We start from the raw sequence: 57,671 nt of genomic DNA, 5'->3' as shown, positions 1-57,671 counted from the left end.
TCGCCGACGATGCGCAGGCGGCCGGCGCGGGCGCGGGCGAGGATGCGCGGGACGAGGTGGGGGTCGCCGATGCCCCAGATGAGATGCGGGCGCAGGGCGGTGGTCAGAAAACCGGGGCGATTGGCGGCGAGCACGGCCTTTTCCGCGATGGCTTTGGTGAGCGGATACGGACTCGGGCAGGCGGTCGTGAGCGGTAATGATTCGTCGGCGCCGGCGAGGTCTTGGCCGTTGTAGACCACACTCGGCGTGCTGGTGTGGATGAACCGTTCGACTCCGGCTGCCTGGGCGGCGGCGAGCAGGGTTTCGGTGGCGATCACGTTGTCGCGGTGGAAGTCCTCGTAGCGGCCCCAGACGCCAACGCGGGCGGCAACGTGGAAAACCGTGCTGACGCCCTCGACGGCGGCGGCGCAGGTTGCCGGATCGTGCAGGTGGCCCGTGATGACGCGGATGCCGCGGGCGGCGAGTTCGGGGCGTGGCGAGCGGGAGACGACCGTGACTTGGCGGCCGGCAGCTAGGAGTTGGTCGACGAGGTGGGAGCCGAGGAAGCCGGTGCCGCCGGTGACGAGGACGGGTCCGTCGGGTTGGACAGGAGTCGTCATTTTTTAGGGTCGACCTCGAGGCCGGTGGCCTCGGTTTGGGCCCACTTGGCGAGGGTGAGGCGGTGGATCTTGGCGTTGTGGCGGACGTCGACCGGGAATCTTTCGTGGAAATAGAAGGTCGTGATGCGGCCGGCGTGCGGGTGTTGGCGGGCGAGTTCGCGCAGCTCGCGGGCGAGGGTGCGGCAGGCGGCGGTGTTGCCCATGATATCGCGGTCGCGGGGCTCGACGACGAGGGCGGCGCGCTGGGACGGGCGTTGCCCGAGTCCGATGAGAGCCGTGCGGCGCACGCCGGGATGGCTGTTGAAGATGGGTTCAACGAGTTCGGTGTAGAGCGGGCCGTTGTTGGTTTCGACGCGTTCGGCGGCGCGGCCGCAGAGCCAAAGGCGGCCGACTTCGTCGAAGTAGCCGCAGTCACCCATCCTATGCCAGGCCGGCGCTGTCGCGCCGGAAATCCCAACGTTGGAAATCCCAGATCCCAACGGTGACTGGTTGGGATTTGGGGTTTGGTCGGTTGGGATTTTGGCGAGTGCCGTGGCTTCGGGCAGGGCGTCGTAGACCTGGGTGGTGGTCGGGCCGCGGACGATGATTTCGCCGACGCCGTGGGTGGGGGCTTCCTGGATGTCGGCGATGGAGCGGATCGGACCGTCGACGAGGGCGACGACTTTGACCTCGTTGGGCGGGATGATGTGGCCGACGCAGGTGCCGGCGCCGCGCAGGGTTTCGGCGGCGGTTTCGGCGATGACGGTGGTGGCGTTGATGGCGCTGACGGGCAGGACCTCGGTGGCTCCGTAGGGGCTGTGCAACTCGCCGTTGGGCAGGAGCGGCCGCATGAGTTCCCAAAGCTCGGGTGGCACGGGCGCGCCGGCGGAGAGCACGCGCTTCATGGTGGGCAACACGATGCGCTGGCGGTGGCAATGGCGGGCGATCTTGCGCCAGAGCGTGGGCGAACCGAAGGAGTTGGTGACCTGCTCTTGGGTGATGGCTTGGACAATCTTCGCGGGGTCGACCTCGGCGGGGCGGCTGGGGTCGATCTCCGGCACGATGGTGGTCATGCCGAGCGCCGGGTTGAAGAGGGCGAAGATCGGCAACATGGGCAGGTCGACCTCTTCACGGCGGATTTGGAAGGCGTGTTTGATGAGCTCGACCTGGGCGCTGAACATGCCGTGGGTGTAGCAGACGCCCTTGGGCGCGCCGGTGGAGCCAGAGGTGAAAAGGATGGCGGCGAGCTCGTCGTTGGTCGTGGCGGCGACGGCGAGCTTCGCGCGTTCGGCGGTCTTGTTGAGCCGGGCGGTGGTGGATCCACTGGCCCCGATGCGGATTTTGACCGTTTTGAAGGCGCGGCGGAAAACGTAGCTGAGGGCGCGGGCGAGCGGGATGCCGAGGAGGACCTTGGGCTGGGAGCGTTTGACGCAGTTGAGGAAACTCTCGCGGCCCATGCCGGGGTCGATGACGACCGGCACGGCGCCGTGGGCGAAGAGGGCGAAGATGCTGGAAATGAGCGGCAGGCCTTGGCGGACCATGACGAGGACGCGGTCGCCGCGCTGCACGCCGGCTTTGCGGAAACGGGCCTGCCAGGCGGCGGCTTCGGCCTCGAGTTCGGCGAAACCGAGGGCGAGGTAGTCAATGGCGCCCTCGGCGGTGCGGCCACGCGGGACTTTGAGGGCCGGACGATGCGGCTCCTCGGACGCCATCCGGGGGAGGTGGCGGGCGATGTTGGCGGAGTCGACGGCTGGGGACGGCGGCGGCACGGTGACCGACAGCAAATGCGTTGCGTGTCGGGCGTAAAGCCCGACCCACCGCAAAGATGCGAATGCTCGCGAGTTTGGCCTTTTGTTTACGAGGCGTCGCGGCCCGCGATGAAGGCGGGAAATTCGCGAATGATACCCGCCTGCCACGGCTGGAGCAGCTCGTCGAGTTCGTCGGGACTGCGGGCGATCTGAGCCAACTGGGAGCGGTTGGCGATGAGGGTCGGATCGAGGTTGAGCTTGGTGGCGGCCTTGTCGCGGTCGGCTTTGAGGCGGTCCTGGAAACCGAGCTCCTTGGGCGTGAGCGGGCGATGGTCGCGGTTGCGCTGGCGGCGCGGCAGGTCGGCGGGGTCGGTTTCGAAGCCGCGATGCACGGCGGCGGTGAGCGACTTGATGAGGCGGCTGTGGCGCCGGCCGAGGTTGATGGAGGCGATGACCGCGGCCTCCGCATCACCGTGTTCGGCGTGTTCGGCCATGGTGATGAGGAGCTTGTTGTTGCAGACCTTGAAGGGGGGCGTGTCGAGGCGCTCGGCCTGGGCTTCGCGCCAGTGCCAGACGGCGTGGAGGACGGCGAGGCCGCGGCCGCGGAGTTTTTCGGATTTGCCGATGCGCCAGGCGTTTTCGTCGCCGTTGGGGAAGCCGGATTGGGCGGCTTCGATCTGGCGGCGGCATTGTTGGTCGAGCCAGTCCATGCGACCGAGTTTGCGGAGTTCCTTGGTGAGGAGGTCGCGGAGTTCGGGCAGGTGCCAGACGTCGAGGGAAGCGTAATCGAGGAGCTTCTGGGTGAGCGGGCGGCGCGACCAGTTGGCCTTCTGGGACTCCTTGGACATGATGAGGCCGAAGTAGTCCTCCATGAGCGCGGCGAGGCCGACGCGTTGGCGGTTGAGGAGCTGGGCGGCGAGCATGGTGTCGAACATGCTCTTGCACTCGAAGCCGTTGAGGTCGTGCAGCAGGCGCAGATCGTAGTCGCTGCCGTGCATGATGAGGTGCTTGGTGGCGAGCTTGTCGTAAAGGGCGTCGAATTTGAGCGGCGCGAGAGCGTCGACGAGGTAGACCTTGCCGTCGACCAGGAACTGCAGGAGGCAGATCTTGGTGCGGTAGCAGTTCATGTTGTCCGCCTCGGTATCGAGCGCGAGCTCGTCGACCCGGTCCATGGCGTCGAGCAGGGGCTGGAGCTGACCAGGTTGGTCGATGAGGTCGTAGGCGGGCGCGGTGGGCTTCATTTTGACGCCGAAAAACTGGCGGGCGGGGCGCGGAAGGAAACGTTTGATCATGCGCGGGCGTCCTCCCCAGCCCAGGCGGTCAGAAAGGCGTCGACGAGCAGAGGCAGGTCTTCGCTGTAACCGCCCTCGAGCACGGCGGCCGCCGGAAGATCGGCGGCGCGCAACCAGGTGCCCAAGGTGGCAAAGTCGGAGGTTCTTAGAGTCATGTTGGTGATCGGGTCGCCCTCGTAGGCGTCGAATCCGGCAGAGACGAGCACAAGGTCCGGGTCGAAGGCAATCACGGCGTCGAGCGAGGCGCGGAGGGCCTCGAGATGCGCGGGCGGGGGCGCCAAAGGAGGTATCGGCCAGTTTTGGCAGTTGCTGAAGCTCGTGAGGCCGGTGCCGGGGTAGCAGGGCGACTGATGGACGGACGTGAACAGGAAACCTTCGCGGTCGGCCAGCAGGGCTTCGGTGCCATTGCCGTGGTGGGCGTCAAAATCCCAGACGGCGACGCGCTTGAGCCCGAGGTTCTGGCGGGCGTGTTCGGCGGCGATGGCGATGTGATTGAGGTAACAAAAGCCCATGGCTTGGTCGGCCGTGGCGTGGTGGCCAGGTGGGCGCATGAGGGCGATGGCGGGGCCGCGACCGGCGACGGCGGCGTCGGTGGCCGCGAGGGCGGCGCCGGTGGCGCGATAGGCGTGGGCGGCGATGTCGGGAAAATATGGTGTGTCGGGATCAAAGTCCTCGCTGACGTTGAGGCGGGCGAGGTGGCCCGGGGTGTGGCAGAGCCCGGCGTCGGTTGGGGTGGCCGCAGGGGATTCGATCCAGGTCCAATCCGGGTGGGCGTTGCGCAGATGGGGCACGGTGCGGGCGAGGCGCGCGGGACGTTCGGGGCGGTCGGCGGTGCCGTAGGCGGTGCAACGGGCGTCGTGGAAGAGGAGCATGGTCGATGGGGGCGATGGCGGGCGCGTTCCGTTCGGCGGGGAGAAAGATAAAGAGAAAGAACAAAGAGAAAGATTGGGCAATGCGGAGGCGGAGGCATTTTAGGGCCGATGAAGGTGGTCGTTTTATGTTCCGGTGGGATGGATTCGGTGGCGGCGCTGTATTGGGCGCGGGAACAGCACGAGGTGGTGGCGGTGTTGAGCTTCGACTACGGCGCGAAGCACAACGCGCGGGAGATCCCGTTCGCGGCGGAGCACGCAGCAGCGATGGGGGTGCGGCACGAGGTGGTGGCGCTGCCGTTTGTGGACCGCTTGTTTGATTCGGCGTTGCTGCAGTCGGGCGGGGAGATCCCCGAAGGGCACTACGAGGACGCCAACATGAAACAGACGGTGGTGCCTTTTCGTAATGCGATCATGCTGAGCATCGCGGCAGGGGTGGCGGAGAGCGCGGGGGCGGACGGTGTGGTGATCGCGGCACATGGTGGCGACCACGCGATCTACCCGGATTGTCGCGAAGGGTTCATGCGGGCCATGGGCGAGGCGATGAAGCTCGGCACCTACGCGGAGGTGGCCTTGTTGCGGCCGTTCATCGCGATGGACAAAGGCCAGATCGCGGCCGAGGGGGCTCGGTTGGGGGTGGACTTTGGGCGCACCTGGTCGTGCTACAAAGGCGGCGCGATGCATTGCGGCAAATGCGGGACCTGTGTGGAGCGGATCGAGGCGTTTGCGCGGGCCGGTTTGGCCGATCCCACGGTTTACGATGCTGGAGTTTAGCGAGATCGTTTGGTGGGCGCACGCGGTGGCGACCTGGATGATGACCGGTATCATTTGGCTGGTGCAGGTCGTCGTGTATCCCGGTTTTGCGCGCGTGCCGGAAGAGGCGTTTGTGGCGTGGCATCGGGACTATACACGGCGCATGGGCTGGGTGGTGGGGCCGTTGATGCTGGCGGAGCTGGTCGGCGCGATCCTTTGGGTGGCGATTTGGCCCGAAATGGCGGTGGGGTGGGTTTGTTTGGGCGCGGTCGGCGCGCTCTGGGGCATCACAGCGATCGTGCAGGTGCCGCAGCACCGTCGACTGGCAACGGGGCGGGATGAGGCGCTGATTCGCCGTTTGGTGGGCGGCAACTGGTCGCGCACGGTGCTGTGGAGCATGCGCGCCGTGCTGGTGGCGGTGGTTGCGGGCCAGTCATAGGCTTTTTTCAAAGAGGCGATTGTCGCGGCGTGGTGAATGCTTCTAGCGTCCGCACCGCTTATGAGCTTTGCCAAACGCCCGCCTTCGCCCGAGGAACACCGTCAAGCCATTGCCCTGCGCCTGGGGTTGTTGGGATGCCCCACCGGACCGGGGGACGGGGCGGGATCTCTGACGGCGCTGGCGGATCCGATCTTTTCGCGGCACCGCGAGATGACCCGGCAGATGGTGGAGCGTTACGCGCCGGTCGACGGGCGCATTCAGCATTTCATCAACCAATACCTCGCCGAGCTCGGCCCGGCGCCCACCCTGCCCCTGCGCACCTTTGTGCTCGATCAACCAGGCCTGGCGCGCGAGCTGTCGCTGCCGGATCGGGGCGATGCGACCCAGTCGCCACTGCTGTCGAGCTATCGGCTGCGCAACGGCGTGCTGCACAATCCGGCCAGTGACCGCCGCACCACCAAGGGCGTGTTTCATATCGCCGAAGGCGGTTTGCCGGTGCCGGAGGACAAGAAGGCGGTGCCGAAGCAGGCCTATGCCAAACTGCTCGAGCTCGCCTGGCAGGCGCCGGACGAGTTGATGCGTCTCCCCTACTCCGCCGACTGGGCCGAACCCGCCTCGGCGTGGGTGACCCTCATGCTGCGACCGCTGGTCGTGCCGGAGGTCAAGGGCTTCACCAAGGCCAAACGCATGGAGACGCGTTTCTTCGTGCCGGGCTCGCTGGTGGCCAACCTGGATTTTGTGGAGTCGATCTTCGGCAACGGCGGCGACCCCTACCTGCCCGAGAACGACGCGGCGCTCGATATCGACGGGTGGACCGGTCACACCGGCTGCGTCATCCTCGCCCCACATTTGGTCAAGGTGCCGAAGGTCCTGCTGGGCCTGCCGCACTGGGATCTCGCCACGCCGCGTCAACGCCGCGACGGCATGTGCTGGAAGGACGAGAACGAGCTCTACAACGACGGCTCGGCCTTCAAGGTCTGCGCCCGCGACGCCCGCGGAGTCGTGGTCACGATCATCGCCGACAACTACTTCGGTTACTGCAAGAAGGAGGTGAAGACGCAGATCGGCTACGCGGCCAATCTCTACGGTTTCGCCGAAGAGGAGCACGCCGGCGGCGCCTTGGTTTACCCGTCCTACGATCTGGGTGAGGAGTTCGCCGGCAGCGTGCACGTGCAGTCGCGCGGTCACTCTTTCGCCGCCGTGGTCGAAGCCTACGGCGACCTCATCGACGTAAAGCCCGAGGGCTACGCGGTCGACAAGGAGTATCCAACGATTTACTACGTGCCGGAGGATGTGCGCTTCGACCTGCCGACGCAAAAGGTCGAATGGACCGCCGAGGACGGCAGCGTGCGCACCCTGCCCTTGCGGGCCGGCATCACCTACGTGCGTCCGTCGGGCTACAAGGTCGAACTGGAGCAACCGCCCGGCCACAGCTCGTGGAACCTTGTCGGCACGGTCGCCGAAGGGACCCTGTGCCACAAGCCCTGCACCGTGTCGGGCGGCGGCAAGTCCGAGATCTCCAAGGCGATTTCCGATGCCATTCTGCCGGGTCCGGTGTTTGTGGCCGACTTCGAGCGCGACATGAAGCGGGTGCAGGAGTTGCTCGACCACCCTTATCACGAGCGTTTCGCCGACCCGGAAAAGCGCGGCAAGGACACGCGTCCGATCCTGAGCAACGAGCGTTCGCTCGGCTCGGTCATCAAACTGCTCACGCCCTCCAGCGAATACTCCGAGGAGTTCAACGACTGGCTGCGGGTCATTCCGCAATACCTCAAGGAAATCGTCTTCGTGGTGAAGCGGCACTACCAGAGCGACTGGGGCGACGATTGGCGCAGCCACTTCTCGGTCGACATCATCAACGGCACGCCCGGCAACGAGTTGAAGTGCGACAACCGCAAGCTCACCGCGAGCTATCTGCGCGTCGGCTTCCGCGACGACGGTTCGTGGCGTGTCTTCGGCCTGCGCGAGGATTTCCACCCGGCGGCGAAGGTGCAGATGGAGGACGACATCACGGCGTCGGTCGTGGTGCCGGCCGATCGCCTGCCGGATCGCGCCGCGGGCAGCGACCGGCCGTCGGAGAAGTTTGTGGAGAACTGCGAGACGCGCCTCTTCCAGCGGCCCGACGACGCGATCCATCGCGGCTACGACAAACAGACCGAGCGCGACCTGGCCGGCCCGGGCAACTTCATCTCCAACTTCGAACCGCTCACGCGGGACGACGCCAAGGAACTGGTCGCCGACGCCGTTGGGTTCGACAAGTGGACGCAACCGGTGAAGGCGCTCATCAGTCAGGCCGCCGCTTCGCCGGATGGTGCCTCGTTTTTCGTGTCGCCGGCGCACCCGCGCATCGTGGACGGCAAGCCGACCAAGAATCCGCGCTATCTGCAGATGCGGCCCGATCTCGCCAACCCGAAGTCGGCCCACCTCGCGCGCATGGCCACGCGGTTGCATCGGCGTCTCGCGGCCGACGCGCCGGTTTACACCCCGGTCGACGCGGTGGTCCCGGGCCGGCGTAACAATCCACCGGATACAAAGGCCGGCGTGCCGGCCTTGGCGGTGTTCAACCCGATCCATTACCTCGAGCTGCCGGAGTTGTTCCTGGAAGTCATCAGTTCGATGACGGGCAAGTCGCCCTCGACCACCGGCGCCGGTTCGGAAGGCGCGCTGACCAAGGGGCCGTTCAACTGCCTGCCGGCGATCTACGATCTCAATGCGGCGCTGGTGTCGCTGCTGCTCACCGGCCACCCGACCTTCGTGTCGGCGGCGGGTTACGTGGGTCCGAAAATGCGGGTCGACCACGACGTGAGTCTGCTGATTCCCGAGGTCTGGTGCCGCATGAAGCACAACGAACGCGACCCGAAGTTCCTGATCGAAAACGGCTACCTCGAGAAGTGCGAAGACCTGGAGCACAACGGCGACAAGGTGTTCTCCAGCCGACTCGGTTACCGCATCACGGCGAAGTTTGCCCGCACCTTCTTCGGGCGCGTGTTCAACCATCCACATGTGGTCTTCACCGATGAGATGCTGCAGCCGGAGTTGCAGGACATGGACCTCTTTGCCGAAGGCATGGACGTGATGTGCGTGACGCATCAGCGCGTGGCCCAGGCCTATTTCGACGACGGCACGATCAGTGAAGCGTGTCCGCCGCTCGAGGCCTTGCTGCACATCATGGCCAAGGGCAATTGGAACGGCCACGGTCTCGATGCGCCGGAGGTGCGCGAGATGTTCAGCCGTGAGGCCTTGCTCGCGAGCGATTGGTATCAGGCGCGACTCGTGGCCAAGCAGGGCTGGGACGTCGGCCTGTGGGCACGGCACATCGAATCGCTCAAACTGGTCATCGACCATCCGGCGAGTGCGGACGTCGCGCAACGCATGGGCCTGACCGCGCGCCTGTGCGAGGCCGAGGCGGAGTTGGCCAAAGTGAAGAGCGCGGACTACCTGGCCTCGTTGGTCGGCACACTCGGGCGGCAGCCGGTGTAGGGGTCGGCCTAGGCCTCGTCCTGTTTCTTCTTCTTGGCTTGGTCGACGAAGATGCGGATTTCCGCATCGCGTCGGCCGAGCACGGTGGTGGCGCGTTTGAGGGCGTCGCGAGTGGAGAGCGTGGGATTGCTGGGCACCTCGCGGAAGTAGTTCTCCTCACCGAGTTTTTCGATGAAGCCGGCATTGCGCAGCACGCGGGTCACCTCGCGGCCGGCGCCGGAGACGATGAGCTGGCGCTTCGATTTTTTGAGGAAGTCGTGCAGCTCCTCAATGGCCACGGCGGCGGAGGCGTCGAGATTGCGGGCGTTCTTGAGGCGCAGGATGATGATCTTGAGCGACGGGTCGCGGATGACCTCGCGGATCTGTTGGGAGAAGATCTCGGTGGAGCCGAAGAACAGGTCGCCCTCGGCGTGCAGGATGGAGATGCCGGGCACGTTGCGCCGCTCGGGGGTGGGCATTTCGGCGAGGTGACCCTCCTGGTTGAAGTTGTATTCCACCAGCTCGGGTTGGCCGGCCTTCTTGAGGAAGAGCAACACGGAGGTGAAGGCGCCGAGGAAGATGGCGGAGTCGATGGTGAGCAGCAGCGCGGCGATGAGCGTGACGAGAAAGACGATCGTGTCGGAGGTGGTCGTGCGGAGCGCGAAGAGCAGGTTGCGGCGATTGATGAGCGAACTGGCGATGGCCATGACGAGCACGGCGAGCGCGGCGGTCGGCACGTAGCGGATGAAGGGGCCGACTGAGAAGGCCAGGGCGAGCACGATGAGGCCGGCGATGATGTGGGCCAGCGGGGAGCGCGCGCCGGAGTTTTCGCTGAGCACGGAGCGGGTGAGTGACCCCGAGGCATTCATGCTGCCGAAGAGGGAGTTGGCGACGTTGGCCATGCCGAGGGCATACATCTCCTGGTTCACCTGGAGGCGTTGGCCGGAGCGCGACGCGAGGGTTTTGCCGACGGCGGAGGCTTCGAGGATGGAGATGAACGCGAGCGCGAGGGCGGGCGCGGCAAGGTTGCCCATGAGGTCGAAGTTGAAGGTGCCGGGCAGGAGGCGCACCTCGGTGAGGCTGAAGCCCTGCAAGGTGTCGAGTTCCCAGCCCAGTTCCTTGAAGCCGATCGCAGCGCCGGCGGCGGCGACCAAAGCCACGACGATGTTGGGCAACTGTGGAGCCCAGCGGCGCAGGGCGAGGTAGAGCGCAAGGGTGCCGCCGGCGATAAGCAGCTCCGGCCACTGCGTCAGGTGGAGGTTGCGCAAGGTGCCGGAGAGGGTGCCGAGAAAGGTGGAGGCGCCACCGATGTGGAAGCCCAGCACGTTGGGCACCTGATTGACAAAGATGAGCAAGGCGGCGGCGGTGATGTAACCGGTCACGACCGTGCGCGAGATGTAGTTGATCAGCAATGACGCGCGGACGATGGCGCCGATCACAAGGAACACGCCGACCATCAGCACGAAGAGCGGCAGCGCCAGCACGCGTTGCTCGGGGGCGAGGCCGCTGGTGGCGAGGCCGCTGAGCAGGAGGATGGCAGTCGCGTTGGAGGGACCGACCGCGATGAAGCGAGAGCCGCTGAAGAGCGGGCCGACGATGGAGCCGACCGCGTTGCTCAGCAGACCGGCGATGGGCGGCACGCCGGCGATGAGGGAGAAGGCCACACTTTGCGGCAGGCCGAGCAGGGCGACATTGAGGCCGGCCTTGGCATCGGCGGTGAGCGTCGAACGGGGCGGCTTGCGGAAGAGTCGACGACCGGGGAACCAATCGATTTGCACGGCGCGCAGAGCACCGCGGGCCCAATAGCGCAGGATACGTCCCCAGTGGCGGCGGTGCGGGCGAGGAGAATCGTCCTCCCGACCTGGGTCGGGGGGCGCGGCGGGTTCCGGTTGGGACGACGGCTCGCTCACGGGATTGGGCAAGACGCTGGAGACAAAGACGGTGCCACGTCAACTGATGGGGACGAGGAACCCAAGGTGGCACGACGCCATGGACAAGGGCCAACGAAGCACTTATTCGGTGCTCCCATGACAACGAAGGAACGTTGCGGGGTGAAGTGGAGGCAGTGGTTCTTGATCCGCAGTCTGATGCTGCTGGTGGCGTTGATGCCGAGCACGAGGGGCGAGGTGGTGGAGTCGGCCGATGTGATGCCGAAGGTCACGTCTCAACCCAGGCCGATCTATCCGTTCGCGATGCGACGGGCCGGGATCACTGGCGAGGTGTTGATCAATTTTGTGGTCGATACCGACGGGCGGGTGGCGGTGGCGCACGTGGAGCGCGCGAGTCATCCGGGGTTTCGCGAGGCCGCTTTGGACTCGGTCTACAAATGGCGCTTCAAGCCAGCCATGTTGGATGGTCGCAAAGTAGCCGCGCGCATGCGGGTGCCGATGATCTTCAACATCACTGGCGGCGACACCTCGAAGGGTTGGCAGGTGAAGCGGCCGAAGTCGCACCCCGAATCGCTGCCGGAGGCGTTCCGTTGGCACAAGCCGCCCGAACTGGTTTGGTATGCGGCGCCGGTTTACCCGCGGCAGGCGGTCCTCGACCGACAGGGGGCCACCGTTTTGGTGAAGTTCGTGGTCGATGCGGTGGGTCGGGTGATCGCGACGGAGGCGGAGGGGGACGCGGACGCGGCTTTCAAACACGCGGCCGAGGCGGCGGTGCGAAGCTTCCGGTTCAACCCCGCGGCTCACAAAAGTGGCGCACCGTGCGGTGCGATCCTCTCGATGGAGTTTGATTTCCGCCCCAACAACGACCGGAGCGACGCTCCCTACACCTCGGAGATGCGCCGCGTCGCCAAGTTGCTGCGGGAAGAACCCGACCAGATCCGCACCTTGAAAGATCTCCCGCGGCCGCCGATCGCGGTCGCGCAACGGGAACCGACGGTGCCAGTGGAGCTGATGAAGACGCCGCGCCCGGCTGAGGCGTTGGTCGAGTTTGTGATCACGCGCAACGGAGTGGTGGTTTTGCCGCAGATCGTCTCAACCACCGACGAGGCCTTTGGTTACGCGGCGCTGCAGGCCGTGGCTGATTGGGGGTTCGCCCCGCCCTACATCGGCGACGAGCCCGTGGATGTGGTCGCGCGGATCCCGCTGGTCTACAAGCCACCGGCGGTGGAGGAGGCGAAATAGGGTCGCCGGAAGTCGCGAGTTCAGTTTGATGGACCTCATGTCCGATGACTCCTCCACCCCACCCGCGCCGAGCCTCGGCCAAGTCGCCATCACGGTCGCCGACGTGGCGGCCGCGAAGGGATTTTACCGCGATATCCTGGGACTGGGTTTTCTCTTCGACGCCGGGCCGAACCTGGCCTTTTTGCAGGCCGGGGACGTGCGGGTGATGTTGACGACACCCCAAGGGCACGGTGAACCCGGGAAGAACTCGGTGTTCTATTTCAAAGTCACCGACATCGTGACCGCGCATGCCGCGATGGTGGCCAAAGGGGCGACGAACGAGCGCGCGCCCGCGATGGCGGCGCCGATGCCGGACCATGACCTGTGGACCGGTTTCCTGCGCGACCCGGAGGGTAACCTGGTGGGCCTGATGGAAGAAGTGCGACCGCCCGCAAACCGATGAAAGGTCCCCTCATTGCCCTCGTTCTGCTCGCCGCCACCGCCGGTGGGTTGTGGTGGTATGCCGACCAGCGGAACACGCGGATTGCGGCCGAGAAGGAAGCGGCGCGATTGGCGGCCGAACAGGAGTTGCGCGATGCCCGGGTGGCGATGTTTGGGGAAACGGCACTCGACGAAGCGATCGCCTGGACCGATTCCGGACTGGGTATCAAACACCTGGTGGAAGGATCCGGCGTGCAGCCCTTGCCTGGCGGGTATGTGAAGTTCAACTACGTGGTCCGGCTGGCCGATGGCACGGAGGTGCAGCGGACGGAGAAACCCACGGAGGCACGCATCGGGCAGATGATTCCCGGCATGTCTTCCGGTCTGCAGCAGATGAAGGTGGGCGGAAAGGCGATCCTCTTGATTCCGCCGAAGTTGGGCTACGGCCGATCGGGTTACGCCACGATTCCGCCGAATGCCGGGCTGGTTTTCGAAATCGAGCTGCTGGAGCCCTGATCGCCGGTCAATGGCGCGGCTTGAGGTGCCGCGGCAACTTCGGGGCCGGGCAGCTGCAGGAACCGCCCGAGGCACAACCCGATGATGACTTCTTGCGCAGTGCGTTGCGCAGCAGGTAGACGGCCGCGGCGGCGACGATCAGGAGAGTCAGGAGGGTCTGGGTGGAGGAAGACACGGGAAAGGCTCAGAATCCGAGCGCGGTGCCGGCCTGGTAGATGATCAGGCACAGCAGCCAGGCGAAGCCCGTTTGGTAGCCGATTTGGAAGAGGGGCCAGCGCCAGGAGTTGGTTTCGCGGCGCACGACCGCGACCGTGCTCACGCATTGCATGGCGAAAACATAGAAGACCATGAGGGTGAGGCAAACGAGCGGGGTGAAAAGCGGACGACCGTCGGGCCAGGTGGCGTCGCGCAGCGCCTGGAGAAGAGGTGCGGTGTCCTCTTCATCCTCCTCGACGTTGAACACCACGCTGGTCGCGCTCACAAACACCTCACGGGCGGCAAACGAGCTGACCAGGCCGATGCCAATCTCCCAATTGAAGCCGAGCGGCTTGATGAGGGGCTCGATGGCGTGCCCCACCTTTCCGGCGTAGCTCTGCGCGACCTGTTCGCCGGGCGTGGCGTCGTCACCAGCTTTCGGATACGCGGTCAACGCCCACAGCACGATGGAAATGGCGAGGATGATGGTGCCGGCTCGTTTGAGGAACAACCAAGCCCGTTCGATCATGTGGCGAAGCACGTCGACCATGCGCGGCAGCCGGTAGGGAGGAAGCTCCATGATCATGAGCGGAGGCTCGCCCTTCAGCAGCGTGCGTTTGAAGAGCCAGGCAAAGCCAAAGGCGCCCACGGTCCCGAGGGTATACATCAGGAGCATGAGACCCACTTTGGTGAGAACGGGCACCTCGCCGCTCGGGACGAGGGCGGCGATCATGAGCAGGTAGACCGGCAGGCGGGCGGAGCAGCTCATGAAGGGAGCGACCAGGATGGTGACGAGTCGGTCCTTGGGATCCTCGATGGTGCGAGTGGCCATGATACCGGGGATGGCGCAGGCGTAGGAGCTGAGCAGAGGGATGAAGGATTTCCCGTTCAGGCCGACGCGGCTCATCAGCCGGTCCATGATAAAGGCGGCGCGGGCCATGTAACCGGTGCTTTCCAATAGACCGATGAAGAAGAACAGGATCAGGATCTGGGGGAGAAACACGACCACGCCCCCTACCCCGGCGATGGCGCCGTCGGTAATGAGATCGCGGAGGTCGCCGGGGGCCATGGAGTTTTTCACGACGTCGGCGAGGGCGGCAACGGCTTCTTCGATGAGGCCCATGGGATATTCCGCCAGCGTGAAGATACTGAGGAAGAGCAGGGTCATGATCGACCCGAGCACCACCCAACCCCAGAGGCTGTGCGTCACGAGTGCGTCGATTTGATCGGAGACATTTTCGGGCGCGACGGTGGCGGCGGATTTGACGGAAATCTGCGTCAGTTTGCCGATCGCTTCGTAGCGGGCGCCGACGAGGCTGCCCGACCAATCGGTGCCGTCCTCCTGCCAGCGCTTTTTCCAGGTATTGAGAATGGTGGTGGTGCGATCGCTGAGTGGCTGGGATCCGGCGACGCGCAGGGGATCCTGATCGGTGAGGAGGAGCAGGGCTTCGGCGCGGGCAATGAGCGGGGGCTTTTTGTCGGAGTCCTGCAGGGATGCCTGCAATTCCGAGACGGCCGGAGCGATGGCGGAGGGAACGGTCCACCGATGTTTGGGCAAAGGAGAGTCGGCGCGGCTCATGGCCAGCTTGAGCTCGATAAGTCCCTGACCACGGGAGGCCTGGGTGGCGATGACGGGAATGCCCAATTCTTTCTCGAGGTGGTCGATGCGAATTTGCAGGCCAGCTGAGGTGGCCATGTCCATCATGTTGACCACGAGGATGACCGGACGACCGAGGTCGAGGACCTGGTGAACAAGGTAGAGGTTACGTTCGAGATTGGAGGCGTCGACGATGCAGACGATGCGATCCGGCATCTGCGTGTCGGCGCGCCGGCCCAGCAGCACATCGCGCGTGACCGCTTCGTCCGGGGAACGGGCGGCCAGCGAGTAGGCGCCAGGCAGATCGATGACGGTCATGGCCTGACCGTGCTGGGAGTAGGCGGTGCCGACCTTGCGTTCGACGGTGACACCGGGGTAGTTGCCGACCTTCTGTTTGAGGCCGGTCAGCGCGTTGAAGAGCGTGGTCTTGCCGCAATTGGGGTTGCCGACGAGCGCGTAAACGGGGGCCCGCGATGGCTTTTTGATGTGATCGGGCAAGGACATGGGGCGGCTCAGGCGGAAGTTTCGACCAGGATGTGTTCGGCTTCGGTCTTGCGCAGGGTGAGGTTGTAGCCGCGGATCTTCACCTCAATCGGGTCACCCAAGGGGGCGCGACGCACCAATGTGATACTGGTGCCGGGCAGCATGCCCATTTCACGGAGACGCAAAAACGCGGAACCGGACAAGGGGTATTCGCGGACGGTCGCGGTGGTTCCAGGTGAGAGGGTGGAGAGCGGAACGGTGGCGGACATAGGGACGCGGTCGGGCAAGGCAGGCAGGATGGTGCCGCGCCTCAGGTGGTCGAAATCAGAATCTGACTCGCGGCGGCGTGACTGAGCGCGATCCGGGTGCCGTTGACTTGGCAGATGATGGTCGAACGACCGGATATTTTGGTGACGGTAGCGGATTCGCCGAAACCGAGTTCGCGGACGCGTTGCTTGAAAGACCCCTCACCAGTAAGCTCGCAGACGCGGCCGGAGCCGCCAGCGGGAAGCTGGCAGAGCGGAAGCCGGACGTTGGTTGAGTTCGGGTGCATCAAGGGAGGCAGAGTCGACTGAGACTCAGTTTCATTGTCAACTGAGTCTGAGATATCGGCACAAAAAAGCGCACCCCGTAGGGTGCGCTTCGGAAAGGTTGTGCCAGCGAAGGATCAGCTCGACGGGCTGACCACGATCACGTTGCCGTTGCCCGGGACCTCAACCACGACTTGGCCTTGGTTGGCCTGAGTGGCGGCGGCGGCGAGGGCGGTTTGCAGTGCGTTGCGCTGGGCGGCGGTCATCTGGCCGAGGTTGGCGATGGTGATCTCGTTGGTGGAACCGTCGGTGGTGCCAGCGCCCGTGCGGGTCACGGTGACGGTGGTGCCGTCGGCAGTCCACTCGATGAGGAAGGTGCCGTAGGAGAGGTTGAGGGTAGCGGTGAGGATGGTCGGCTGTTCAACCGGTTCTTCCACTTCGAACTCGGTGTCGACCACTTCCTGAGCGGCCTCAGCGGCGGCTTCGGCGTTTGCCTGCACGTCTTGACCGGTTTCAGCTGAACCTTGCGCGGCGCCTTGGGTAGCGCCGGTAGCGGCGGCGTTGGCGACGGCTTGAGTGCTCACACCGGCGGATTGAGCGCCAGCGACGGCGCCGGAGGTGGAACCGGTGGCGGCAGCCGAGGAGACGGCGGTGGTGTCAGCACCAGACGCAGCGGCGGCGGTGACAGCACCAGAGGTCGCGCCGGAGGAAGCGGCTTGGGCGACGGAGGAGGTGTCGGCGCCGGCGGCGGCGGCAGCAGTCACGGCACCGTTGGAGGCACCGGACGAGGCGGCTTGGGCGATAGCGGTGACGCTGCTGCCCGTGGAGGCAGCCGCGGTCACGGCACCGGACGTTGCGCCGGATGAAGCGGCTTGAGCGGCGGCCGCGACATCACCGCCGGACGCGGCGGCAGCAGAAACGGCTCCGGACGTCGCACCGGCCGATGCGGCCTGAGCGACTGCGGCGACATCAGCACCGGCTGCAGCCGCGGATTCGACGGCGGCTTCGGTAACCGCAGAGGCGATCGCGGAAATGTCTGCACCGGGCTCAGAGGAGACATCGGCCACGATCGAAGAGATGGCGGCTTGGACGGCTGCGGCGTCACTGATGTTAACGCCGGCGGCTGCGAGGGCTTGTTGAACGGCGGCTTTACCTTGAACGCCACCGGCGCGGATGGCGGCACGTTGGGCGGCGGTGAGAGTAACAGTCTGAGCGAAGGCGACTGCGCTGATCACAAAGCTGATCAGGAGGCCCTTGGTGAGGAGGCGGATGAATTTCATGGCGGTATTAGGAATGAAAGGGGAGGTATGAATCAGGGATGATGGCAGAATCCGCAAGACATATGAACAGAATAGAAGATGCAAATAAATTGTCGTTGGGTTCGGCAGCGACAATTGCCGGTTGGGCAGCACAAATTCAGCCAAACCGCATCCGTTTGGCAAAAATGTCGGTGTTTTACCTTAGCGTCGACGGCGTTTGATGCCCAGCTGAGCGACGGAGAAGCGCACGACGCTTTCCAAACGCTCGATCTCTGCCGGGTCGATTTTGCTCTCTTTGGCTTCCTTCAGGGCCTGTTGGGCCCGCTGCATGGCCTTTTCGACGACATCTTCGTCGATGGCGTTTTCCTCGATGGCGTGTTCGGCCAGGATGGAAACCTTGTCGCCTTGGACTTGGACGAAGCCATCGCCGATGATGAGGGCTTCGGTGGCGTTGCCCTTGGTGACCCGGAGCTCGCCATCGGCGACTTGGGACAGCAAAGGCAAGTGACCGGGCAGCACGCCGATTTCACCCTCGACGGTGGGAATGACCACGTTGTCGACGGTGTCGGAATAGACCCGTGCCTCCGGGGTGACGATTTCGAGGGTGAGTGCCATGATGGTGCAGGCGCAGAATTGCCTTATTTCTTGCCGGCGGCCTCGAGGACTTCGTCGATCGAGCCCTTCATGTAGAAGTCGCCTTCCGGCACGTCGTCGAGTTCGCCGTCGAGGATCATCTTGAAGCCGCGGACGGTGTCCTTGACGCCGACATACTTACCCGGCGAACCGGTGAAGACTTCGGCCACGTGGAAGGGCTGGGAAAGGAAGCGCTGGATCTTGCGGGCGCGATAGACGGTGAGTTTGTCCTCAGGGGAGAGCTCATCGAGACCGAGAATGGCGATGATATCCTGGAGATCCTTGTAGCGCTGCAGCACGCGCTGCACTTCGCGGGCGACCTTGTAGTGCTCCTCGCCCACGACCGCGGGTTCGAGGGCCTTGGACACCGAGGCGAGCGGGTCGACGGCCGGGTAAATACCGAGCTCGGCGATGGCGCGCTCCAACACGATGGTGGAGTCCAAGTGGGCAAAGGTGTTTGCCGGGGCCGGGTCCGTGAGGTCGTCGGCCGGCACATACACCGCCTGGAAGGAGGTGATGGAACCCTTCTTGGTCGAGGTGATGCGCTCTTGGAGGAGGCCCATCTCGTTGGAGAGGGTCGGCTGGTAACCCACCGCGGACGGGGAGCGACCGAGGAGCGCGGACACCTCGGAACCGGCCTGGGAGAAGCGGAAGATGTTGTCGACGAAGAGGAGCACGTCCTGGTTCTTCTCGTCGCGGAAGTATTCGGTCATGGCGAGGGCCGAGAGGGCGACGCGCATACGGGCGCCGGGCGGCTCGTTCATCTGACCGTAAACGAGGGCGACCTTGGACTTGGAAATGTCGTTTTGGTCGATAACGCCCGCGTCGGACATTTCGTGGTAGAGGTCATTGCCTTCACGGGAACGCTCACCCACACCGGCGAACACGGAGAAACCACCGTGCGCCTTGGCGATGTTGTTGATGAGCTCCATGATGACGACGGTCTTGCCCACGCCGGCACCACCGAAGGCACCGACCTTGCCGCCCTTGGTGAAGGGCGCGATGAGGTCGACGACCTTGATGCCCGTCTCGAGGATCTGGGCTTCGGTGTCCTGGTCGACCAAGGCCGGGGGCTGACGGTGAATGGGATACTTCTTCTCGTGAGGAACGTCGCCGCGGCCGTCCACCGGGGCGCCGGTGACGTCGAAGATGCGGCCGAGCACGCCCTCACCCACCGGCACAGAGATCGGCGCGCCGGAGTCGGTCACGGTCATGCCGCGCTTGAGGCCCTCGGAGGAGGACATGGCAATGGAACGCGCCACGCCGCCGCCCAAGTGCTGCTGGATTTCCAGCGTGAGATGCTCGGTCTTGCCACTGACCTCGAAGTCCACGGTGAGGGCTTGGTAGATGGGGGGGATGCTGTTCTCGGCGAACTGCACGTCGACGACGGGGCCGATGACTTGGACGATTTTGCCGGTATTCATTTTGAAAAAGTGCGGGAAGCGGGAGGCGGAGAGGTTGGGACAGATTAGGCCGCGGTGAACTGGGCGGCGGCGATTTCGAGAATTTCCTGAGTGATGGCGGCCTGACGGGCCTTGTTGTATTCGAGCGTGAGGTCGTCGAGCAGCTTGGAGGCGTTGTCCTTGGCGGTCTTCATGGCGACCATACGGGCGCTGTGCTCGGAGGCCTTGGTGGAGAGCGCGACCTGGTAGAGGTAACGCTTCACGTAGAAAGGCAGCAGCGCTTCGAGGACGGTCTGCGCGTCGGGCTCGAAGATCATGAGGCGATCGTCGGCCATTTCCTTGGCGCGGTCGGCCGCGTGATCGTCGGCGAGGTGCGAGACAAACTCCTTCAAGTTGGCCAAGGGCAGCAGCGGACGATGCGTCGGCTCCTGCACGAGGGTGTTTTTGAAGCGCGGATAGATGACCTCGATGGTGTCGATCTCGCCCTTGAGGAAGAGGTCGATCATGTAGTCACCGATGGCCTGGATCTCACCGAAGGGCACCTTGTCGTGGATGCCGAAGTCGGCCACGACGTTGCGCTTGGAGCGGGCGAGGAACTGCGAGCCCTTGCGACCGGAGACGACGAACTTGGCGTTGTCCTTGATGTCGCTGACCAGCTTGAAGAGGTTGGCGTTGAGCGGACCGCAGAGACCCTTGTCGGTCGTGATGAGGAGAATACCGCGGGTCTTGACCTCGCGGGGCTGCAGGAAGGGATGGAGGCTGCCGTCGACCTTGTCGGCAAGGGCGGCGAGCATGTCGGCCATGAGGACGGCGTAGGCGCGACCGGCGGTGGCCGAGGCCTGGGCCTTCTTCATCTTCGACGCAGCGACCAACTCCATCGCCTTGGTGATCTGGCGAGTGTTCTTGACCGACTTGATGCGTCGGCGGATGTCGCGGGTGGAAGGCATTTAGAAAAAGCGCGCGAAGGTCGCGGGTTTAGCTTTGGGAAGCGGCCCACTCGTCGCAGGCGGTCTTGAGCTCGGCTTCGATCTCGTCGGTGAGTTTGGCGGTCTCGCGGATCTTGGTGAGGAGGGCGTCCTTGCGGGTGGCGAAGAACTCGCGCAGCGACTCGGCCGCGGCCTGCACCTTGGCGGTGTCGATCTTGGCGTAGTAGTCCTTCTGGAGAGCCCAGAGGGTGACGACCTGCTGTTCGATCGGAATCGGGTTGAAGGCGGGCTGCTTGAAGAGTTCGACGATGCGGTTACCGCGGTCGAGCTGAGCCTTGGTCTTGGCGTCGAGGTCGGAGCCGAACTGGGCGAAGGCGGCGAGTTCGCGGAACTGGGCGAGCTCACCCTTGAGTTTACCACCGACCTGCTTGGTGGCCTTGATCTGCGCGGCGGAACCCACGCGGGACACTGACAGACCGACGGACACCGCGGGGCGGATACCTTGGTTGAAGAGGTCGGTTTCGAGGAAGATCTGACCGTCGGTGATGGAGATCACGTTGGTCGGAATGTAGGCGGACACGTCGCCGGCCTGGGTCTCGATGATCGGCAGCGCGGTGAGCGAGCCCTTGCCGTCGAGACGAGCGGAACGCTCGAGGAGGCGGCTGTGGAGGTAGAAGACGTCACCCGGGTAGGCTTCGCGGCCGGAGGGGCGCTTCAGGATGAGGGAGATCTGGCGGTAGGCGACGGCGTGCTTGGAGAGGTCATCGTAGACGATGAGCGCGTCCATGTCGTTTTCCATGAACCACTCGCCGATGGCGGCGCCAGAGAACGGAGCGAGGTATTGGTTGGCCGGATTGTCGGCGGCGGGAGCAGCGACGATCACGGTGAACTCGAGCGCACCGGCGGCCTCGAGGGCGGCGAGTGTGCGGACGATGTTGGAGTTCTTCTGACCGACGGCGACGTAGATCGAGTAAACCGGGCGGAACTTCGGATCACCGGAGGCGAGGCCGACCTTGTTGATCTTGGCCTGGTTGATGATGGTATCGATCGCGATGGTGGTCTTGCCGGTGCCGCGGTCGCCGATGATGAGCTCACGCTGGCCGCGACCGATCGGAATCATGGAGTCGATGGCCTGGATGCCGGTGAAGAGGGGCTGGTCGACCGACTTGCGGGCGATGATGCCGGGGGCGATGCGCTCGACCGGGTAGGTCTCCTTGGCGTCGACCGGACCCTTGCCGTCGACCGGGTTGCCGATGGCGTCGACGGTGCGGCCGAGGAGGCCTTTGCCGACGGGCACGGAAAGGAGGGTGCCGGTGGTGAGGACCTCGTCGCCTTCCTTGAGTTGGGAAACGTCGCCGAGGACGACGCAGCCGACCTCGTCCTCTTCCAAGTTCAGCGCGATGCCGGTGGCGCCGCCGGGGAACTTCACCATTTCGTTATACATCACGTCGGAGAGGCCATCGATCTTGGCCACGCCGTCGGCGACGGTGCGAATGGTGCCGGTGTTTTTCTTAACCGCCTTGTTGGAAAGGTTGGCGATTTGGGATTCGATTTGTTCGAGGACGGTGCTCATGGCGGCGCGGGGCGCGGTTGAAGTTTGAGGAGGTTGGTTTGTTGAAAGGGAGGGAAATCAGACCGAGGCGGCGAGGGCGTCGAGTTGGCCGCTGACGGTGGATTCGTAAACGTCGTCGGCGATGCGGACGCGGAGGCCGGCGATGAGGTCGTCGTTGCGTTTGCCGGTGGCGGCGACCTGGCGCTTGTATTTCTGGGTCAGGGCGCCGCCGATGGCGGCGAGGACGTCGGTCGAAATTTCGCCGGCGTGTTCAACGACGGCGTTGGACTTGGCGAGTTCCTGGGCGATGCGGCGGTGGTAGGCCTTGAGCACGGCCAGCGGCTGAGCGGGCGGATGCTTTTCGAGGTAGGCCAGCACGCCGGCGACGCGCTCGGCGTCAACGGCACCTTCGCTGCTCAAGCTCAGCTCGGCGAGCTGTTTGGCGAGTTGGGTGGATTGTTTGGAGGTGGCCACGTGGAAAAAGCTGAAACGCTGAAATTAAGAAACGCTGAAACGAGTCAGCTTAGGCGACGGTGAGCTCCTTGGCGGCGGCGTCGTTGAAGCGCTTGCGCTCGTCGTCGGAGAGTTCCTTGGCCAGAACCTGGCGGGTGGTGGCGACCACGAGGCGGGCGATTTCGCCGCGGGCTTCGGCGATCATCTTGCGATGCTCGAGCTCGGTGGCGTGCTGGGCCTTGGCGATGATCTCCTGGGCCTTGGTGGTGGCTTCCTGGGTTTGTTTTTCCATGAAGGCCTTGGCGGAGTTGCGGGCCTCTTCGACGATCTTGGTGGCGTCGCCCTGGGCCTGCTTGATGATGTTGGCGCTTTCGGCTTGGGCGGCGTCGAGCTTGGCCTTCATGTCCTCGGCGTGCTTGATGCCGGCGTCGATCGCAGACTGACGCTCTTCCATCGTGCCAATGACGGGCTTGATGATCTTGAAGTATACGACAGCGAAGAAGATCAGGAAGCCGATCAGCTGCAGGACGATGTAGCGTCCTTCGATACCGAAGTCACCGAGCCCGAATTTTTCCAACACGCCATGGGCGGCCTCCGCTTCAGTGGCGGCGAGGATGAGGTTGGTCAGCATAACGAGGAAGTGTTGAGGAGACGGAAGGAAAAGGGGGGCCGCGCCGGCAGGTCGGGGACCTTACCGGCGCGGAAGAAACGAACCTGCTTATTTAGCGAGGAAGAGGGCGAGAATGCCGAGACCTTCGGCGAGCGCCATACCGATGATGGCCTGAACGAGGATCTTACCGGAAGCGCCGGGGTTGCGGCCGACGGCTTCAGCGGCCTTGTAGCCGATGAGGCCCACGCCGATGGCGGCGCCGAGCAGACCGAGACCAGAGGCAATGTTGCCAGAGACTTCAGCGAGGATGGACATGATGTATGTGGTTTAGGTGGTGGTTGCAGTTTCCGCCGTGCACGCTCTTGGCATGCTCCCGACGGGAAAGGGATCAGTGCGCCTCGGCGTGACCCTCCTCGTGGTCGTGATCGTCGCCGTGGTTGCAGATGAGGCCGATGTAGACGGCGCTCAGGAGGGTGAAGACGGTGGCCTGAATGAGGCCGACGAGCATCTCCATGAAGTAGAAGACAAAGAAGAAGCCGGTCCCGTGCAGGAGGTTTTCGCCGCCAAAGATGTTGCCGAAGAGACGGACCGAAAGGGTGAAGGGGCGGATGAGGATGGAGAACACCTCGATGCAACCGACGACGAGGAAGACGAGGGTCAGGATCGGGTAGAGCCAGCCGGGGGTCTCGGATTTGTCGGCCTTGTTGCCGAAGAGATCGACGAAGAGCACCTTCGGGCCGGCATATTTGAAGACGATGATCGCCCAAGCGCCGAAGGAGAGCAGCGCCAGCGCGATGGTGCCGTTGAAGTCGGAGGTGAAGGGACGGATGAGCGGCGTGAAGTGTTCGTTGCCGTGCGCATCATGACCGTGCCAGCCGATGGTGCCGACGCCGGGGATGAGTCCCATCCAGTTGTTGACGAGAATAAAGAGGAACAGCGTCGCGAGCAGCGGGAAGGCGGCAGGGAAGGCCTTCTTGCCGACGATCGGTTCGAAGAGATCACGCAGTCCGGTGATCAGCGCTTCCATCACGGCCTGACCCTTGGAGGGACGGATGGAGGGTTTGCCGACCATCCAGATCAGGAGCAGCACAATGATGCCGGTGAAACCCCACGCGGTGATGATGGCGTTGGTGAAGAGGCCGGACTCGGTGATGACTTCGGCTCGAGGTGAAACACCGGCGCCATCACCCGCCGCGAACGCCGTGGCGGCGCTGGCGAGAAGGAGGGCTGAATTGCGGAGGTTTAAGACCCGGGACATATGCTTCGAGACGGTGCTGGAGAGGACGTGAACGGGAGGTCGTAGGGTATCCGCCCGAGCGTCGTCAACCTCTGAAACCCCTGCAAATCGCGCCCAGGCGCATCATAAGCGCCGGACCGTCCGCAGGCGGGCTGCTGCTAATTGCAACTTTTCCGCGGCAACGGGGCGGCGGTCCGCTTGCGCTCCCCTACCCTGCCCGGCGTTCAGCCACCAACGATTGGTGACTGCGCGCCTTGGCCTCGAAGACCGTTTGCTGCTCGAAGGGCCAGGGCGCAGCCGGGTCGACGTGCCAGTCGGGATGCTCAGCCACGACCTCGTGGGCGGCGGCAAAATAGTCCTCGTGGTCGGTGCGAAAGCAAAGGCGGGTGCCTGGGGCGCAGAAGTTGGCGAGTCGGCTGAGGAAGGCGGGCTGAATCAGCCGGTTCTTCCAATGGCGGCGTTTGGGCCACGGGTCCGGAAACAGCACCAAGATGTTGCGGGTGAAGCGGGTCGCGGGGGGTAGTGCCTCCAGCAGGTCCTCGGCGGCGGCCCGCAGCCAGGTGACGTTGCTCAGGCCGGCGCGGGTGGTTTTGCGATCGGCGCGTTCGAGTCGCTCCTTGATGATGTCGATCGCAATGCAGTGTTGATCGGGGTGGGCGGCGGCGTAGGCGGCCATGTAGTGCCCGTGGCCACAGCCGATCTCCAGGGTGAGGGCCGGATGGGCGAGCGGCACCTGTGTCAAAGCGTCGCGCAGGGCGGTGACGCGTTGGGCATGGATGGCGTGGGCCTCTTCGATCGGCATGGGCGCGGGTAAAAAGCGCGTCCTCCCGCGGTGCAAGAGCCAAGCGCGGCGCGAAGATGTATCGCGGCGGCCATTAGCTCCGTGTCGGTTTGCCGGCGGGCAGCGTGAGGATGAACGTGGTCCCCTGCCCCGCCGTGCTTTCAACGCGAACGCGCCCGCCGTGGAGCTGGATGATGTGTTTGACGATGCTGAGGCCGAGACCGGTGCCGCCCTTGTCGCGAGAACGGCCTTTGTCGACGCGGTAGAAACGTTCGAAAATGTGCGGCAGGTCGTTTTCTGGGATGCCTGGACCGGTGTCAGTCACGTTGATTTCGATTTCGTCGGTGCGGCGCTTGGCACTGACCGTGATCAGGCTCTTGGCTGGCGTGTATTTCAGCGCGTTATCCAGCAGGTTTTCGAAGACTTGGGTGATCTTGAGCGGATCAAGCAGCAGTTTCTCGATGGCTGGATCGATGTCGCACTCCAAGCGGTGGTCGGCGGCGGCGGGTCGACCGCGGTAGTCTTCGACGATGCCGCTGACCAGGTGGTGCAGTGAGGTGGACTCCCGCTGCAGGCCGGGGTTGATCGATTCGAGCCGCGAAAGGGTGAGCAGATCCTCCAGCAGGGAATTGAGCCGTTCCGTGTGGCGGTGAATCGTGGCGAGGAAGCGGGTGCGATCCTCCAGTTCCATCTCGTGGTGGCCGTCAACGAGGGTTTCGACGTAGCCCTTGATCACGCTGAGCGGGGTGCGGAGCTCGTGGGAGACGTTGGCGACAAATTCCTTGCGCACCAACTCGAGGCGCTTCTGCCGGGTGATGTCGTGCAGAACAAAGAGCGCCCATTTGCCCTTGCCGCCGTCGAGCGCTGGAATGGTGCTGCCCGTCACCTCGACCCAACGGGTGTCGGCGTCGTTGTCGAATTCGATGGCGTGCTGCGGTTCTGCCCTGCCCTTGCGCACCGCGTCGACGTAGTTGAGGAAGGCGACGCTGTGCAGCACGACCTCCAGGCGCTGGTCGATGATGTTGGTCGCCTTGGGGAAAATCGCCTGCAAGGCCTTGTTAGCCAGGAGGATGTGGTTGTTTTGGTCAACCAGCAGGACCGCCTCTTGGAGGCTGCCGAGCGTCGCTTCGAGTTGGGTCAGTTGGCTCGACTGTTGGTGCTCGAGCTTTTGAACCGTGGTGATGAGCTGGTTGCTCAGTTGGCAAAATGCGTCCCAATCCGCGTCGAGGGCGCCGGGATTTTCGTCGCGCAGGAAAGGTTGGCGGCGCTCCAGAGACGAGCGGAGGCTGCGCAGCGCGCTGCGGTGTCGCGCCAGTTTCCGCCAGAGCACGATGACGACGACGGCCAGCGCCAGGGAAAGGGTCGTGAGCATGCGGGGCGAAGTTGAATGGCGGTCGTCGGGGTGGAGCGAACGTCGTCGGGCCTATGCGGTGGGGCCCGGTAGATGGACTCAGGCCGATGATTCCTGAGCCCGGCGTTCGGCCATGCGGTAGCCTACCCCGCGAATCGTTTCAATCCATTCGGCTTCGTCGCCCAATTTCTCCCGCAGGCGGCGCACATGCGTGTCGACGGTGCGGGTCTCGATCTCGGTCTCGTAGTTCCAGACGTTGATCAAAAGGTGCTCGCGGGTTTGCACCCGACCGCGGCGCTCCATGAGGAGGTGCAGCAGCTTGAACTCGGTGGCGGTGAGCTCGGCCACGGTGCCATTGATGGTCACTTCATGGCGTTCCGCGTCCAACTCGATGCCGCCGGCGATGAGCTTGGGTGGCGCATCGAGGGGCTTCTCCGTGGTGCGGCGGAGGATGTTTTGCACCCGCAGGACGAGTTCCTTGGTGCTGAAAGGCTTGCAGATATAGTCGTCGGCGCCGGTTTCCAGACCCTGCACGCGATCGTTTTCCTCGACCTTGGCGGTCAGGAAAATGACCGGAACCTGCTTCAGTTTCGGGTCGGCGCGCAGCATGCGGCAGATCTGGATGCCGTTGATCTCGGGCATCATCACATCGAGAATTACGAGGTCGGGCAGGAAGGATCGGGCGATGCCGATGCTCTGCGTCGGATCGTTCACGGTCTCGACGGCAAAACCCTTGGCCTTGAGGTGGTAGGCCACCAAATCAGCGACATCTGACTCATCGTCGACGACCAAAATTTTCTTACGGGAGTTCTCCGGCATCGTGACGAAGTTACCCGTTTGCCACGGACTCTCCTAGCCGATTCCGCTCCCGTTTCACAATTGTTACAACATGCGCAAAGTGATTGCGAAAGCCGGCTATTGTTCGGTTTGTTGGCGGCGTCGGGATTCGATGTAGATCAGTAAGATGCTGATATCCGATGGGTTAACTCCACTGATGCGGCTCGCCTGCCCCAGGGTGAAGGGCTGCGTTTCGGCCAGCTTTTGGGCGCTTTCGGCGCGCAAACCCTTCACAGCCCGGTAGTCCAGGCCCGCCGGGATCTGCACCTTTTCGATGTTGGCCAGCTTGGCGATCTGGCGCTGCTCGCGCTCCAAGTAGCCGCGGTAGCTGACCCGATAGAGCACCTCCTGGCGTGATTCGGGGGCGATGTTTTCAAAGGCCTCGGGCAGCGTCGGCCAGGCTCCATCACCTTGCGAAGCCCGGCGGATATGATCGCCGAAGGTCCCCTGCCCTCCGCCCGGTCGCTGGCTTTCAAAGGTCTGAATCCAGTGCTCGATCTCCGCGACCTTGGCCTCCATGCGGCGCAGGCGCTCGGGCCCCACCAAACCGTGTTGGCGGGCATGGTGCAGCAGCCGGGTTTCGGCGCTGCCGTGATTGAAGAGCAGGCGATGCTCGGCGCGGCTGGTGAACATCCGATACGGCTCCTTGGTGCCCTTGGTCACGAGATCGTCGATGAGCACCCCGATGTAGCCCTCGTGGCGGCCGATCACGAGTGGTGCCTCTCCCCTCGCCTTGTGCACGGCGTTGACCCCCGCGATCAGGCCCTGCGCTGCCGCCTCCTCGTAACCCGAGGTGCCGTTGATTTGCCCGGCAAAGAACAGGTTTTCGAGCTTCTTGGACTCCAAGGACGGGAAAAGCTGAGTCGGCGGTGCAAAATCATACTCCACCGCATAGGCCGGGCGCAGCAACTGGGCCTGCTCCAGCCCAGGCACGGATTGCACCATGCGCATCTGCACGTCGAACGGCAGCGAGGTGGAGAGTCCGTTGATGTAGTATTCGTTGGTGGAGCGGCCCTCCGGCTCCAGGAACAGCAAATGGCGCGGTTTGTCGGCGAAACGGACGAATTTGTCCTCAATGCTGGGGCAATACCGGGGGCCGGTGCCGACGATCTCGCCGGAATACATCGCGGATTTGGTGAGGTTATCTCGGACGATCTGCGCGGTTTCTTCCGTCGTATAGGTCATCCAGCACGAAACCTGGTTGCTGCCGGGCTCCCAACCGAGGCGTTCTTCGCCGGTTTGTTCCACGTGGAACAGATCGGCGTCCTGGCGTGTTTCGTGGAACGCAAACCGGGTTGGCGCGGCGTCGCCGGCCTGCTCGGTCATTTGCGAAAAATCCAGACTGCGGCCCAGCAAGCGCGGCGGCGTGCCGGTTTTGAGGCGTTGCAGCTCGATGCCGGCCTCCTCGAAAGAGGCAGAAAGCGTCTTGGCCGAAAAATCGCCCATCCGACCGCCTTCATTCTTGTTGGTGCCGATGTGCATCAACCCACGCAGGAAGGTGCCGGTGGTGACCACCACGGTCGTGCCGGCGAATTCAAGGTCGAGATTGGTGCGGACCCCGGTGACTTTGCCGTTGGCGGTGGTCAGGCCGGTGACGGTAGCTTGGAAGAGCTGTAGGTTGGGCTGCAGCTCCAGGGTGTGTTTCATCCGGAACTGGTAGGCCTTCTTGTCGGATTGAGCGCGCGGGGACTGGACTGCGAGGCCCTTGGACTCATTGAGGAGGCGGAACTGGATGGCAGTGACGTCGGTGTTGATCGCCATCTCGCCACCGAGCGCATCAATCTCGCGCACCATCTGGCCCTTCGCCTGACCGCCGATGGCGGGGTTGCAGCTCATGGCGGCCACGGTGTCGATGTTGCCGGAGAGGAGTAGGGTGCTCGCGCCCATACGGGAGGCGGCGAGGGCGGCCTCGCAACCGGCATGGCCACCGCCGCAAACAATCACATCGTAAGGTATCTTATTGTAGAGCATCTACTTACCAATGCAGAAAGTGGCGAAGAGCCGGTCCAACATCGCCTCGTTGTCGATGCGACCACCAATTTCGCCGAACGCGTCCAGCACCCCACGAAGGTCACTGGCCAGAAGCTCCGTCGGGCCCTGATTGCGCAGGTTGGCTTGTGCCGCCTGCAGACAATCGGTCGCGCGGCGGAGGGCGTCGGCGTGGCGGGCGTTGATGGCGATCTGGTCATCGGCATCCGCCGGCTGGAAGGTGTCGGCGATCTCGGTGATCCGGGTTTCAAGTGCATCGACGCCTTCGCGGGTGAGGGTGGAAAGGGCCACGGCCGGAAGATCGTCCGGCGGTTGGGCCACCGCAGCCTGACCTTGCAGGAGATCGATCTTGTTGAGAACGACGAGGGTGGTGGCGGGATTCAGACGATGCGCGACATCTGCCGATAGAGCCGGGGCAGGGTGGGTGGCGTCCAGCACCACAAGGGCAAGATCGGCCTCCTCAATGCGCTCGTAGGTTTTTTGGATGCCGAGGGCCTCGACGGTGCCGGGAGTGGGGTTGAGGCCGGCGGTGTCGATCAGCCGCAGGCAATGCGGTCCGACCATCACGGTCTCTTCCAGGTAGTCACGGGTGGTGCCGGGCTCGTCGCTCACGAGCGCCCGATCACGTCCGACCAAGGCATTGAGCAGAGAGCTCTTGCCGGCGTTGGGTTCGCCGAGGATCACCGTCTTGATGCCCTCACGCAGGAGATCGCCGTAGCGATGGGTGGCCAGCAGGCGCTGCGTTCCACGTAGAACATTTCTCAAAATATCGGCCACGATGCCGCGGTCCTCATCGGGCAAATCCTCCTCCGGAAAATCGATGTAGGCCTCGACCCGGGCGAGGCCCAGCAGGAGCTCGTCGGTGAGGCGGGTGAGGTGCTGACCGAGGCTGCCGCGGAGTTGCTGATTGGCCGCCGCCACGGCGCGGGCGCTGCGGGCGTGGATGAGGTCCATCACGGCCTCGGCCTGACTCAAATCCAAGCGTCCATTGAGGAAGGCGCGGCGGGTGAACTCGCCAGCCTCGGCCGGTCGGCATCCGCGCTTAAATAAATCATCCAGAACAAGTTGGGAGATAAGCGGGTTGCCGTGAGTCGAGATTTCCAGGACGTCCTCGCCGGTGTAGGAGGCCGGTCCTTTGAAGGCGGTCACCAGCACGTCGTCGACCACCTGATTGGCCGCATCGCGGTAGGGCAGGTGGGTCGCCGCGCGAGGTGAAAGCGTGGTGCCGAAAATGGCCTCGGCGAGGGTGCCGCAGTCGGGTCCGCTCACGCGCACCACGGCGATCGCCGACGTGCCCTTCGGCGTGGCGGGCGCGGCGATGGTATCGTTGGTGTTGGCGTCGACGGCGGTCATGCGGACACGCAGACCGAACCGGCTAACGCCGTGGACGCAAAACGAAACGCGCGGAGCGCGTGGACCTTACTGGATGGGTTCGACGCGACTACCGTCTTCCACTCGGTCGCCCGGATAAACGATGACGGTATCGCCTTCGCTCAGTCCGGAGCCGACTTCGGTCATGACGCCGTTGGACAAGCCCACCGAGATTTGGCGTTCCTCGGCGTTGCCGCCATCGAGGGCGAAGGTGAGCCACTGGCCGTCGCGTTGGAAAAGGGCACCGGCGGGAACCTGCAAGACGCCGTTGCGCCGATCGCGCTCGATGCGGGCCTCGACACGGTAGCCATCGCCGAGGGTAGGGCGCTCCGCGATGGGTGTCACCAGGTCGGCCAGGACGTTGACGCGTTGTTCCTCCACCCCGAGCGCGGACACCTTGGTGAACGCGGCCGGTTCGACCAGCCGCACGCGAGCCTCAAGCGCTTGGTCGCCACCCCATTGGTCGAGCCACACGGTCGACCCGGGACTGATGGCCACGCCGTCGCGGGACAGCACCTCGATGCGCACCTCGAGGTCGGTCGGATCGCCGACTTCAAGCAACGCCGTGCCGCCGGCGACGATGCGGGCGCTCTCCTGCATGACCCGCAGAACGCGGCCACTCACGGGCGACGTGATTTTCATCAAGGCCGCCTGGTCAGCCGGGCCGGCGAGTCCACGTTCGAGCACCGCCCGCGCCTGTTCCAGCTCGTAGCGGGCGACCTGCAGGGCAAACGTCGCGGCGCGATCCTCCTGCGCGGCGGTGCGCTCGCGGTTTTGTGCGATATCGAGCTCCTGCTGAGACACGAGGCGATCCTTGGCGAGGGTGCGCTGGCGGGCGGCTTCGGTGCGAGCGAGGTCGAGCGCGGCGGCGGCGCGCTCGCGTTGAGCCTCGGCCTGCGCGACCTGGCTCTCGGCCGCGTTCTGGCGGGCCTCGGCCTGCGCGCGACTGCGGGCGTCGAGGATGTCGCCACTGGCGGGCTCGAGCACGGCGAGCACGGTCTGACCGGCCACGACCTCCGCGCCGGGCTTTAGCGTGATGCGTCGCAACTGACCGGATACAGGACTCGAGACCACGTAACGGTGGCGCACTTGCGTGACGCCCTCTTCGTTGACGGTGGCAACCAGATCGCCGCGCGTGACCGGGGCGGTTTCGACCGGGAGGGCCGCGGGCCAAAGGCCGGCCACGATGAAGGCAAGGAGCACGGCGCCGGCGACGTAGCGCCAACCGTTGCGGCGGCGCTGATGCTGATCGCCCGCGTTGGGATCGAACGGGGCAGGGGAGTCGGCGGTTTCGCTCATGGTGGTGATGTCGTTAAAAACTGAATACGTTGAAACTGGCGGCCGTTCATTCGCGGGCCTTGAGCGCGCCGACGAGGTCGAGCTGGTTGAGCTTACGGCAGGCGATGAGGGCGGACAAGGTCGTGGCCAGGGAGATGATGAGCACGGCGTAGGCGTAGTTGGAGGCGGTGAGCACCAGCGGCAGGCGCACGGTCTCGGTGTTGATGCTGCGCAACAGTTCGCCGGCCATGCCGGCGCCGAGCCAGAGACCGAGCGGCACGGCGATGATGGTGAGCACGACCAGTTCACCGACGAGCACGCTGCCCACGTCCCCTTGGCTGAAGCCGAGCACGCGCAGGGTGGCGAGTTCGCGGGCGCGTTCGGAGAGGGCGATGCGGGCGGTGTTGTAGACGATGCCGAAGGCGACGATGGTGGCGAAGGAGGAGTAGAGCACCTGCAGCAGGCCGATGCTTTGCGCGGTGGTGTCGCGGAAGCTTTGCCGCATGGCGTCTTTGATGATCACACCGGAGGCTTGGGGGGTATCCTTGAGTTCGCGGAGGAACTGCGGCCATTGCCCGCGCGCGACGGAAATGAAGGCCCCGTTGATCTGATCGCCTTCGCCGAGCGCGCGATTAAGCGCGTCCAGTTCCATGAACGAGGAGATGCCGGCAAAGTCTTCGGAAAAGGCGGCGACCGGAACCTCAAAGCTCCGGCGTTTGCCCTGCAGCACATTGACGCGAACCGGATCACCCGGTTGGAGCGCAAGCGCGTCCCCCAGCGTTTTGGAGAGGATGATGCCATCGGTCGGCAGCGGCAACGGGCGCTGACCGGGTCCGAGCACGCGGTTGAGGTGGGCGTCGGGAATGAGCCCGTGAATCGCGAGGCGGCGGGTGCGATGGCCGGAGGCGAGCTCGACCGACACGGCGCGGAACGGTTCGGCATGCACCACGCCGGGCAGTTGGGTGAAGTCGTGCAAGGCGCGCAGCGGGCCGGGTTCGACGAGCGAAACGGTGACGGTCTGGCGCTGCACGACATCCCACTGGAAATCCAGGATGTAGCGGATGCCGTCCCGGAAAGCATTGGGGATGATGAGGATACCGGTCGCGAGGGCGAGGGCGATCGCAGTGAACAGAGCCTGCCACGGTTTGCGCTCCAGGTTGCGCAGCGACATGCGCAGGGAGACGGAGAACCACTTGGCGATGCCGAGTCGTTCGGCCAACGCGGGGCGGAAGCTGGCCGGTGGTTCCGGGCGCATGGCCTCGGCCGGCGCGAGTCGGACGACCTTGCGCACGGCGCCGGCGACGCCGAGCAGCGCGGCGGCGGAGCTGGCGATCAGCGCACCCAGAATGGCGCCGGTGGCGGGCACGAACTCCAGTTTGGGGAAGCGGAAAAAGAGGTGATACATGCCGACCAATTGATGGCCGAAAACGAAACCGAAGGCGGTGCCGAGCAGCGTGCCGACGACCACAATCACCAGCGCAAACTTCACGAAGTGCCACGCGATGCTGCGGTGATTGAAGCCAAAGGCCTTGAGGATGGCGATCTGCTCGCGCTGCAAGGCGATCTGTCGGCTCATCACTGAGTGAGTCATGAACGCGGCGACGCTGAGGAACACGAGGGGGAAGCCAAAGGACAGGCCTTCCAGCACGCGGATTTCGTCGTTCACGCGCACATCGGACGGGTGCTCGTCGCGACCATAGGCGCCGAGGCCGCCGTAGGGTTCGAGCACACGATCGATGGCGGCAATGATCTGTGATTCCACCGCGCCGGGGGCGAGCGTGAGCGCGACGTTGTTGAACGCGCCTTTCAGGTTGAAGGCCTCGGCAATCTCCTGCTCGCGCATCCAGAAGATGCCGAAGGTGCGGTTGTCGGGCAGGGCGGAGCCGGGCGGCGCCTCGAACACGTATTGCGGCGCGAGCACAATGCCGGCGACGCGCAGTTCGAGGCGGCTGCCGTTGAGCACGGCGGCAATGTGATCACCGGGCTGCACGTTGTTGGCCTCGGCGAAGGCCTCGCTCACCAGCACCTCGTGGTGGCTCGACGTATCCAAAAGTTGGCCACGCCGGAGGTAGAGCTGATTGAGCAACTGCGGACGGCGCTCGGGCAGGGAGTTGATGAGTCCCGATGCCGGTTCGAGCAGCGACGGCAGATCGAGGGTGACGCGCACCTCGACATTGGTCTCGACGGCGGCGACGCCGGGGATGGCCGCGAGCTCGTCGCGCACGCTGTCGGGCGCGCGCTTGAGCGTGGCGAAAACCTGACCGAAGTGGTGCTTCTCGTAATAGCCGTCGCGCGCGGTGTTGAGCGATTTGATCAGGCTGCGCGTCATGATCATCATCGCGAGGCCGCAGGCCATGACCAAGGCGACGGCGAGGGCCTGCGATTTCAACGCGCGCAGATCGCGCAGCAGTTTGAGATCAAGCAGGCTCATGGGGGAGGGAGTGAAAGGGAGAAGTGAAAGTGAAAGGGTAGGGTGTGACCGCCGGGCGCGCCGTCGATGGGCGCGGTCGGCCCAGCGGTCCGACCCTACCTTGGCGGCATGACGCATCCGCTTTCATGGCTCACCATTCCAGTTCACCCACCGGTCGCGGGTGGGCGTTCGTGCGCGGTTCGCTCAGTCGGCCGTCCGACATGGTGAAGACGCGGTCAGCCATCTCGGCGAGGATGGCATTGTGGGTGATGACGACGGTGAGGGTGCCGAGCTCACGGTTGATGCGTTGCACGGCTTCGAGCACGAGGATGCCGGTCTTCACATCGAGGGCACCGGTCGGTTCGTCGCAGAGCAGGATCTCGGGGCGCTTGGCGATGGCGCGGGCAATGGCGACGCGTTGTTGTTCGCCGCCGGAAAGTTGGGCGGGGAAGTGGTTGGCGCGTTCGGAGAGACCGACGAGTTCGAGCGCCTCGTCGGTGCTCATGGGATTGCGGGTGATCTCGGTGATGAGGCCGATGTTTTCGCGGGCGGTGAGCGAAGGGATGAGGTTGTAGAACTGAAACACGAAGCCGACCACATCGCGGCGGTAGGCGGTGAGACCGGCCTCGTCGGCGTGCCCGACATCCCAGCCGCGGTAGTGGAGCGAGCCGCCGGTCGGCGCATCAAGCCCGCCGACCAGGTTGAGCAAAGTCGATTTGCCCGAGCCCGAGGCGCCGAGCAGCACGACCAGTTCCCCGCCGGGCAGATCGAGATCGACCTCGCGCAGGGCCCGCACCGCGGCGTGGCCGGTGCCGTAGGTTTTGGACAACCCCCGGGCCACCAACAACGGCGACGACGATGCAGCGGATGTGCTCACAAGCGTGCACCCAAGTCCGCCCGCCCTCACCACGCAAGCGCCCGCCCGTGCAATTCGCCGAATTGCGGCGCAGCTAATGCGCCGCAGGAACACGGCTTACGGAACGCGTTTAATCTGCGGTTGGTTCAAATTCACCAAAACCCGCGAGCAGCTCCTTCACCTCTTCGACCAAGTCTTTGGAGACCACCGACGCAGTGCGCAGCCTTAGATCACCGAGATGATAGACATCGGGCACGCGCACGATCTGGTTGATGTGCACCGCGCGGGGCAGGTAGCGCCGCAGCTCTTCCTCGACCTCGGCAAAAGAAAACCCGGTCTCCTGGGCAAAGGCCGGTTCGACGATGGGGTAGTGCAGGCTGTAGGTCGCGATCCGGCGAAAACTGGCCCAGTGCTCCTCGCGCGCGCCGCGCCCGCCGACCAGCCACTGCACGAACAGAACCGATTGAGCCGACCACCGATCAAACGCCTCCGGGTCGGCCTCAGCATCCGGCCAGTCCTCACTCAGCAACTGCGCCATTGGCACCAATTCTAAATCAGCCACCTCCTCATCGCTAAGTTCCGGCCACCCCTGCAGCTCCCGCAGTTTCAAATAGTCGTCGGGACCGAAGAGGTTCATTCCCTTCTCAAATAGACCGTAGCGCCCGATCAGCGCCTCACGCAGCCACCACGGCATGCGGTTTCGATTCAGCCCCAGCACGGTGAGCACAACGTCTTTGCCGAACACCTGAAACTGACTGATGTTCGAAAGGTTGGCGACCTGAACCACGTAGTCGTCAGAAACTCGAACAAAGACGTTCTGGAAAGAGGTTTCTCCGATCCGCACTTGGCGTTGAGGCAGTGTCTCCACTGCCGGAATGGCGGGCTGCACCAGCGTGTGATCGGTGTAGATGAGAATCACCTTCCGGCCGCTCAAGTCGACCAGCGACTGCGGGATAACGGACCAGCAAGCCATCTCCCCGCCCAGCATTCTCAATGTTTCCGAGTCCTCAAGTAGGCTCCAAACCCGAAACGCCCCCGTTTCCGCATAGCGCCAAGACGGAGGATCGACCTTCTCAGTCACCTCTACCTCCGACATGTGCACGACCTCGTCTGCCCAGAGAATTGAACCCAACGCGAGTGCGAGCGCGGCAACTCCGGCTGGAATCGAGACCAACGCTCGAGTCAGGCCCATTCGGCTCGAAGAGCTAATCCCCCGCTTTCGCTCCCGAGATTCTTTGGAGCGGCAAAGCGGTAGAACGGGTAGGCTGGATTGAGACATGACTTGGCGTGGTTGATTTCGACCAGGCCAGAGTCGGAACAGCTTGTGAGAGCAAAGCCGCTTCGTTGTTGGTGGCAAAACCGAATTGAGGCCCTGCTAGGGCCCCGCAGGACTTCGGCTTACGAAATGCGCTCACGGTGCCGTCGGCTCGAAGTTGCCAAAACCTGCGAGCAGCTCCTTCACCTCCTCGACCAAGTCTTGGGAAACGACCGAAGCGGTGCCTAGCACATTTCGCAGGCGAAGCCGTAATGCGCCAAGCTTGCCTCCCGAGTCGTCCAGCCGTCGGATCCAGACTGTTGGCGGCGCACGTCAGGGATTCTGAGTCAATTGCTCAAGCATCCAATCCAACGATGCCTGAGCGTCAGCTATGAGTTTGGCATAGCTGAGAAACTGCGTTCGCTTTCCGGAATACTCGTCACAGAGAGAAGTCTCCGTTGTTCCACCGATGACGATGATGTCCACCGACATTCGAAGTTCTCTACTGAGCCAATCTGCATACTTCTTGGCCTGCCCCTCATCATCACGATCTACTGCGTGCTTGGGACGCTTGAACTCCACCAAGAGGCGATTCTTGAAAGCGTCCTGTGACAGAAGCAGATCGGGGCGTGTCTTGTTGGTCGGATGCGTGGTAACGGATTCGCCGCATTGCTCAGCGATGGAATCCAACTGCTGATTACTTGCCATGAGGCTGTATTGTGGACCGAAAATCCATAGGTTCCTTTCAATAGCCTTGTGCATCTGCTTTTCCAGCGTGCCGGGATTTTGCCGCAGACGGTCCAGCGATTTCAGAAAGTCCAATCGGCTCTTGGCCTGTCGGCCCATGAAGGCCAAATCGCAGAGCCCGAATTCAAGCAACGCGTTGGCAAGATGCATGACGTCGGCGCGATCGGTATCGTGCAGTTCGTTGCAGACGGCCCAGTATTCGTCGTGCTCCAGTGCATCAAGAACGAGGTCCACGAGCGTGCCAATTCGCTCATCCTTCTCGCCTTCCTGATATGCTCGGGAGATTAGGCGGTTCATACGCTGTTCGATGATAGCCCGGCGGTGCTCAGGCACGCTGACCAGGCGCCGGTCCATCTGCTGCTTCCAGCGGCCCTTCGCGAGGTTTACTTCCCGGGTGAGCGTGCGAGTGAGATCCTCGTGCATGTGCCGCCGCAGTTCCGTCGCGAGATGTTCAAAGCCCTTGTCGCTTTCGATCACGTCGCCGCCAGCCGCCGTGAGTTCGATAGTATCCGGCGGAACATTGACTTCGCCCACAAGCCGCCGCCTCAGTCGGTCCGAGAGCTCATCCACGGATTCCAAACCGAACAAGTGAGCCCGCCCGATAGTCTTTCCACCCTGTCGAAGGACGATTCCTGACTGTTTCGCGGGCAACGGCTTTTCGGCGATCGTGTAGGTGGCGCATGCGGTCCGTCCATTCGGCAGCTTCACCTCGCACTCAAAGGTCGTGCCCGGCACGTCGAAGGCGAAGACGCGTTCTCCGTTGACCAGAACTACGAAGTCCGTTTCGCGGCCGTAGTCGCGCGCGAGGATTTGCTTGAAACGGTCTGGTTGCGGAAGATTTAGATTCGGGTTGAGTCGTGAGAGGACGATTCGTGTGCCGTGCAAGGTCGGATCCGTTTCCTGGGTCGAGAACGGCAGCGCCACTTGTTCCAAGTCCTTTGCATCCCGCAATAGCAGCTCCTTATCGACTTCGACCCGCGTAGTTTGTCCGAGTGCGGTCGTTTCCAATTCCATGCGCGAGGCGAGAATCAATCCTGCGAACTTGCCCACGCCCCGACGCCCCTTCACTAGGCGATTCTTGTGGGGAGTCTTCTCGCCTTTCCGCGTCCAACGCGGGCTGGCGATGTTCAAATACTCGTCGCGCACCTCGGCGGGTTTCATTCCGCTTCCGTTGTCTGCCACGATGATGGGGTCATCGGACAGAATCGTTGGTAAGGTCACTCGCACCTCGGTGGCTTCTGCGTCCCAAGCGTTATCGATGAGTTCCTTGAGCGCGCGCTCGCTGCTCGTATAGCTGTCGCCGAGAATCGAGGCGAGCCTGGGGTCAACTTTGAAATTCGCGCTCTTACTCATTGTATCCTCTCAGTTTTGGGAAGCGGGGGCAGACCGTTGATGTCTTCTTTGAATTCGTCTTTGGGGATACCCTCAAACCCACGTTTCGTCACGATGTCCGTCGACGCACCCGTGTGCGTGCTTTGGCGTGGGTGGGGATCCAAGTTTGGGATGTCTTATATCCACTGGGTGTTGGCATGATCAACCGGCCATTCGATCGGCGATCTTTGCGATCTCCGCTTCGGCTAGCCGGTCTAGTGTCCAACCCTTCGCAAATCTGGCTGTTTCCGATTTTGGTAGTTGATCACCCGTAAGGTCGCGAATGCGAACCCTTGCCGGCATGGACGCTCCTTCTCCTACAAAGATCGCCTCCTGCTGCGCTAGGTTCGGCAAGACCTTCGTCATCCCAGACAAGCCGTCCGGCAAGAAACGGGAGACGTGCTGTTGATCTGCTGCGTTCGTCAGTCTCAGAACGAGCCAGGTGCCGCACTGTGAAATCACCGTGCTTTCAACATCCGCAGGCCGCTGACTAACGAGCATCAGACCAATCCCATATTTCCGACCTTCACGCGCTATTCTTCGAATTGCGGTTTGAGCGGCTGCGTATTCTGCCTCGCCCCGATCCGGCACGTATCGGTGGGCTTCTTCACAAACAAGGACGACGGGATCACGTCTTCGCTCCTCTGTTATCTGGTAAACTTTATACTGAAAAAGCAAACGGGCCAGCATGGCGGCCAATGGCCCAGCAACTTCATTCGGGAGGCCAGAAATATCCAAAATCCGAATGTCCTTATCGACGCCACCTTCGCCTTGGATCTGTCCAACCAATTGGGCGATTATGCGGGCAAGTGAAGGACTCTGATCGTTCCATTCTCCCATCAAGAATCGAATCCGTGGATCGCGCCTTAAGACTGCTAGTTTGTCCAAGATAGACTTGAAACCCTCGGAGAACTCTCCCGCCGGAACACGCTCCGTGGTTTGTGTCCCCTTCTTTATGCGCGCCGCCTGAAGGAACTCGATATGGTTTTTCAGTTCATCAAGGCTGAATGGTCTCGGTTTATCTCTATCGAACTCGCCGAGATCTTCAATTTCGACTCCTTCTTTGGGCCGAGGGGAGTCGGGCTCCGATCCATCATCCGGAATTGTTGCGCCATACTCGGACGGAGCCGGTTTGACCAATCCAGCCACGACCATCCGTGCATGAGTCAGTGCCTTGTAGATAATATTATTCTGTGATGTGGCTTCTCGTTCTGTCTTTCCAATCACAAGCAAGCGAAACTCATCGGCACTCATTAGCCAGTATGGAAGACTGATCGGCGTGCCAGCGGCCTGCTCATTTCCAAGCGGATCGTAGGCACGATACACAACTGCACGCTCTTTGAATGCCTGGCCGTATTCACCATGAGGATCAATCACCAGAACTCGCGGATGGGAGACAGCGCCTTGTTCTGGAGAGTGTTCCAGCATGCTGTGAAGCAAGGCCGCAACCGCGCCGGACTTTCCGGAACCGGTAGAACCGAGCACCGCGCAATGCATGCCCAACATTTTGTCCACGTTGGCCCGGCAAACCGCGTTGTCTGCACCTACGTAGTGAGCAAAAGGCACAAGAGGACTGTATTCGCCGTCAATTTGTTGTCCTTCAGCTGCTGAGTAGATTTGCGTGGTTTCCTCACGAGTGAGCAGATGAACGCTCTGGCGAGGGAGCGGATAAGTCGTGACACCTCGAACGAAACGCAGCCTTTGGTCTGCTGCATTCCAAACCCCTTCGGCGAACAATTCGACCTCCATGAGTCGCTGATCAGCATCCGGCGGGATCGGCTTGCTGATCTCGAGCAGCTCCTCAGATCGCATGCGGAGCAGGGTCACAAATCCGAACACCAAACGCCGCCCAAAATGGACTTTTATGATGCTACCAATCTGGCCGATGGGATAGACTCTACCATTGTAAGTTCGGGTCAGCTCGGTCACATCGCCCGATAGTTCCACTCGAATTGTCGTTCCAGACACCTCGACGATGTGCCCAATCTTAAGGTCGGAAATCAGGTCAAACGTGTTCATAACGCACAGGCCTCAGCTCCACTATTAAGCATTTTAGTAACACCGGAGAATCTCCACCAATCTCGTTTAGCGCCGGCGGGTGGAGGTGCATGCGGACCGTCTGGACCGACATACAAACCGTCTTCGGCAATGACGTAAACCCGTTTGCCCCAAGGACCGATTCTCCATTTCTCAAGGGTTGGATTCAGCTTCGATGCGAAGGCGAGGAGCGTTGTTTTGTTCTCTGGGCGTTTAAGCGTGAGCTCAATCTCTTGATTGATGTGCTCGTCTCCGTAGCTGTATCCACACGTCGCAAGCACATTCTCCTCGCGCGTCCCAAGCGAGCGACGGAATAGATCAAATTGCGCGGCGAACGGGTCCCTTTGGGTTGCAAGGTATTTGGTGGATTGCGGGTAAATGAGAACCCGAGAAACCTTCTTTGGGTAAAGGTCGCCGTCGCGGACTCTCCACACGCGGTCGTCTTCACCCAGATGCCAGTCAATCGACCCGTGAAGCTTAATCACGTGTGCTCGGTCTCGGAGGTTCGGTTCCTCGTCTCCGTATCGGTAGCTTCGATACGCGACGGCGCCTCCAGAAAAACCATCCCAGTATGAGAACCCTCCAAGCGCCAAGGCGTCTTCAAGGAGCGTATCGTAGTTTGTAGTGAAGAGACGAACTGCACGTCGCCGCTCGGCGACCCCTGCCTGGCTTCGATTGAAGAGAGCGGAAACGAATGCTGAATGGTTTTCGATAACGACAATTCGGTTCTCGTGTGTCCCGATTTTCTCAGGATCCCCTCCGGGTTTCGAAGGCTTGTATCCCCATCTGATTGTTTCAGCAATCCATGTCAGGATCCTCTGGTGGAGTGCGTCGAGTTCATCGACTGAAAGCGAGACGGCGTCAAAACAGACGTTCTTATCCTTGGAACGATCGGCAATGGCACGGTGATCACCGAGCTGACTTAGTATGTGCTCGATATGTGAATCGTCAGAGAGCCGGTCCTTCAGGAATTCGAGAACCTTTATGTCATTCGGCTCCCCTTCGTCTCTTGCCCTCGCGAAAATCCGCTCGGTCAATGGCCACATTAGAGGAATGCCTGCATCGAGGCTGATTCCCGCGCCGAACAGCCACGATTGGTTGCTGGCTCCCAGAAGATTGTCGAGCTGCGCTAACGTATCTTTTGTCGTTGGGTCCATGGTGCTATGCAGCTCTTTGGTGTTGCGGTAAAAGATCCAGTTCGTGAACACGGCTATTCGAGGCCACTAGTTCGTGAAGACGGTGCGGAAGAGATCCGGTAGGCGGTCGCACTTCTCTCCGGGTAGCACCGCGGATGGAGCACGCGGCATCCCAAATCCAGGACTCAAGAGATTTATCGGGCTTCGAGGCGGAAGATCGGGCCATTGTCGGGATACTATCGGTCGTGAAGGACCGGCAAACGGGGGTCCTAACCGCGGTAGGCCAGAACCGCGCTCAAGTTCGAAAAAGATACGCAAATCTGTTGCTCCGTCGAGATAATGCTTCGAATGCAGCATTGCCTCGATGCGTCGCTGAATTCGACGCATCTGCTATAGGCTTCGGATCAACCTGCTGCCCAAGCCTTCTCTGACGGAAGAACGTGATTAGGGACTACCGCTAGGTGCGACGGGTGCAGGGAGGCGGACAACGCGGAAGTCGCTCCTAACTTGTGTGCCTTAGGATTGGTCTTTGTCGCCGGAGCCCGGCGCTGGTGTCGGGGATGGCGGCGGCGGTATCGAGATTTTTGGGACGGCGATGCCGGCGGGCGTGGGCGGGGCGAAGCTGGGGCGGGGTGGGGTGCCGGTGTCGACGTTGGGGCGGGGGAGGTCGACTTTGGGGCGTGGGGCCGGGGTCGGGGCTGGGATGGGAAGTGTGGGAGCGGTCGGCTGGACCGACGCCGTGGGTGGTTCGCCGCGGGGGTCGAGGTGGGCGAGTTCGGCTTTGAGGCCGGCCAGGCGTTGTTCGGCGGCGGCGATGCGATCAGGATATTTGCGCAGGCGGGTTTTGACCTGTTCGACGGACGCTTCGCCGATGCCGTTTTCCGCGCCCAACATCAGCCACGCGAGGCCTTCGGTGTAGTTGCGCTTCACGCCGCGGCCGCTGACATACATGGCGCCGACGTTGTGCATGGCGGTGTTGTTGCCGGCGGCGGCCGCGCGGCGGTAGAGCTCGAGCGCCTGCCCGTAGTCCTGCGCTTGGCCGAGCAGGCCGTCGTGGGCGATCTTGCCGAGGCGGAAGAGGGCTTCGTGGTCTCCGTCGGCGGCGAGTTCGCGCAGGATGGTGAGGGCCTGGGCGGGGTCGGCGTCGACTTTGCCCGGGTAACCTTCCTCCAGCATGATGGCGTAGTGGAGGCGGGCGGCCGGGTTGCCGGCCTTGGCGGCGGCGATCAGCTCATCGACGTCGGTCCAGGAGACGCCACCGCCTTCAGTGGCGAGCAGGATCGGGCCGTCGGTCTGGGCGTGGGCTGAATTACCAAGCGGCCCCGCCAGCCCCAAGGCGGCGAGGCCGATGATCAGCACGAATGGCGGGCGTGGCGTCTTACGACTCATCCTTATCTTCGCTGTCGTCGCCGGTCACGCTGGTGCCGCCGGTGACGTTCACCTTGGCGTAGACGGCGTCCATGACCTCCTTGGCGAGCTCGGGCTTCTCCTTCAAGGTGGCCTTGGCGGCGTCGCGGCCCTGGCCGATGAGGTCGCCGTTGTAGGAGATCCAGGCGCCGCGCTTTTCGAGGACCTTGTGCTCAAGGCCGAGGTCGAGGACGGAGCCGGTGGTGGAGATGCCCTCGTCATACATGATGTCGAACTCGCACTCGGTGAAGGGGGCGGCGACCTTGTTCTTGACGATCTTGATCTTGGTGCGGTTGCCGATGACCTTGCCGTCGGGCTGCTTGAGCTGTTCGCGGCGGCGGATGTCGATGCGGACGGAGGAGAAGAACTTCAGCGCGCGACCGCCGGGGGTCGTCTCGGGGGAGCCGAACATGACGCCGATCTTTTCGCGGATCTGGTTGGTGAAGATGCAGACGCACTTGGTCTTGCTGACCACGGCGGTGAGGCGGCGCATGGCCTGCGACATGAGGCGGGCCTGGGAACCGACGGTGGCGTCGCCCATCTGGCCGTCGAGTTCGGCCTTGGAGACGAGGGCGGCGACGGAGTCGATGACGATGACGTCGATGGCGTTGGAGCGGATGAGGGTCTCGGCGATGTTGAGCGCGTCCTCACCGGAGTCGGGTTGGGAGACGAGCAGGTCGTCGAGGTTCACGCCGACGACGCGGGCGTATTTGGGGTCGAGGGCGTGCTCGACGTCGATGAAGGCCGCGAGGCCGCCCTTGCGCTGGGCTTCGGCGATGACGCTCAGACAGAAAGTGGTCTTACCGGAGGATTCCGGACCGTAGATTTCCACGATGCGGCCGCGGGGCAGGCCGCCGACGCCGAGGGCGAGGTCGATGGCGAGCGAACCGGTCGAGATCGTCTCCACCTGCATCTTGGTGTTGTCGCCCAGACGCATGATGGAGCCCTCGCCGAATTGTTTGGTGATGGCGCTGATGGCGAGGTCGACGTTTTTGCGGGCGGCGACTTCGGTGGTGGGGGCGGCGGCGGTGGTTTTGGCGGGGGTGGAACGGGCCATGGAGATGCGTGGATGGGTTGTGGTTTGTGAAAATCGCGAGGGTCTCTGCGTAAAGAAACGAACCGTGGCGCGGGAATCTTTCAGCGCAAGCGCGGACCCGGTGAGAAACTTGGATTTGGCGATCGGCGCGGCCGGGATCTCGGCGCGGCGCAAGAACCCTTGCCGTGCAGAAGCGGTCCGCTATGCGTGGGCCCAGATGTTGCGTGCGTGTTGCTTTCTCGTGGGCTTGTTTTTGGTGGGCAAGGGCTTGCTGGTCGCGGCGCCCGAAGTCGTGAAGCGGGAGGTGCCGGCCGGGGTGGAGGTGGCGGCGCTCGATCCGGCGACGATCGCGAAGTCGGAGGCGGATGCCCGCGAGCGGGACAACGACTACCTATTGCTCGACTCGCAGGTCGATGTGGCGGCGGAGACCGACTACACGCGGGTGGCGCTGCGGGTGGCGGGGGAGGGCGGTTTGCAGGAGGCCGGGCGCTGGTCGGTGAGCTTCGATCCGGAATACCAGGAGGTGTGGTTTCATCGTATCGAGGTCCATCGCGGCGGCGAGGTGCACGACCGTTTGGCCGAGGCGGAGTTTCGTTACCTCGAACAGGAGCCGGATTCGGCTTATCACCTCTACAGCGGCGAGGTGACGGCGCTGACCCTGTTGCCGGACCTGCGAGTGGGGGACGTGGTGGATGTGGCTTACACGATCAAGGGGCGGAATCCGGTCTTTGCGGGACGCTACTTCGATTCGTTTTCGCTGGGTTGGGGGCAACCGCTTGCGATGTTGCGCGCCCAAGTGAAGGCGCCGACCACGCTGCCGCTGCGTTTCAAGGTGCTGGGGGAGGGCATCTCGTCACCGGAGTTGGGCATCGCGGGCGATCAGCAGGTCATCACGTGGCGGGCGGAGGACCTGCCGGCGGTCCTGTTTGAGGACGGCACGCCGAGTTGGTATCCGACCTACCCTTGGGCGCAGTTTTCGGAGTATGCGTCGTGGGCCGAGGTGGTGGCGTGGGCCCTGCCGCTGTATGCGGAAGGTTTTGGGGAGCCGGGCGCCGAGTTGCAGGCCGAAGTGGATGCCCTGCTGGCGCCGCTGGGGGATGACGCCGCCGCGGAGGACGTGGCCGTGGCCTTGCTGGCCTTTGTGCAGCGGGAGATCCGTTATCTGGGCATCGAGCTCGGGGTGTCTTCCCACCGGCCGCACCCGCCGGCGGAGACCTACGCGCGTCGGTTTGGTGACTGCAAAGACAAGGCGGTGTTGCTGGTGCAGCTCCTGCGCAGTCGTGGCATCACGGCGCACCCGGTGCTGGTGAACACGGTGGTGGGCGAGGCACTGCGCGAGCGTTTGCCGTCACCAGGGGTGTTTGATCACGTGATCGTCGGCCTCGAAGTGGGCGACGGCCTGCGCTGGGTGGATCCGACGATGTCGCCGGGCAAGGGCGGCCTGCTGCAACGGGCGGCGCCGGATTATGGTTGGGGGCTGATGCTGGCCGAGGGGGAAGACGGGCTGCGGCGCGTCGACCAGCCGCCGGAGGCCGCCAGCCGGACCGAGTCGACGGAGGTCTACACCTCGTTTGGATTCGAGCAGCCAGGTTCGCTCCACGTGAGCTCGGTCTACTATGGGGCGGCGGCCATCTCGATCCGGGACTATTTCAACAGCTCGACCCCGGAACAGATCGGCCAGACCTACCAGGATTATTACGCGGGGCTTTTCCCGGAGATCGCCATCACGGCTCCGCCCACCTGGCGGGATCGCGAGGACGGCGCGGTGGAGGTCGCCGAGGACTACACGGTGCCCGGGCTGTGGACGCATGATGAGGAAAGCGGCCGGTGGACGCTTGAGACCTATCCGCTGCTGATGGACAGCTACCTGCCTTACGGTCTGTCGGCCAAACGGCGCACGCCACGCTCGGTGAGTCACGCGGTGACGGTAAAGCTGCGACAGGAGCTGCGCCTGCATGAGCCGTGGGGACTCGATTTGCCCGCGGTCGATATCGACCTGCCGATTTTCAGCTACAGTCGGCGAGCAGAGGGCGACGGCACCGCCACGCTCACGGTGGAGCACCACTACGAGTCCAAGGTGTCCCACGTGGCGGCGGCGGCGATGCCGGCCTACGTGCAAGCGGTCAACTCCGCCCGCGATGCCTTTGGCTTGGAGTTGTATTGGAATCCCGTGGTGGCAACGGGCGCGGCGGGCGATGGCGAGTTCTCGCCCAACCTGCTGATGTTCGTGATCGGGATCGGCGGTTTTTTTGCGTTCAATGCCCTTATTTTCTGGTGGGTGCGGCACCGCCACCGGCAGCCCCCGTCGTTGCCGAATCCAGGTGCGGAGCCGGTTGGGTTGGGCGGTTGGCTGGTGCTCCCGGCGATCGGCTTGGTGGTGAGTCCGATCATCTTCACCGTGTCGCTCTTCGGGGAATCGGCAGCGGCGTTTGACCACGAGGTTTGGGCGGCCCTGACCACCCCGGGCTTGGAAACGACCAACGTCCCGCTGGCGGTGCTCATCCTCGTCGAAGTGTTGGCGGATGCCGCCCTGATCTCGTTGTCGTTGTGGTGTTTGGTGATGTTCTTCCGCTGTGACCGGGTGCTGCCGACCCTCATGCGGGTCTACATCGTTTATGCGCTCCTCTACACGATCGGCGACACGGTGGGGCTTGATGTGATGGATCTCTTTGATGATGAGGTGGAACGCGTGACGGCCCACGCGGAAATTTTCCGCCAAGCGATCTACACCGCTGTCTGGTTGCCCTACTTTTGCGTGTCCAAGCGGGTCCGTAACACCTTTGTCCGCTAGGGCTATCCGGGAACGGCGCAGGACTGGACCCCGCTGACCGCCGGCGTGCCCAGCACCCGTAATGCGGGAAATAAGGGGCACTATCCTCTTGCTCGAGGCCGGACGCGGCCTTTATTTCCCGGCACCTTTGTCCCGCGCACATCCAACCGTTTTCTCTGACCGATGAAGATCAAAGCCTACCTTAAGCCCCATTGTGGATGGTCCATGGGCGTTCGCGCCATCATGCAGAAGCATGGCCTCGAGTATGAGGACATCGACATCATCAACAACCGCGACAACTACGCGGAGATGGTCCAGAAGTCGGGTCAGCCCCTCTCGCCGTGCGTCGAGATCGATGGCGTAATGCTCGCCGACGTGTCCGGTGAAGAGGTTGAGAATTACATGCTGGCCAACGATTTGGTGAAACCGACCGATAAATCGACCGACGTGGCCACCAACGCCGGTTGCTCCGACGAAGAGCACGAGAAGATGGCCAACCAGACGATCCGGTTCTTCTAAGCGAGACTTCGTCCCAGTTCCTCACCCCGGGCCGGACTCGCACTTCGCGACCGGCCTTTTTTATCTCCACGCCGTTCGGCGCCCGCCGCGGCCCGGCTCCTGCTCCCTCCACTTTACGACCCGCGCGTCAGCTCAACTTTCATTAATTCCTCTCATGGCTCAACTGATCCCGTCCCCGCTCTACCATCCAGATCAAGAGCACGATGCCTGTGGCGTCGGCTTCATCGCCAAAATGACGGGCGAACGCAGCTATGACGTCATCAATCGCGCGGTGGCGGCCCTCAAGGCCCTCGCCCACCGCGGTGCGATCGACGCCGATGCGGTGACGGGTGACGGCGCCGGCATCCTCACCCAGATCCCGGTGGAGCTCCTCCGCGAGCACCTCGAGGAGAAGGGCAAGGCCCTCTTTGACGACGCCGACCTCGGCGTGGGCATGATCTTCCTCCCGCGCAACGACGACTACGCCCAGTCGCACTGCAAGAAGATCGTGAAGGACGCCGTCGAAGCCGAAGGCCTTGCCTGGCTCGGTTGGCGCGACGTGCCGACCGACAACTCCTGCCTCGGCCGCAAGGCCATCGAGACCGAGCCGGTCATCGTGCAGGCCCTGATTGGCCGCCCCGAGGAGGTCGACGCCGACGATTACGAGCGCAAGTTGTTCCTGGCCCAGAAGACCGTCGAGCGCCGCGTCGCCGAGGAGAGCGTGAAGGGCTTCTACATCTGCTCCTTCTCCTCCCGCACCATCGTTTACAAGGGCATGCTCACGCCGCAGCAGATCCGGAAGTATTTCCGCGATCTCAAGTCGCCCAAGTTCACCAGCGCCTACGCGATTTTCCACCAGCGCTACTCGACCAACACCTTCCCGATGTGGCACCTCGCGCACCCGTTCCGCATGGTGGCGCACAACGGCGAGATCAACACCATCCGCGGCAACCGCAACCTCATGCGCGCCCGCGAGAACTCGCCCTTCCACGGCGTCTGGGGTGACCGCTACGACGACCTCAAGCCGCTCGTGCAGCCGGATGGTTCCGACTCGGCGACCTTCGACAACGCCCTCCAGCTTCTCACCCTCGGCGGCCGCAATCCCCTGCATGCCGCCATGATGATGATGCCGCCGGCCTGGGAGAGCGACGACGACCTCTCGCCCGAGGCCAAGGCCTTCTTCCGTTACCACGCCACCATGATGGAGCCATGGGACGGTCCCGCCGCCGTCGCCTTCACCGATGGCAAGGTCATCGGCGCCTCGCTCGACCGCAACGGTCTGCGCCCGGCCCGTTACAAGATTTACGACGACGGTTACGTCATCCTCGCCTCGGAAGCCGGCCTCGTCTTCGACTTTCCGGGCAAGGTCGTTGAAGCCGGCCGCCTCGGCCCTGGTCGCATGATCGCGATCGATCTGCGCGAGCAACGCTTCTACCACGACGACGAGATCAAGGCGGGCTTCACCTCCAACCCGCTCTTCAAGCAGTGGTGCGAGGAACACCTCGTCGACCTGCACGCCACCGCCGGCAATGCTCCGGCCGACGAGGCCGCGCCGGCTGACAGCACCGCCGCGCAGATCGCCTTTGGTTACGACACCGACGAGGTCGAGCTCGTGCTCCAGCCGCTCGCCGAGGGCAAGGAGCCGACCGGCTCGATGGGTGAGGACACGCCGTTGGCCGTGCTCTCCCGCCGCCCGCGTCTCCTCTACAACTACTTCAAGCAACTCTTCGCCCAGGTCACCAACCCGCCGATCGACTCGATCCGCGAGAAGGCGGTCATGTCGATTTCCATGTTCATCGGCGGCCGCCTCGGCCTCTTCGAGGAACTGCCGAAGACCGCCGGTCTCGTCGAAGTCAGCACGCCCGTGCTGCAGGACCATGAGGTCGCCGCGCTCTCCGGTATCGATTTCCTCAAGGACCGCGTCACGACCCTCTCGGTGCTCTTCGACGCCGCCGCCGGCCCCGCCGGTCTCGAGCCCGCCGTGAAGGCCCTCGCCGAAGCCGCGGAGAAGGCCGTCCGCGACACGCGGGCCAAGGTCTTCATCCTCTCCGATCGAGGGGTGTCCGCCGACAAGGTTGCCATCCCGATGCTGCTCGCCGTCGGCGCCGTGCACCAGCACCTCATCCGTGCCGGCCTGCGCACCAAGTGCGACCTCATCGCCGAGACCGGCGAGGCCCGCGAGGTGCACCAGATCGCCTGCCTCCTCGGCATGGGCGTCAACGCGGTCAATCCCTACCTCGCCTTCGAGGTCATCTCCAAGCTCGCCCTCGATGGCCAGGCCGGTGAAGGCACCACGCCCGCCCAGGCTCGCGCCAACTACGTCACCGCGATCGGTGCCGGTCTGCGCAAGATCATGGCCAAGATGGGCATATCGACCCTCTTCAGCTACCGTGGCGCACAGATGTTCGAAGCGCTGGGCGTTTCCCACAAGGTCATCGAAGAGTGCTTTTACGGCGTGCCGTCGCCCATCGGCGGCATCGACTACCTGCAGATCGGCGAGGCCACGCTCACCCGCCACAACGCCGCTTTCCCGCAGCTCGACTCGGCCGACCCCGACAACGCCGGCGCCTCCGCCGCGCCGGCACTGGGCGCCGAGGGTTACTACCGCGTCAACAAGCGCGGCGACGGCGAATACCACGCCTGGAGTCCGAAGCTCATCGCTTCGATGAACAAGTTCAACCGTGCCGGCGACTTCGAGGCCTACCAGCCTTGGAAGGAGCAGGCCGACGATCACCAGCCGGTCGCGCTCAAGGATCTCATGAAGATCCGCTTCCCCGCCGAGGGCATCGACATCGAGGAGGTCGAGGGCATCGAAGACATCCGCAAGCGTTTCACCACCGCCGGCATGTCCATGGGCGCGCTTTCCAAGGAAGCCCACGAGGCGCTCGCCATCGCGATGAACCGCATCGGCGGCAAGTCCAACTCCGGTGAAGGCGGCGAAGATCCCGAGCGTTACTCGCAGCGCGAGAATGGCGACAACGCCAACTCCGCCATCAAGCAGGTCGCCTCCGGCCGCTTCGGTGTCACCGCCGAATACCTCGCCAACGCCAAGGAGATCGAGATCAAGATGGCCCAGGGCGCCAAGCCCGGTGAGGGCGGTCAGCTGCCCGGCCACAAGGTCTCGCCGATGATCGCCACCCTGCGCTTCTCCGTGCCGGGCGTGACCCTCATCTCGCCGCCGCCGCACCACGACATCTATTCCATCGAGGACCTTGCGCAGCTCATCTTCGACCTCAAGGAGGTCAACCCGCGCGCCAAGGTCTGCGTGAAGCTCGTCTCCTCCTCCGGCGTCGGCACGGTTGCCGCCGGTGTGGCCAAGGCCTACGCCGACGTCGTGCTCGTTTCCGGTCATGATGGTGGCACCGGCGCCTCGCCGCTCGCCTCGATCAAGAACGCCGGCTCGGCCTGGGAAATCGGCGTCGCCGAAGCCCATCAGGTGCTCATGCAGAACAACCTGCGAGGTCGCGTGGTGCTCCGCACCGACGGTGGCATGAAGACCGGCCGCGACATCATCATCGCCGCGCTGCTCGGCGCCGAGGAGTTCAACTTCGGCACCGCCGCGCTCATCGCCGCCGGCTGCGCGATGTTCCGGGTTTGCCATTTGAATACGTGCCCGGTCGGCGTCGCCACCCAGCGCGAGGACCTGCGCGCCAAGTTCCGCGGCAAGCCCGAGAACGTGATCAACTTCTTCAACGCTGTTGCCGAGGACGTGCGCCATTACCTGGCCAAGCTCGGCGCGCGTTCGATCAACGACATCATCGGTCGCGTCGACCTGCTCGAGCAGATCGACGACCCGGTGAACCCGAAGACGAAGCTCATCAACCTCAGCGGCCTGCTCCACAACCCGGACCCGACCGGCGAGGCCGAGCGTTACCATACCCGCGAACGCAACGAGCGCTTCGGCTCCGAGGGTTCGCTCGACGAGGCCATCCTGCAGGAAGCGCGCGACGTGATCCTCGGCAAGTCCGCGCGCCTCGTGGCCCGTTACAAGGTCACCAACGTCAACCGCGACATCGGCACGCACCTCTCCGGTCAGATCGCCTACCAAAAGGGCAACGCCGGTCTCGCGCCCGGCACGATCGACCTGACCTTCACCGGTTCGGCCGGCCAGTCCTTCGGCACCTTCCTCGTGAACGGCGTGCGCCTCACTCTCAACGGTGAAGCCAACGACTACGTCGGCAAGGGCATGAACGGCGGTGAGATCATCATCCGCCCGCGCCCGACCTCGTCGTTCGTGTGGAACCAGCAGTCGATCGTCGGCAACACCTGCCTCTTCGGGGCCACCGGCGGCTTCATGTTTGCCGCGGGTCGTGCCGGTGAGCGTTTCGGGGTGCGCAACTCCGGCGCCACCGCCGTCATCGAAGGCGTGGGTGACCACGGTTGCGAATACATGACCGGCGGCCTCATCGTCGTGCTCGGTCCGACCGGCCGCAACTTCGGCGCCGGCATGAGCGGCGGCCTCGCCTTCGTTTACGACGAGGAAGGCGTCTTCGAGAAGCGCATCAACCCGGCCATGATCGGCGTTGAGCGTCTGTCCGACGAAGAGGAGATCGCCAGCCTCGTGCAGCTCGTGAGCGTGCATGCCACCGCCACCGGTTCACCGCATGCGCAGGCCCTGCTCAAGGACTGGGACAACGCGGTGAAGAAGTTCTGGAAGGCCGTGCCGCACCCGCCCACGGCCGACGCCCCCAAGGCGCTCTACCGTTTCGACGAGACCAAGATCCCGGCCATCGTCTGAGCCGCGTAGTTAAGCGAGCACTACACTCTCCACGGGCGCCCGGCAACGGGCGCCCGTTCTGTTGGGCGGAAAGGTGGGGCGCGGACCTCCGGACCGCGCCGCCAAGCTGACCGTCCCCCGACCGCGTCCGGAGGTCGGGGTCCACCTCCATCGCGCTCAGTTGCCACGCTGCCGGTTCGTATGCACCGTGTCCGCCATGCCTTCCCGTTGGAAATTTGCGCTGCTGTATTTCAGTGAAGGCGCGCCGATCGGTTTCCTGTGGTGGGCCCTGCCGACCTTGTTGCGGCAGGACGACGTGGCGGTGGAACGCATCGCCGCGCTGACGGCGACGTTGGCTTTGCCGTGGACGCTCAAGTTCCTCTGGGCACCCTTGGTTGACGCGTGGCGCGGACCGCGCTGGGGCTTCCGGCACTGGGCGGGCGCGGCGCAGCTCGGCATGGGCGCCTGCCTGTTGCCGCTCATCTGGGTCGATCCGACGACGCACTTCAGTGTGTGGTTTGGGCTGTTGCTCGCGCACGCGGTCTGCGCCGCGACGCAGGACGTCGCCATCGATGCGCTGGCGATCAACGCGGTTGAGTCGCACGAACGCGGTGGCCTCAACGCCGCGATGCAGATCGGCATGCTCAGCGGACGCAGCCTGTTTGGCGGCGGTGCGATTGTGCTGGTGGGGTGGGGTGGCTGGCCGGTGTTGTTTGGCGCGCTGTTGCTGGCGATTTGGACTTCCTTGCTCGTGCTTTGGCGCGGCGTGACGGAGCCGGCGTTTGCATCCGGCGAGGCGCGGCAATTTTGGACGACGCTGCGCGCGGGTTTCAGTCGACGCACCACGTGGCTCGGCCTGGGCTTTGCGTTGGTGGCCGGTGCGGGCTTCGAGGCCGTGGGCGCTTTGGCGGGTCCGCTGCTGGTGGACGCTGGCGCGGCGAGCGAAACAGTCGCGGGTTTCTTTGCATTGCCCGTGGTGGCCGCGATGGCGATCGGCGGTTGGTTTGGCGGACGATGGAGCGACCGCGGTCGAAGGGAGCACCGTGCGGGTGTCGCGCTCCTCGCGATGACCCTGGCGGTTTTGCTGGTCGCGGCGGTGACGGCAACGGGCGTGCCGCTGGTCATCACGGCGCTGGTGCTGCTTTACGTGGGTATCGGCGCCTTCACCGCGATCTCCTACGCGCTCTTCATGGACCTCACGGATCCTAAGTTGGGCGCCACCCAGTTCAGCACCTTCATGGCCGCGACCAACGGCTGCGAAGTCTGGGCCGTGGCCACCGGCGGAATGTTGGTGGGCCGGTTCGGCTACGGTCCGGGCTTCGGGTTCATGGCCGTCGCAGGGTTGTCGGGTTTGATTTTTCTGCGGGCGATCGCGCGAAAGTCGCGCACCGTTTGAGCCTGCGGTGGTCTCGGCTTAACTGCACCATGATCGTCGACTGTCACACCCACCTGAACCACTACGACGAAACCACGACCTCGCCGCTGCAGGCGCGCTACGAGGAACTGCAGGAGTCGCTGGCTTACAACAAGGTGGATTACGCGCTCATCCTCACGTCCTACAAAGTGAATGAACACCGGCCCTCGACGCGCGAGGTGGTCGAGCTCACCGCCGACAATCCCAAGATGGGTGTCGTCGCCGGCGTGAGCTACCTGAACTACAAGGAGCGCGACCTGCGTGAGCTCGCCGACTACCTGAAGGACGGTCTGGTGAAAGGCCTTAAGCTCTACCCGGGCTACGAACCCTTTTATCCCTATGATTCGCGGTGTCGCGTGCTCTACGACCTGGCGCTGGAGTTCGACGTGCCGGTGATGATCCACACCGGCGACACCTATTCGCCGCGGGCCAAGGTGCGCTACGCCCATCCGCTGGCGGTCGATGATGTGGCGGTCGATTTCCCCGACCTCAAGCTGGTGATTTGCCACGTAGGTAATCCGTGGATACGCGACGCCATGGAGGTGGTTTACAAGAACAAGAACGCGCACACGGACATCTCCGGTTTCGTGCTGGGCGATTTCACCGAGCGCTTTGAGAAGTTCATGCTCGAGCAGGTGAAGGACATGATCCTCTACGCCGGTGATCCCAACTACCTGCTCTACGGCACCGACTGGCCGATCTGCCGGATGCGCACTTACCTGAAGTTTGTGCGGGGGCTGGAGCTACCCGAGGCGCACTACGAAAAGCTCATGTGGAAGAACGCCAACCGGCTCTTCAAACTGGGTTTGGCAGAGCCGGTTGGCGCCTGACTCCGATCAAGCTGCCGCATCCTCACGCGCCGCGCGCAGCACAGCGGGCAGGGCGGCGAGTTCCTTGCGCAAGGAGGCGTGCTGGCGGGCAAACAGCTCATCCGGTAGGTCCGGTCCTTGGAAAAAGATGAACGACAACGCGCAGCGGTTTTCCGGCAGCGGAATCACGCGCAGAGGGAAAAGCTCGAGCTCGGCTTCGGTCGGGCCGCCCCACATGTCGATGACGCCGGTCGCGGCATTGGCCTCGACGCGGGTGATCATTTCGCCGTGACCGGTGAGCGCCTTGTAGGTGTCACCATCCCAACGACCACTGTCGCAGTATTCGGTGGCCCATTGGGGCAGGTTGTTGAGGCCGGAGAGGAAGGCGAAGGTCGCTTCCACTGTTTCGTCGAGGACGATGAGTTCTGAGATGGCTTGCATAGACGACGCCACCCTAGCCCCTCCAGCTGACAACCCTATGGCAGCAGCGGTGGGTCTGTTTGTAGCTGATCAACATCACACTTGCCGCGTCCCGGCCGCTCGCGTCTGTTGGCGCTCCCATGTCGCATCCCGCTTCCTTCTCCGACGTCACCGTCGACACCAAGGCCAACGTCTACTTCGACGGCAACGTCGTCTCGCACACCGTGCGCTTCGCCGACGGCGCAAAGAAGACTCTCGGCCTGATCCGTCCCGGCACCTACCACTTCGGCACCGCGGCGGCCGAGCGCATGGAGATCGTGGCCGGCGCCTGCAGCGTCGTGCTCGATGGCACGACCGAAACCTCGAGCTACACGGCGGGCACCCACTTCGATGTGCCGGCCAACAGCGGCTTCACCATCACGGTCGGCGAAGGTGGCGAGCTCTGCGAATACATCTGCTCGTTCCTGAGCTGAATCGCGGCGGGGGGGGCGACTACTCTTCAAGGATATTGAACACGATCGGCACCTGCATGCGGGTGTTGACCGCCCGCCCGTCCTTGATGCCCGGCGCGAAGCGCCAGCGGGCGACGGTTGCCTTGGCTTCGTCGCCGAAAATCGGCGCTGTCGCCTCTACGATTCTGACGTCGCGCGGCACGCCCTCGCGATCAACCACGAAGCCGATGATCGCGCGACCTTGGATATCGGCGCGACGCATCACTTCAGGAAAGATTGGCGCGCATTGAAAGACCGCGACGGGCTCCGCGTTGTTGCCTCGGGGATTGAGGGCCGCGCGTCGCTGGCGTAGCTCCAGATCGGAAGGAATCGGGGTGCGTTCCGATTCCGGGGCGAGGAAACGGGTCGGTGACTGGGTGACCGTGGTTGGGGTGACGAAGTTCTCCTGCTTGGCGCTTTGGGCGAGGGGTTGATCGAGCAGGTTATCCATCGATGCGAGTTGCTCGGCGATCGAGCGTTGTTGGGCTTCGATGCTGCGGCTCTCGGTGTTTGCTTGCAGCTCCTCCAGCTTGCTCGTTGAGGGCGGCGGATTGCTTCGGTTGCGTTCGCGTTGCTGTAGCGCCTTGAGCACGATGCCAAAAGCGGGATAGGCAGCTTCCAATTCTTCGCGGTAGCGCCCCGCTTGGGCGGGGTCTTCGCCGATGGTGGAAAAGTAGAGGTCGAGCTGGGAGCTCATGTCGCCGCCGCGGGCGAGCGGTTCGAGGATTGCACGGGCGGCGGCGGGATCAGTCTCTACTCCGCCGATGCCGCGGATCATGAAGTTGGCGACGCGATTGGCAGCTGAGTCGTTGCCGCCGGCTTGGGCGGCTTGCAGTCGTTCAAACCAGAATTGACCGTCGAAATCCTCGTAGCCCGGAGTGGCCAATACCAGGTCGACATAGGTAATCATCGCGGCCTCGTCGTCTCGTGCGAGTTGCTCCAACTCGTGCAGTGCCTCGACGGGTAATTCGTCCGCTGCACGAATCGTCAGCACGAGGCGTTGGGCGCGGGTGAGCGGATACCCATTTGTTTCGGTCGTCGCGGGGTGCTCATCTTCGTTTGGTGGCGAGGAAGGTTCGTTGGGTTCGCGGAGCAAGGCGGTGTGGAGGAGCTCTGCGGCCTCGTTGTGGCCCTGGTTCGTCGCGGCGACCAAACGGTCCAGCGCTTCCTGGTATTCGAAGGAATTCGCGTCGGGTGAGATCGAGTTGCGGCCGAGGATATATTGGGACTGCGGATCGCCGGCGTCGGCGGCCAGCTGGGTATGCAAGACGAGCGCCGCGATGAGCGGTTCGTTCTCCTTGTCGCGCTTCAGTTCGTGGGCGTCGAAGCGGCGTTGGTTCCGATGCAGAGCGGGCAGGGAGCCCAACTCGATCGCATTGGCCCAGAGCTGCGTGGCTTTGTCGCGCGTGGTTCCAACCAGATTGGGGGCGAGTTCGGCGAAGCGGGCGAGGTTGTGGAGGGCGACTGGATCGCCCTCGGCGGCGCGACGTTGGTTCCACTCGGCCGCCGGGCGAAACCGCAGGTGCAGGCGATCGTCGGATTCGTAGGCGAGGTTGGGGGGAAGGTTGGGGGTGCGGCGGTCGGTGCGAAGGGCGGAGCCGCGCCAGGCATAGACGCGCGGTGTGCCCGTCGGGTTGCCGAACAACAGTTCTTGGGCGGCGGTGGCGTTGCCGGCGTCGGCTGCTGCGCGCATGGTGTCCATGCCCGCAACGTGATCCAGCGGCACGCCGGCGCCAGTGAGCTGCATGAGCGCGTGGAGGAACAGGCCGTGCCGGTTTTCGGCTGCGACCAACTGGAGAACGGGCTGCACGGCGTCTTCGAAGCGGCCTGATTCCAAGGCCGCAAAGGCCTCGGCCAATCCGTCTTCGCGCATCGCGGGATCGGCGTAGTCGTCCTCGCTACGGGCGGGCGGCACGATGAGCAACAAAGCGAGCGCGATCGATGGGACGAAGCAGAATCGCATGGGGACGCGTTGGACCTTGGCGGAGGACGCGACCGAGGCAAGCCGCTCGCGGCCGCTTCCTGCGATGTTGGCTTGCGGCGGCGGCGGATGCGGGCGATCGGTTGCGCGTCCATGGCCAAGTCCAAACCCATTCCCGGTTCCACCGGCGAGGTGCTCACCTGTCTGCCGTCGCCCTATCTGCCGCATCCGGCCACCGGCCTGCTTTATCTGCCGCGCATGATTGCGAAGTGCCGTTACGTGCAGGAGCACGGCGAGCTGCCCAAAAGCTACCGCAAGAACTACAAGCGCGGCCTCGATCGGTTTCTGTCGATGCACCTTGGCGTGGACCCGGCGCAGATCGAGGAGGCGGTGCACAGCTCGGCCGACGATGCCGAACTCGATGGCAAGTTGCAGGCGCTCTTTCCGGCCGATGTGCGCGCCGCCAAGTGGAACCGTGAGCTCGTGCAAAAGGGCATGACCACGGCAGGCCGCGAGTTCCTGGCCGAAGCCCTCGGCAACATGGGGTGCAGCGACCGCGTGGGTGAAATCATCAGCGTGCCCGACTTGATCGATTTCGACGAAGGTCGGATCGAGTAGGGCAGGAATCCGCCTGCCTTTCAGCGTTTCGCTACCTTCTTCGTGCCAGCAACCGCTCAGCGGAAGAA

The 57,671-nt window shown here is 63.7% G+C and carries 47 protein-coding genes (1 of these 47 running past the window's edge); 13 read left to right on the top strand and 34 right to left on the bottom strand.

Annotation, left to right across the window (positions count from 1 at the left end):
- The 4 genes from AC0MRV_RS00235 to AC0MRV_RS00220 form a co-directional block, all read right to left on the bottom strand.
- Positions 1-599: the 5' portion of an NAD-dependent epimerase/dehydratase family protein gene (locus AC0MRV_RS00235; protein ID WP_472762395.1), read on the bottom strand. 493 nt of this gene lie to the left of the window's left edge; the window shows 599 of its 1,092 coding nt (coding positions 1-599); the start codon lies at positions 597-599; its stop codon lies beyond the left edge, outside the window.
- Positions 596-2,347 (bottom strand): fatty acid CoA ligase family protein, encoded by a 1,752-nt coding sequence (locus AC0MRV_RS00230; RefSeq protein ID WP_472762394.1) that lies wholly within the window; start codon positions 2,345-2,347, stop codon positions 596-598. The genes AC0MRV_RS00235 and AC0MRV_RS00230 overlap by 4 nt, the downstream gene beginning before the upstream one ends.
- Before the next feature lie 86 nt (positions 2,348-2,433).
- Positions 2,434-3,618 (bottom strand): ribonuclease D, encoded by a 1,185-nt coding sequence (locus AC0MRV_RS00225; protein ID WP_472762393.1) that lies wholly within the window; start codon positions 3,616-3,618, stop codon positions 2,434-2,436.
- Positions 3,615-4,490 (bottom strand): histone deacetylase family protein, encoded by an 876-nt coding sequence (locus AC0MRV_RS00220; RefSeq protein ID WP_472762392.1) that lies wholly within the window; start codon positions 4,488-4,490, stop codon positions 3,615-3,617. Before AC0MRV_RS00220 ends, AC0MRV_RS00225 begins: the two co-directional genes overlap by 4 nt.
- A gap of 108 nt (positions 4,491-4,598) precedes the next feature.
- Here AC0MRV_RS00220 and queC point away from each other — a divergent pair, with 108 nt between their 5' ends.
- The 3 genes from queC to AC0MRV_RS00205 are packed head-to-tail and all read left to right on the top strand — an operon-like array spanning position 4,599 to position 9,159.
- The gene (gene queC / locus AC0MRV_RS00215) at positions 4,599-5,261 is read left to right on the top strand and encodes a 7-cyano-7-deazaguanine synthase QueC (RefSeq protein ID WP_472762391.1); all 663 of its coding nucleotides are present in this window, start codon (positions 4,599-4,601) and stop codon (positions 5,259-5,261) included.
- Positions 5,248-5,679, top strand: coding sequence for a hypothetical protein (locus AC0MRV_RS00210; protein WP_472762390.1), 432 nt, complete (start codon positions 5,248-5,250; stop codon positions 5,677-5,679). The genes queC and AC0MRV_RS00210 overlap by 14 nt, the downstream gene beginning before the upstream one ends.
- A gap of 60 nt (positions 5,680-5,739) precedes the next feature.
- Positions 5,740-9,159 (top strand): PPi-type phosphoenolpyruvate carboxykinase family protein, encoded by a 3,420-nt coding sequence (locus tag AC0MRV_RS00205; protein ID WP_472762389.1) that lies wholly within the window; start codon positions 5,740-5,742, stop codon positions 9,157-9,159.
- Between the two features lie 8 nt (positions 9,160-9,167).
- On the opposite strand, the gene AC0MRV_RS00200 is transcribed toward AC0MRV_RS00205, so the two are convergent.
- On the bottom strand, positions 9,168-11,048 hold the full coding sequence (locus AC0MRV_RS00200; protein ID WP_472762388.1) for a SulP family inorganic anion transporter: 1,881 nt from the start codon (positions 11,046-11,048) through the stop codon (positions 9,168-9,170).
- Positions 11,049-11,165: 117 nt separating this feature from the next.
- Between AC0MRV_RS00200 and AC0MRV_RS00195 the strand changes: the two genes are divergently transcribed.
- Genes AC0MRV_RS00195 through AC0MRV_RS00185 form a run of 3 tightly spaced genes read left to right on the top strand, consistent with a single transcriptional unit; the run spans position 11,166 to position 13,205 of the window.
- Positions 11,166-12,269 carry a TonB family protein gene (locus AC0MRV_RS00195; RefSeq protein WP_472762387.1) on the top strand — a complete coding sequence of 368 codons (1,104 nt, stop codon included), beginning with the start codon at positions 11,166-11,168 and terminating at the stop codon, positions 12,267-12,269.
- Positions 12,270-12,306: 37 nt separating this feature from the next.
- Positions 12,307-12,711 carry a VOC family protein gene (locus tag AC0MRV_RS00190; protein ID WP_472762386.1) on the top strand — a complete coding sequence of 135 codons (405 nt, stop codon included), beginning with the start codon at positions 12,307-12,309 and terminating at the stop codon, positions 12,709-12,711.
- The gene (locus AC0MRV_RS00185) at positions 12,708-13,205 is read left to right on the top strand and encodes an FKBP-type peptidyl-prolyl cis-trans isomerase (RefSeq protein ID WP_472762385.1); all 498 of its coding nucleotides are present in this window, start codon (positions 12,708-12,710) and stop codon (positions 13,203-13,205) included. The genes AC0MRV_RS00190 and AC0MRV_RS00185 overlap by 4 nt, the downstream gene beginning before the upstream one ends.
- Before the next feature lie 7 nt (positions 13,206-13,212).
- Here AC0MRV_RS00185 and AC0MRV_RS00180 read toward each other — a convergent pair whose 3' ends face one another.
- The 27 genes from AC0MRV_RS00180 to recA all read right to left on the bottom strand — a co-directional run bounded on the left by AC0MRV_RS00180 (position 13,213) and on the right by recA (position 43,966).
- Positions 13,213-13,380, bottom strand: a complete 168-nt coding sequence (locus AC0MRV_RS00180) for a FeoB-associated Cys-rich membrane protein (protein WP_472762384.1) — start codon at positions 13,378-13,380, stop codon at positions 13,213-13,215.
- A 9-nt stretch (positions 13,381-13,389) separates the two neighbouring features.
- Positions 13,390-15,501: a ferrous iron transport protein B gene (gene feoB, locus AC0MRV_RS00175; protein WP_472762383.1), complete on the bottom strand. Its 2,112-nt coding sequence runs from the start codon at positions 15,499-15,501 to the stop codon at positions 13,390-13,392.
- A gap of 8 nt (positions 15,502-15,509) precedes the next feature.
- Complete coding sequence (locus AC0MRV_RS00170; protein ID WP_472762382.1) at positions 15,510-15,749, bottom strand: FeoA family protein; 240 nt, start codon at positions 15,747-15,749, stop codon at positions 15,510-15,512.
- A gap of 41 nt (positions 15,750-15,790) precedes the next feature.
- A complete protein-coding gene (locus AC0MRV_RS00165) occupies positions 15,791-16,033 on the bottom strand; it encodes a FeoA family protein (protein ID WP_472762381.1) in 243 nt (80 codons plus the stop codon).
- Between the two features lie 114 nt (positions 16,034-16,147).
- On the bottom strand, positions 16,148-17,290 hold the full coding sequence (locus AC0MRV_RS00160; protein ID WP_472762380.1) for a hypothetical protein: 1,143 nt from the start codon (positions 17,288-17,290) through the stop codon (positions 16,148-16,150).
- 180 nt (positions 17,291-17,470) lie between these two features.
- A complete protein-coding gene (gene atpC, locus AC0MRV_RS00155) occupies positions 17,471-17,884 on the bottom strand; it encodes an ATP synthase F1 subunit epsilon (RefSeq protein ID WP_472762379.1) in 414 nt (137 codons plus the stop codon).
- Positions 17,885-17,907: 23 nt separating this feature from the next.
- On the bottom strand, positions 17,908-19,326 hold the full coding sequence (gene atpD / locus AC0MRV_RS00150; RefSeq protein ID WP_472762378.1) for a F0F1 ATP synthase subunit beta: 1,419 nt from the start codon (positions 19,324-19,326) through the stop codon (positions 17,908-17,910).
- Between the two features lie 44 nt (positions 19,327-19,370).
- Positions 19,371-20,252: an ATP synthase F1 subunit gamma gene (atpG, locus tag AC0MRV_RS00145; RefSeq protein WP_472762377.1), complete on the bottom strand. Its 882-nt coding sequence runs from the start codon at positions 20,250-20,252 to the stop codon at positions 19,371-19,373.
- Between the two features lie 28 nt (positions 20,253-20,280).
- Positions 20,281-21,804: a F0F1 ATP synthase subunit alpha gene (gene atpA, locus AC0MRV_RS00140; protein WP_472762376.1), complete on the bottom strand. Its 1,524-nt coding sequence runs from the start codon at positions 21,802-21,804 to the stop codon at positions 20,281-20,283.
- A gap of 57 nt (positions 21,805-21,861) precedes the next feature.
- Entirely contained in the window at positions 21,862-22,257 is a 396-nt protein-coding gene (locus AC0MRV_RS00135; RefSeq protein WP_472762375.1) for a F0F1 ATP synthase subunit delta, read from the bottom strand.
- A 49-nt stretch (positions 22,258-22,306) separates the two neighbouring features.
- Positions 22,307-22,867, bottom strand: coding sequence for a F0F1 ATP synthase subunit B (atpF, locus tag AC0MRV_RS00130; RefSeq protein ID WP_472762374.1), 561 nt, complete (start codon positions 22,865-22,867; stop codon positions 22,307-22,309).
- 87 nt (positions 22,868-22,954) lie between these two features.
- Entirely contained in the window at positions 22,955-23,161 is a 207-nt protein-coding gene (locus tag AC0MRV_RS00125; RefSeq protein WP_472762373.1) for an ATP synthase F0 subunit C, read from the bottom strand.
- 73 nt (positions 23,162-23,234) lie between these two features.
- Positions 23,235-24,104 carry a F0F1 ATP synthase subunit A gene (locus AC0MRV_RS00120; RefSeq protein WP_472762372.1) on the bottom strand — a complete coding sequence of 290 codons (870 nt, stop codon included), beginning with the start codon at positions 24,102-24,104 and terminating at the stop codon, positions 23,235-23,237.
- A 187-nt stretch (positions 24,105-24,291) separates the two neighbouring features.
- A complete protein-coding gene (gene trmB, locus AC0MRV_RS00115; RefSeq protein WP_472762371.1) occupies positions 24,292-24,885 on the bottom strand; it encodes a tRNA (guanine(46)-N(7))-methyltransferase TrmB in 594 nt (197 codons plus the stop codon).
- Between the two features lie 73 nt (positions 24,886-24,958).
- Positions 24,959-26,236 (bottom strand): sensor histidine kinase, encoded by a 1,278-nt coding sequence (locus AC0MRV_RS00110; RefSeq protein WP_472762370.1) that lies wholly within the window; start codon positions 26,234-26,236, stop codon positions 24,959-24,961.
- Positions 26,237-26,314: 78 nt separating this feature from the next.
- Positions 26,315-27,034 carry a response regulator gene (locus AC0MRV_RS00105; protein WP_472762369.1) on the bottom strand — a complete coding sequence of 240 codons (720 nt, stop codon included), beginning with the start codon at positions 27,032-27,034 and terminating at the stop codon, positions 26,315-26,317.
- A 96-nt stretch (positions 27,035-27,130) separates the two neighbouring features.
- Entirely contained in the window at positions 27,131-29,023 is a 1,893-nt protein-coding gene (mnmG, locus tag AC0MRV_RS00100) for a tRNA uridine-5-carboxymethylaminomethyl(34) synthesis enzyme MnmG (RefSeq protein WP_472762368.1), read from the bottom strand.
- A complete protein-coding gene (gene mnmE / locus AC0MRV_RS00095; protein WP_472762367.1) occupies positions 29,024-30,394 on the bottom strand; it encodes a tRNA uridine-5-carboxymethylaminomethyl(34) synthesis GTPase MnmE in 1,371 nt (456 codons plus the stop codon).
- A 66-nt stretch (positions 30,395-30,460) separates the two neighbouring features.
- Positions 30,461-31,711, bottom strand: a complete 1,251-nt coding sequence (locus AC0MRV_RS00090) for an efflux RND transporter periplasmic adaptor subunit (protein WP_472762366.1) — start codon at positions 31,709-31,711, stop codon at positions 30,461-30,463.
- A gap of 46 nt (positions 31,712-31,757) precedes the next feature.
- Positions 31,758-34,121, bottom strand: coding sequence for an ABC transporter permease (locus AC0MRV_RS00085; protein ID WP_472762365.1), 2,364 nt, complete (start codon positions 34,119-34,121; stop codon positions 31,758-31,760).
- Positions 34,122-34,251: 130 nt separating this feature from the next.
- On the bottom strand, positions 34,252-34,977 hold the full coding sequence (locus AC0MRV_RS00080; RefSeq protein WP_472762364.1) for an ABC transporter ATP-binding protein: 726 nt from the start codon (positions 34,975-34,977) through the stop codon (positions 34,252-34,254).
- Positions 34,978-35,086: 109 nt separating this feature from the next.
- Entirely contained in the window at positions 35,087-36,148 is a 1,062-nt protein-coding gene (locus AC0MRV_RS00075; protein ID WP_472762363.1) for a hypothetical protein, read from the bottom strand.
- A gap of 396 nt (positions 36,149-36,544) precedes the next feature.
- Positions 36,545-38,311: an ATP-binding protein gene (locus AC0MRV_RS00070; protein ID WP_472762362.1), complete on the bottom strand. Its 1,767-nt coding sequence runs from the start codon at positions 38,309-38,311 to the stop codon at positions 36,545-36,547.
- A 180-nt stretch (positions 38,312-38,491) separates the two neighbouring features.
- Positions 38,492-40,348 (bottom strand): ATP-binding protein, encoded by a 1,857-nt coding sequence (locus tag AC0MRV_RS00065; RefSeq protein ID WP_472762361.1) that lies wholly within the window; start codon positions 40,346-40,348, stop codon positions 38,492-38,494.
- Positions 40,345-41,574, bottom strand: coding sequence for an SIR2 family protein (locus AC0MRV_RS00060; RefSeq protein ID WP_472762360.1), 1,230 nt, complete (start codon positions 41,572-41,574; stop codon positions 40,345-40,347). Before AC0MRV_RS00060 ends, AC0MRV_RS00065 begins: the two co-directional genes overlap by 4 nt.
- A 444-nt stretch (positions 41,575-42,018) precedes the next feature.
- On the bottom strand, positions 42,019-42,861 hold the full coding sequence (locus AC0MRV_RS00055; protein ID WP_472762359.1) for a tetratricopeptide repeat protein: 843 nt from the start codon (positions 42,859-42,861) through the stop codon (positions 42,019-42,021).
- Positions 42,862-42,880: 19 nt separating this feature from the next.
- A complete protein-coding gene (recA, locus tag AC0MRV_RS00050; protein ID WP_472762358.1) occupies positions 42,881-43,966 on the bottom strand; it encodes a recombinase RecA in 1,086 nt (361 codons plus the stop codon).
- A 196-nt stretch (positions 43,967-44,162) separates the two neighbouring features.
- On the opposite strand from recA, the gene AC0MRV_RS00045 reads away from it, so the two are divergent.
- From AC0MRV_RS00045 to AC0MRV_RS00025, 5 genes are all read left to right on the top strand, one after another.
- Complete coding sequence (locus AC0MRV_RS00045; RefSeq protein ID WP_472762357.1) at positions 44,163-46,736, top strand: DUF3857 domain-containing protein; 2,574 nt, start codon at positions 44,163-44,165, stop codon at positions 46,734-46,736.
- Between the two features lie 162 nt (positions 46,737-46,898).
- A complete protein-coding gene (locus AC0MRV_RS00040) occupies positions 46,899-47,234 on the top strand; it encodes a glutaredoxin family protein (protein ID WP_472762356.1) in 336 nt (111 codons plus the stop codon).
- A gap of 154 nt (positions 47,235-47,388) precedes the next feature.
- Positions 47,389-51,951, top strand: coding sequence for a glutamate synthase large subunit (gene gltB, locus AC0MRV_RS00035; protein ID WP_472762355.1), 4,563 nt, complete (start codon positions 47,389-47,391; stop codon positions 51,949-51,951).
- Between the two features lie 196 nt (positions 51,952-52,147).
- Positions 52,148-53,326, top strand: a complete 1,179-nt coding sequence (locus AC0MRV_RS00030) for an MFS transporter (RefSeq protein WP_472762354.1) — start codon at positions 52,148-52,150, stop codon at positions 53,324-53,326.
- A gap of 29 nt (positions 53,327-53,355) precedes the next feature.
- Positions 53,356-54,174 carry an amidohydrolase family protein gene (locus AC0MRV_RS00025; RefSeq protein ID WP_472762353.1) on the top strand — a complete coding sequence of 273 codons (819 nt, stop codon included), beginning with the start codon at positions 53,356-53,358 and terminating at the stop codon, positions 54,172-54,174.
- A gap of 6 nt (positions 54,175-54,180) precedes the next feature.
- Here the strand turns inward: AC0MRV_RS00025 and AC0MRV_RS00020 are convergent, their stop codons facing one another.
- Positions 54,181-54,594, bottom strand: a complete 414-nt coding sequence (locus AC0MRV_RS00020) for a hypothetical protein (RefSeq protein ID WP_472762352.1) — start codon at positions 54,592-54,594, stop codon at positions 54,181-54,183.
- Between the two features lie 119 nt (positions 54,595-54,713).
- On the opposite strand from AC0MRV_RS00020, the gene ppnP reads away from it, so the two are divergent.
- Complete coding sequence (gene ppnP / locus AC0MRV_RS00015) at positions 54,714-55,046, top strand: pyrimidine/purine nucleoside phosphorylase (protein WP_472762351.1); 333 nt, start codon at positions 54,714-54,716, stop codon at positions 55,044-55,046.
- A gap of 19 nt (positions 55,047-55,065) precedes the next feature.
- Here ppnP and AC0MRV_RS00010 read toward each other — a convergent pair whose 3' ends face one another.
- Positions 55,066-57,027 (bottom strand): TonB family protein, encoded by a 1,962-nt coding sequence (locus AC0MRV_RS00010; RefSeq protein WP_472762350.1) that lies wholly within the window; start codon positions 57,025-57,027, stop codon positions 55,066-55,068.
- Between the two features lie 111 nt (positions 57,028-57,138).
- On the opposite strand from AC0MRV_RS00010, the gene AC0MRV_RS00005 reads away from it, so the two are divergent.
- Entirely contained in the window at positions 57,139-57,603 is a 465-nt protein-coding gene (locus tag AC0MRV_RS00005; protein ID WP_472762349.1) for a DUF5069 domain-containing protein, read from the top strand.
- Positions 57,604-57,671: the final 68 nt, after the last annotated feature.

The sequence above is a fragment of the Actomonas spartinae genome (genome assembly GCF_051209155.1).
In the GTDB taxonomy this organism is placed as follows: domain Bacteria; phylum Verrucomicrobiota; class Verrucomicrobiia; order Opitutales; family Opitutaceae; genus Actomonas.
This window is presented reverse-complemented; position numbering and strand designations above follow the sequence as displayed.

What these genes read in the sequence shown, in the direction of transcription:
- AC0MRV_RS00225 (WP_472762393.1), bottom strand. Translation starts at nt 3,618, where the DNA reads ATGATCAAACGTTTCCTTCCGCGCCCCGCCCGCCAGTTTTTCGGCGTC.
- AC0MRV_RS00220 (WP_472762392.1), bottom strand. Translation starts at nt 4,490, where the DNA reads ATGCTCCTCTTCCACGACGCCCGTTGCACCGCCTACGGCACCGCCGAC.
- queC (WP_472762391.1), top strand. Translation starts at nt 4,599, where the DNA reads ATGAAGGTGGTCGTTTTATGTTCCGGTGGGATGGATTCGGTGGCGGCG.
- AC0MRV_RS00210 (WP_472762390.1), top strand. Translation starts at nt 5,248, where the DNA reads ATGCTGGAGTTTAGCGAGATCGTTTGGTGGGCGCACGCGGTGGCGACC.
- AC0MRV_RS00205 (WP_472762389.1), top strand. Translation starts at nt 5,740, where the DNA reads ATGAGCTTTGCCAAACGCCCGCCTTCGCCCGAGGAACACCGTCAAGCC.
- AC0MRV_RS00195 (WP_472762387.1), top strand. Translation starts at nt 11,166, where the DNA reads ATGACAACGAAGGAACGTTGCGGGGTGAAGTGGAGGCAGTGGTTCTTG.
- AC0MRV_RS00190 (WP_472762386.1), top strand. Translation starts at nt 12,307, where the DNA reads ATGTCCGATGACTCCTCCACCCCACCCGCGCCGAGCCTCGGCCAAGTC.
- AC0MRV_RS00185 (WP_472762385.1), top strand. Translation starts at nt 12,708, where the DNA reads ATGAAAGGTCCCCTCATTGCCCTCGTTCTGCTCGCCGCCACCGCCGGT.
- feoB (WP_472762383.1), bottom strand. Translation starts at nt 15,501, where the DNA reads ATGTCCTTGCCCGATCACATCAAAAAGCCATCGCGGGCCCCCGTTTAC.
- AC0MRV_RS00170 (WP_472762382.1), bottom strand. Translation starts at nt 15,749, where the DNA reads ATGTCCGCCACCGTTCCGCTCTCCACCCTCTCACCTGGAACCACCGCG.
- AC0MRV_RS00165 (WP_472762381.1), bottom strand. Translation starts at nt 16,033, where the DNA reads ATGCACCCGAACTCAACCAACGTCCGGCTTCCGCTCTGCCAGCTTCCC.
- AC0MRV_RS00160 (WP_472762380.1), bottom strand. Translation starts at nt 17,290, where the DNA reads ATGAAATTCATCCGCCTCCTCACCAAGGGCCTCCTGATCAGCTTTGTG.
- atpC (WP_472762379.1), bottom strand. Translation starts at nt 17,884, where the DNA reads ATGGCACTCACCCTCGAAATCGTCACCCCGGAGGCACGGGTCTATTCC.
- atpD (WP_472762378.1), bottom strand. Translation starts at nt 19,326, where the DNA reads ATGAATACCGGCAAAATCGTCCAAGTCATCGGCCCCGTCGTCGACGTG.
- atpG (WP_472762377.1), bottom strand. Translation starts at nt 20,252, where the DNA reads ATGCCTTCCACCCGCGACATCCGCCGACGCATCAAGTCGGTCAAGAAC.
- atpA (WP_472762376.1), bottom strand. Translation starts at nt 21,804, where the DNA reads ATGAGCACCGTCCTCGAACAAATCGAATCCCAAATCGCCAACCTTTCC.
- atpF (WP_472762374.1), bottom strand. Translation starts at nt 22,867, where the DNA reads ATGCTGACCAACCTCATCCTCGCCGCCACTGAAGCGGAGGCCGCCCAT.
- AC0MRV_RS00125 (WP_472762373.1), bottom strand. Translation starts at nt 23,161, where the DNA reads ATGTCCATCCTCGCTGAAGTCTCTGGCAACATTGCCTCTGGTCTCGGT.
- AC0MRV_RS00120 (WP_472762372.1), bottom strand. Translation starts at nt 24,104, where the DNA reads ATGTCCCGGGTCTTAAACCTCCGCAATTCAGCCCTCCTTCTCGCCAGC.
- trmB (WP_472762371.1), bottom strand. Translation starts at nt 24,885, where the DNA reads ATGCCGATCGAAGAGGCCCACGCCATCCATGCCCAACGCGTCACCGCC.
- AC0MRV_RS00110 (WP_472762370.1), bottom strand. Translation starts at nt 26,236, where the DNA reads ATGCTCACGACCCTTTCCCTGGCGCTGGCCGTCGTCGTCATCGTGCTC.
- AC0MRV_RS00105 (WP_472762369.1), bottom strand. Translation starts at nt 27,034, where the DNA reads ATGCCGGAGAACTCCCGTAAGAAAATTTTGGTCGTCGACGATGAGTCA.
- mnmG (WP_472762368.1), bottom strand. Translation starts at nt 29,023, where the DNA reads ATGCTCTACAATAAGATACCTTACGATGTGATTGTTTGCGGCGGTGGC.
- mnmE (WP_472762367.1), bottom strand. Translation starts at nt 30,394, where the DNA reads ATGACCGCCGTCGACGCCAACACCAACGATACCATCGCCGCGCCCGCC.
- AC0MRV_RS00090 (WP_472762366.1), bottom strand. Translation starts at nt 31,711, where the DNA reads ATGAGCGAAACCGCCGACTCCCCTGCCCCGTTCGATCCCAACGCGGGC.
- AC0MRV_RS00085 (WP_472762365.1), bottom strand. Translation starts at nt 34,121, where the DNA reads ATGAGCCTGCTTGATCTCAAACTGCTGCGCGATCTGCGCGCGTTGAAA.
- AC0MRV_RS00075 (WP_472762363.1), bottom strand. Translation starts at nt 36,148, where the DNA reads ATGGGCCTGACTCGAGCGTTGGTCTCGATTCCAGCCGGAGTTGCCGCG.
- AC0MRV_RS00070 (WP_472762362.1), bottom strand. Translation starts at nt 38,311, where the DNA reads ATGAGTAAGAGCGCGAATTTCAAAGTTGACCCCAGGCTCGCCTCGATT.
- AC0MRV_RS00065 (WP_472762361.1), bottom strand. Translation starts at nt 40,348, where the DNA reads ATGAACACGTTTGACCTGATTTCCGACCTTAAGATTGGGCACATCGTC.
- recA (WP_472762358.1), bottom strand. Translation starts at nt 43,966, where the DNA reads ATGGCCCGTTCCACCCCCGCCAAAACCACCGCCGCCGCCCCCACCACC.
- AC0MRV_RS00045 (WP_472762357.1), top strand. Translation starts at nt 44,163, where the DNA reads ATGTTGCGTGCGTGTTGCTTTCTCGTGGGCTTGTTTTTGGTGGGCAAG.
- AC0MRV_RS00040 (WP_472762356.1), top strand. Translation starts at nt 46,899, where the DNA reads ATGAAGATCAAAGCCTACCTTAAGCCCCATTGTGGATGGTCCATGGGC.
- gltB (WP_472762355.1), top strand. Translation starts at nt 47,389, where the DNA reads ATGGCTCAACTGATCCCGTCCCCGCTCTACCATCCAGATCAAGAGCAC.
- AC0MRV_RS00030 (WP_472762354.1), top strand. Translation starts at nt 52,148, where the DNA reads ATGCCTTCCCGTTGGAAATTTGCGCTGCTGTATTTCAGTGAAGGCGCG.
- AC0MRV_RS00025 (WP_472762353.1), top strand. Translation starts at nt 53,356, where the DNA reads ATGATCGTCGACTGTCACACCCACCTGAACCACTACGACGAAACCACG.
- AC0MRV_RS00020 (WP_472762352.1), bottom strand. Translation starts at nt 54,594, where the DNA reads ATGCAAGCCATCTCAGAACTCATCGTCCTCGACGAAACAGTGGAAGCG.
- ppnP (WP_472762351.1), top strand. Translation starts at nt 54,714, where the DNA reads ATGTCGCATCCCGCTTCCTTCTCCGACGTCACCGTCGACACCAAGGCC.
- AC0MRV_RS00010 (WP_472762350.1), bottom strand. Translation starts at nt 57,027, where the DNA reads ATGCGATTCTGCTTCGTCCCATCGATCGCGCTCGCTTTGTTGCTCATC.
- AC0MRV_RS00005 (WP_472762349.1), top strand. Translation starts at nt 57,139, where the DNA reads ATGGCCAAGTCCAAACCCATTCCCGGTTCCACCGGCGAGGTGCTCACC.